Origin of the sequence: Antarctobacter aquimaris (assembly GCF_900184945.1) — a bacterium.
GTDB lineage: Bacteria > Pseudomonadota > Alphaproteobacteria > Rhodobacterales > Rhodobacteraceae > Maliponia > Maliponia aquimaris.
On record NZ_FXYF01000024.1, the window covers coordinates 1 to 41,485 of the forward strand.

Here is a 41,485-nt window from a genome sequence, read left to right on the forward strand (position 1 = left end):
GGCTCCAGACGCGCCATCTGCGCATCCCCTCTCGTGACATTGCTGCGCAATGCACTGCCGGGCAGTGGGTCAGCCAGAAGAGATCACTCATGTCACCGCTCGCTTTTTGCAGCAGTGAATCACGCCCTCGCTTGCCGATCAATGGGTCCTGACCCTAACCAGTCGAACCACGTTTCAGGCACCCTTTGTCCCTTGTCTCAACCCAGACGCGAGGATTTCGTATCGAGGCCAGCGCGTCAAGCGTGCACGTTGCAGGGGCGCGCGCGATGCGCTAAGCGCGAGCGCACATCCGGAGGCGGACCGGGAAGGAGATCCCAATGAGCGACGGCAAGAACGGGCTGACCTATGCGCAGGCAGGGGTCGACATCGACGCGGGCAACGCACTGGTCGAGCGGATCAAGCCCGCCGCCAAGCGCACCAACCGCCCCGGCGTGATGAGCGGGCTGGGCGGCTTTGGCGCGCTCTTCGACCTGCGCGCGGCGGGCTACACCGACCCGGTGCTGGTGGCGGCGACCGACGGCGTGGGCACCAAGCTGCGCATCGCCATCGACACCGGCCACGTCGACGGCGTGGGCATCGACCTCGTTGCCATGTGCGTCAACGACCTGGTCTGCCAGGGGGCCGAACCGCTGTTCTTTCTCGACTATTTCGCCACCGGCAAGCTGGACACCGACACCGCCGCGCGGGTGATCGAGGGCATCGCCGAGGGCTGCGCGCGTTCCGGCTGCGCGCTGATCGGCGGCGAGACGGCCGAGATGCCGGGCATGTACCCGGCGGGCGATTTCGACCTCGCGGGCTTTGCCGTGGGCGCGATGGAGCGCGGCGGCGAGCTGCCCGCCGGCGTGGCCGAGGGCGACGTGCTGCTGGGTCTTTCCTCGGACGGGGTGCATTCGAACGGCTATTCGCTGGTGCGCCGGCTGGTCGAGGTCTCGGGGCTGGGCTGGGACGCGGCCTGCCCCTGGGGCGGTGCGACGCTGGGCGAGGCGCTGCTGACGCCGACGCGACTGTACGTGAAACCCGTGCTGGCGGCACTCAAGGCGGGCGATGTGCGCGCCCTGGCGCATATCACCGGCGGCGGGTTGACCGAGAACCTGCCGCGCGTCCTGCCCGAAGGGCTGGGCGCCACGATCGACCTCGATGCCTGGGACCTGCCCGATCTCTTCAAGTGGATGCGGGGCGTCGGCGACATCGCCGAGGCCGAGATGCTCAAGACCTTCAACTGCGGCATCGGCATGATCATGGTCGTCCACCCCGAGAGCGAACACGCGGTCTCCACGCTGCTCGCGGAGTTGGGCGAGACGGTCCACCGGCTGGGCCGGGTCGTGCCGGGCAGGGGGGTCAGCTACTCCGGATCGCTGGGGTGAAGCGGGTCGCCATCCTTCTGTCCGGCGGCGGCTCCAACATGGTCAAGCTGGTCGAGGATATGCACCGCGACGACCATCCCGCGCAGCCGGTGCTGGTGCTGTCCAACAGCGCCGCGGCAGGCGGACTGGCCCGGGCGGCGGCGCTTGGCGTGGCCACGGCGGTCGTCGATCACCGTCCCTTCGGCCAGGACCGCGCGGCCTTCGAGGACGCCTTGCAGGCGGCGTTGGCGCCTTTCGCGCCGGACATCCTGTGCCTCGCGGGCTTCATGCGCGTGCTGACGGCGGGCTTTGTCACGCCCTGGCAGGGGCGGATGCTGAACATCCACCCTTCTCTACTGCCCAAGTACCGCGGCCTGCACACCCATGCCCGCGCGCTGGAGGCGGGCGATACCGAGGCCGGCTGCACCGTGCACGAGGTCACGCCGGAACTGGACGATGGCCCGATCCTGGGCCAGGCGCGTGTCCCGATCCTTGCCGATGACACACCCGACACGCTGGCGGCGCGGGTTTTGGCGCAGGAACACCGGCTCTATCCGGCCGTGCTGCGGCGTTTCGCGGCCGGAGACCGGACCCCCGTCTACCTGGGCTGACACGCCGCCGCGTTCTTTGCCTCGCAATTGCTGCTGGCTGCGGTATGGTGCCCGGAAAACAACAAGCAGAGACGATCGACGGCGAATGCAGACAATCACCACGACCGAGGCCCTGAGCGCCTTTTGCGAGCGCGCCGCAGGACACCCCTACGTCACCGTAGACACCGAGTTCCTGCGCGAACGCACCTATTATTCGAAACTCTGCCTGATCCAGTTGGCGGTGCCTGGCCGCGGACCGGAAGACGCGGTGCTGGTGGACCCGCTGGTCGAAGGGCTCTCGCTCGACCCGCTGATGACGCTCTTCCGCAACACATCGGTGGTCAAGGTCTTTCACGCCGCGCGGCAGGACCTGGAGATCTTCCACGTCGACCACGGCGTGATCCCGGCGCCGCTGTTCGACACGCAGGTGGCGGCGATGGTCTGCGGTTTTGGCGAACAGGTCGGCTACGAGACTCTGGTCAAGCGGATCGCCCGGCAATCGCTCGACAAGAGTTCGCGCTTTACCGACTGGTCGCGCCGCCCGCTGACCGATGCCCAGCTGACCTATGCGCTGGCCGATGTGACCCACCTGCGGCAGATCTACGAACACCTCGCGCGCAAGCTTGAGGAAACCGGCCGCGCCCGCTGGGTGGCCGAGGAACTGGCGGTGCTGACCGCGCCCGAGACCTACGTCACCCACCCCGAGGACGCCTGGCTGCGGGTCAAGACGCGGTCAAACTCGCCGCGTTTCCTGGCCATCGTACGTGAACTGGCCGCCTTCCGCGAATCCTACGCCAAGGATCGCAACATCCCGCGCACCCGCGTGTTCAAGGATGACGCGCTGGTCGAACTCGCCTCGACCAAGCCCCTGGACATGAATGATCTTGGCCGTTCGCGCCTGCTCTTGCGCGACGCGCGCAAGGGCGCGATCGCCGAGGGCATCCTGGCCGCGGTGCAGGCCGGGCTGAACTGCCCCAAGGAAGACCTGCCGCAGATCGACAGCGAGCGCGACAAGTTGCAGGTCAACCCCGCGCTGGCGGACCTGCTGCGCGTGCTGCTGAAGGCCAAGACCGAAAGCTCGGGTGTGGCGTCCAAGCTGATCGCCCCGGCGGCGGACCTGGACGCCATCGCGGCGGGACAGCGCGACGTGCCCGCCCTGCATGGCTGGCGGCGCGAGGTCTTTGGCGAGGATGCGCTCAAGCTCTGCGAAGGCCGCATCGCATTGACCGCCAAGGGCAAGGATGTCGAGGTGATCGAACTCTGACGGTCCGGCCCGGCATCCCGCGGGACGCCGTGCCAGAGCGGGTCACGATCTAGCGGCGCACGGCGCGGATGTTGCGCGCGCCCTTGACCTGGATCGTGCCGATCCCGGCCAGCTTGTTGTCGGTGATCCACAGCGCCACGGTGTGGGTCCGCGTCTGGACCGGCCCCTGCACGCCGCGCGGCTGGAGACCGCGAAAGGCGTAGGTCAGCGTCGTCGGGCTGCTTTCGGCATCCAGCTTGACCAGCTTGAGGTCGAATGCGCCCTGGTAGTCGGCCACCGCCGTGGCGCGGATGATCGCGCCGCCCGGGCGCCGTTCGACCACCAGTTCGGTGATCTCGCCCAGGTCCCAGCCGCGATAGCTGGTGTCCTTCTCCTGGCGAAAGATCGATTCCCGGCGCTTGGGGATCAGCGGGTTGACCTCGCCTTCGGTTGCGACCGGCGTCGACACGCTGCGGCCGAACCAGTTGAACGGGTTCAGACGGCTGTCGCGCACGGTGCCGCAACTGGTCAGCACCAGTGCCGAAAGAACGAGAACCGAGATCGGTTTGAACATGTCGCGCCTCTTGCCAGACTTCCCAGAGGGGTAGCGCAGATCGGCGCGGTTGAAAAGGTTCCTCGGGCAGGTCGCGGGGGCTGGACCTTTGGCGCGGGCCTGCCTAGGTCTTCGCCCAAACGGAGGACTCCATGGCTCAGGAAGCGTTCGAAGAGGTGGTCGCGGATTTCGAGTTCCTCGAGGACTGGGAAGACCGCTACCGCATGGTCATCGAGATGGGCAAGGACATGGCCCCCATGGCCGAGGCGCTGAAGGTGCCCGCCACCAAGGTCGAAGGCTGCGCCAGCCAGGTCTGGTTGCACATGGCGCCCGAGGACGGGCGGTTCCATTTTCAGGGCGACAGCGACGCGCTGATCGTCAAGGGGCTGATCGCGCTGCTGCACCGGCTGTATGACGGCCTGCCGCTGGCCGAGGTGGCGGCGGTCGACGCCCGCGCCGAACTGGGACGGCTGGGCCTGAACGAACACCTGTCGGCGCAGCGCTCGAACGGGCTGCGCGCGATGATCGAACGGATCCGGTCGGCCAGCGCCTGAGCGGCGCTAGTCGATCAGCGCATCGGTGCGCAGGCCCGCGCGTTCCAGGTGGATCGGCAGGACGCGGCCGTACAATTGGCGCGTGCGTTCCGGCGCGCCCACCATGTCCGGTTGCTCGACTTAGGAAAAGATCGCGACGTAGCGCGGGGTGGGCCCGGTCAAAGGTGCCACGCGGTGCAGGCTGTAGCGCCCCTTGAACAGTTGCAGGTCGCCGGGTTCCAGCGTTAGGCTGACCACCTTGTCGGAGGTGCCGGCCAGCACCTCGGCCACGTCGTCGAACCGCTCGTCCTCGGCCGTACGGATCATCGGCGCGTATTCAAAGGCGCCGCCGCCCTCGGCGTTCTGGATCGCCAGCGTGACGGTGAAGTTGTTGGTGTCAAAATGCCAGGGAAAGCCGTTGCCCGCCACAGCCATGTTCACGATCACATCGGCCAGCGGATCGGCGTAGCGGTAAAAGCGCGGCTCTTGCAGGCAATCGCGGATGAAGGGGTCGAAGGCGGGAAAGTCGTGGATCGTGCGCAGCGCGCCGGTCGGGGCAAAGTTGTCCGCCGGGATGAAGGCATTGGATCGTTCGTAGAACTGCCGCCGCGGATCGCTGTCGGGCAGGGCCGGGTTGTCCGCTGTGAAATAGGCATTGGTGCGGGAAAAGCTGCGGTGGCCCCGGTCTGATACGCCATCCGCCTCGGCGGCGACCGCCCGCACGCCCGCCGGTGTCAGGAACCCCTTGAGCACGGCGCAGCCGTCCCGCGCCAGGTCCGCGCGCATCCGGGCCAGGATGTCATCTCGGCCGGGCCCGTCGATCGGGTAGCGGTCAAGGTCGATCAGGTCTGTTGCGGAATACATCGCGCCCTCCGGTGTTGCCACCCGAGGAGAACAGGGCAAGGCGCAGGGTTCTGGCCTGTCCTCGACGCATTCACGGTCGCTTTTGGACCGCCAGACCCGTGTCCGTCGCCCTGCGCGACCCGTTCGGGACGCCAGAGGTGAGGTCAGGTGTTGCCGTTGCCCGTGAACCGTGCCGCGTCCGCCGCCGCACGCCGGATGGCGTTCGACTTGTGCACCGTCTCCTGGTACTCGGCCTCGGGGTCACTGTCGTAGACCACGCCGCCGCCGGCCTGGATGTAGAGCTTTTGATCCTTGACGATGGCGGTGCGCAGGGCGATGCACATGTCCATGTCGCCACCGGCGCTGAAATAGCCCACGCCGCCGCCGTAGACGCCGCGTTTTTCCGGCTCCAGCTCGTCGATGATCTCCATCGCACGCACCTTGGGCGCGCCGGACACCGTGCCCGCCGGAAGCCCCGCCAGCAGCGCCGACAGCGCGTCCTGGTCCTCGCGCAGCTCACCCACCACGTTCGACACGATGTGCATGACGTGGCTGTACCGCTCGATGATGAACTGTTCGGTGGGTCGCACGGTGCCGATCTTGGACACCCGGCCGGTGTCGTTGCGGCCGAGATCCAGCAGCATCAGGTGTTCGGCCAGTTCCTTCTGGTCGGCCAGCAGGTCGGCCTCCAGCGCCCTGTCCTGCTCGGGGGTGGCGCCGCGCGGGCGGGTGCCGGCGATCGGGCGAATGGTGACTTCGTTGCCGAAGACCCTGACCAGGATCTCGGGGGAGGCGCCGATCACCTGGAAGCCGCCGAAGTTGAAGTAGAACATGAAGGGCGACGGGTTCGTCCGCCGCAGCGAGCGATACAGCGCAAAGGGCGGCAGGGGAAACTCCTGCGTCCAGCGCTGCGAGGGCACCACCTGGAAGATGTCGCCGGCGCGGATGTAGTCCTTGGCCTTTTCCACCGCCGCGAGGTAGTCGGCATGGGCGAAATTCGACACCGGCTCGCCGAGGTCGGCGGCATCGCCGAGATCGCGCGAGGCCTGCGGCAAGGCGCGTTCGAGGTCGCGCACCGCGTCCATCACCCGTTCGGCGGCCTGCGCATAGGCGGCGCGCGCCGACAGCCCGTCCTGCACCCAGGCGGGGGAGACGACCGTCACCTCGCCCTTGACCCCGTCCAGCACCGCCACGACCGAAGGCCGCATCAGCAGCGCGTCGGGCAGGCCCAGCGGGTCCGGGTTGACGTTGGGCAGGCGTTCCACCAGCCGGATCATGTCGTAGCCAAGGTAGCCGAACAGCCCGGCGGCGGCCTGCGGCAGCCCCTCCGGCAGCTCGATCCGGCTTTCGGCCAGCAGCGCGCGCAGCTCGGTCAGCGGGTCGCCCGCCTGCGGCTCGAAGGCGTCGGGATCGAAGCGCGCCATGCGGTTCAGCCGGCTGGTGGTGCCGTGGCATTTCCAGATCAGGTCCGGCTTCATGCCGATGATCGAGTAGCGCCCGCGCACCTCGCCGCCGGTCACCGACTCCAGCATGAAGGCATCCTTGGCCGCGCCCGTCAGCTTCAGCATCAGGGACACCGGCGTGTCGAGGTCGGCGGCAAGGCGGGTATAGACCACCTGGTTGCGGCCCGCCTGGTAGGCCTCGGCAAAGCCGTCGAAGGAAGGTGTCAGCTGTCCCATCGGCCTACTGGAAGTTCGCGTGTACGGCGTTGACCGCCGCCTGGTCGATGTTCACCCCGGCGCGGGCCTGGATGTCGGTCGACAGCGCGCGGAACAGGTCCTGCGCCACGTCCTGCGCCGCCTGGTTGCGCACAAAGGTGGCCAGCTGCTGGGATTGCTCGTTGGTCAGGTCCACCGGCAGGATCTCGTCCAGACGCACGATCACCGCGCGGTCGCCGCTCTGGACCGCGCGCACGCCGCCCGGCTCCATGCCAAAGACCGCGTTCAGCACGCCCTCGGGCAGGTCGACGGTCACGGCGGAGCGGGTCAGCCCGGCTTCGGTCTGCGGATCAAGGCCGAGCCCCTCGAAGGTCACGCCCTCGCCCAGCTGCCCGGCCAGCGCCTCGGCCTGCTCTAGCAGGGCGGCGGATTGCCGGGCGGTCGTCCAGTCGGCCTGAACGCGCACCCGCACCTCGTCGAACGGGTAGGGAGCCGGGGGCTCCACCGCGTCAAGACGCAGAGCAAAGATGCCGCCATCGCCCAGCTGCTGGATCGACGGGTAGTCCGAAGTCTCGGCCGCCTCTGCCGCCTCGCGGAACGCGGGGTAGCCGGCAATGCCGTCCTCGTTGTCGCCGGTCCAGCCGATCTCGCCGGCCTCCAGGTCGGTCGAGGCGGCCAATTCCTCCAGCGTCAGGCCGGCGGCCAGTTCATCGTCAAAGCCCTGCGACTGGCCGTCGATCACCCGGCGCGCCCGGTCCAGCGCCAGTTCGCCGCGCATCATCGGGATGGCCTCCTCGAAGGAGGTCAGCTGCGCGGGCAGACGGGCGTTGACACGGAACAGCGCGGGGCCCAGCGGTGTCGGGGCCGGCCCGACGATCGCGCCGACCTCGCCCGCAAAGACGATGTCGGCCGCCTCGCCCAGGTCGCTGCGGCTCACGTCGCCCAGGTCGGTGTCGGACAGGCTGAGATCGCGTTCGGCCACCAGGTCCTCAAAGGCGATCTCACCGGCGGTCAGCCGGTCCAGCGCCGCCTGCGCGGCCGCCGTGTCGTTGAACACCAGCCGCTCCACCAGGCGCCGCTCGGGCAGGTTGAACTCGGCGCTGCGCTCCTCATAGGCGGCGCGCAGGCTGTCCTCGGGCACCTCGACGCTGTCCACCAGCATGTCGGGCGTCAACCAGACATAGGTGATGCGGCGGGTCTCGGGGCGGGTGAACCTGTCGATGTTGGCGTCGTAATGCGCCCTCAGCTCCTCTTCGGTGGGGGCGGGCAGGCCCATCTCCAGCGCGGTCTCACTCACCTCGGCCCAGGTAAAGGCACGCCGCTCGCCGGAATAGCCGAGCAGCGTGTTCACGTAGGCGTCGGGCAGCCGCACACCGGCGATCACGGCGCCTTGCAACAGCGTGCTGGCACCCTCGTCGCGCATCTTCTCCTCGAACTCGCGCTCGCTCATCCCGGCGTTTTCCAGCGCCATGCGATAGGCTTCGCGGTTGAAGCTGCCGTCGGGTCCCTGAAAGGCACGGATTTCCAGCAGGTCCCGCGCCAGCCGGTCGTCGCCGACCGAAATGCCCAGCGTCGCGGCCTCGTTCTCCAGCGCGGCGGTCACCACCATCTGGCTCAGCACCTGCTGCGTGATCCCGAGGCTCTGCGCCTGCTGAAAGGTCAGCGTCTGGCCGGTCTGTTGCTGGATGTTGCGGATCTCGTTCTGCAACGCGCGGAAATAGTCCCCGGTCGAGATCGGCGCCTCGCCCACGGTGCCGATCGACCGCACGGTGCCCGAGAAGTTCGTCGCGCCAAAGCCGCCCAGGCCCAGCAGCAGCAGACCCAGCAGGCCCCACACGAACCACTGGCCGATCCCGCCCTTTTTCTTGCTCGCCATGGCGCCCTCCCACTGTCGGTTTGCCCCTGTCTATGCCGCGCCCCCGGGGGCTGCAAGGGGCCCGTCGACCTGCGCCAGCCGCTGCGCAAAGGCACGGATGCCCGCGCGGTCGGTGTTGGCAAAGGCCACGCGGAACTGCCGGTCGCCGCTGGGATCACCCTTGGGGGTGAACATGGTGGCGGGCAGGATCAGCACGCCGGCCTCGCGCACCAGCCGCGGCGCCAATTGGGCCGAGCCCTCGGCAAAGGGATGCTCGATATAGGCGAAATAGGCGCCGCAGCCCAGCAGCTTCCAGCCTTTCGCCGCCAGCAGGCCGAAATGCTCCTCGATGGCGGCGCGGCGGTCGAGGATCTCGTCACGTTGCTCGGCCTTCCATTGCGACAGGTGCTCCAGCCCCCACAGGGCGGCCTTCTGGCCGAAACTGGGCGCGCAGATCGCCACGGTGTCCTGGAACTTCTCGATCTGGTGCAGCAGGTCCGGCGCGCCGATCACCGCGCCGACGCGGTGCCCGGTCAGCCGGTAGGCCTTGGAAAAACTGTAGAGCTGCACCAGCACCTCGTCCCACCCGTCGCGGGTCAGCAGGCCATGCGGTGCGCCCGGTCGGGAATCGAAATCGCGGTAGGTCTCGTCGACGATCAGCCGGATCCCGGCCGCGGCGCAGAGCGCGTGGAACCCGGCCAGCACCTCGCCCGGGTACTCCACCCCGCAGGGGTTGTTCGGCGTCACCAGTGCGATGGCCCGCGTGCGCGGCGTGATCAGCGCGCGCGCCGCCTCCGGGTCCGGGATCAGGTCCGACCCGCAGGGCAGGGGGACGGCGCTCACCCCCGCCATGTCCAGCCACATCTTGTGGTTGAAGTACCACGGCACCGGGAGGATCACCTCGTCGCCCTCGCCGCACAGTGCTGCGATGGTGGCGGCAAAGGCCTGGTTGCAGCCCGCGGTGATGCCCACCTGCTCGGCTGTCACGCGGCCGCCGTAATGCCGGCTCCACTCTTCGGCCAGGGCCGCGCGCAGGGCGGGCATCCCCAGCACCGGCGCATAGAGATGGCTCGACGGCTCTTCCAGCGCGGCCGCCATGGCCGCGCGCATCGCCGGTGGCGGCGGATCGGCGGGCGCCGCCTGGCTGAGGTTGATTAGCGGGCGGTCCGCCGGGAACGCGACGCCGCGAAGCCAGCGCTGCGCCTCCGGGATCGGCGGAAAGAAGGTGGCTTCGGTGCGCGAGGTCACGGGCAGACTCTCCTGCTGCTTCTTTGGTTTGACAAATACCTCGGGAGGGGTCCGGGGAGGGCAGAGCCCTCCCCGTCGCGGCCACGGCCCCCGCTCAATCGGTGCCGCGGTAGGGCTTGACGTATTGCAGCGCCATGTCCCAGGGGAAAAAGATCCAGGTGTCCTGGCTCACCTCGGTGACGAAGGTGTCCACCTGCGCCCGGCCCTGCGGCTTGGCGTAGACGGTGGCGACATGGGCCTGCGGCATGTGCCGCCGCACCACTTCCAGCGTGCGGCCGGTGTCGACAAGGTCGTCCACCACCAGAACGCCGGTGCCGTCGCCGACATACTGCATGTTGGGCGACTTGATGACCTTGGGCTCTGACTGCGCCTGGTGGTTGTAGCTCTTGACGCTGATGGTATCGACGATGCGGATGTCCAACTCGCGCGCGACGATCATCGCCGGGGCCATGCCACCGCGGGTGATCGCCACGACGGCGCGCCAGGCGCCCTCGTCCGGGCCCTGGCCTTGCAGCCGCCAGGCCAGCGCCCGCGCATCGCGGTGCAACTGGTCCCAGCTGACGTGAAATCCCTTTTCGTGCGGCAGACGATCGTTCATCTCAGACCCTTCCCTCAGGCAGCTTGACGCGCGTCTTAGGCCAGCCGGGGCCGCGCTGGCAAGCCTTACCGCCCCAGCAGCAGCCGCAGGCCCAGTACCCCCAGAACCGCCGCCGCGACCCGGTCGATCACCGGCTTCATCCGCAGGTAGCCGGCGCGCGCCGGGGGCGTCGACAGCAGCGCGGCAAAGCCCGCGTAGACCGCCAGCTCCACCACGAAATGATTGAGCACGATCAGCCCCTTTTCGACCATGGTCACATCGGCGGGGAAGATCACCACCAGCACCGAGGCTGCAAACAGCACCGACTTGGGGTTCGACAGGTTCACCAGCGCCCCGCCGAGAAAGGCCTTGGCCCCCGGGCGCGCGCTGTCGGCCACTGGGTTCCTCGCATCGCGCCAGAGCTGGAAAGCGATCCACAGCAGGTAGAGCGCGCCGGCGATCTTCAGCACCAGGAAGGCGGCGGGGAACAGCCGGAACAGGATGTCGAGGCCCAGCAGCGCCGCGCCGGTCCAGAGCGCTGCCACCAGGCCCAGCCCCGCGCCGGTGGCGACCCCGGTGCGAAAGCCGCCGGCGATGGACTGGCGCAAGGCGAACAGCAGCGCCGGGCCGGGGGCCGCCATGGCCGCCAACAGGGTGAGGTTGAAGGCGAGCAGGTGAGTCCAGTCCACGATGCCCCCGAAGCGCGTTTCGCGCAGCAGGCCAGAGCTTTCGCGTCCTGTCAAACGAAGAGGCCCCGGCGCGGGGGTCGGGGAACAATGTCTTTCGTCAGAGATGCGCGAAAGTCAGGCGGTTCAGCCCTTGGTGATGTCGGGCGCGTCGACCGCCTTCATGCCGACGATGTGGTAACCGGCGTCGACGTGGTGCGTTTCACCCGTCACGCCGCTGCCGAGATCCGACAGCAGGTAGAGCGCCGATTTGCCCACGTCCTCGATCGTCACGTTGCGCCGCAGCGGCGAGTTGTACTCGTTCCACTTCATGATGTAGCGGAAATCGCCGATGCCGCTGGCGGCCAAGGTCTTGATCGGCCCGGCGCTGATCGCGTTGACGCGAATGCCGTCCTTGCCCAGGTCCTCGGCCAGATAGCGCACCGAGGCCTCCAGCGCCGCCTTGGCCACGCCCATCACGTTGTAATGCGGCATGATCCGCTCGGCGCCGTAATAGGTCAGGGTGACTGCGCTGCCGCCCTTCTTCATCATCTTTTCGGCCCGCTGCATCACGCTGGTGAAGCTGTAGACCGAGATGTCCATGGTCATGGTGAAATTGGCCTTGGAGGTGTTCACGTAGCGGCCGCGCAGTTCATTCTTGTCGGAAAAGCCGATCGCGTGGACCACGAAATCCAGGCTGTCCCAGCGGTCTTTCAGCCCGGCAAACAGCGCGTCGATCGACGCCTCGTCACCGACATCGCAGGGCAGCACGAAATCCGATTCCAACTGCCCGGCCAGCGGATCGACCCGCTTTTTCAGCGCCTCGCCCTGGTAGGAAAAGGCCAGTTCGGCCCCCGCGTCCGCGCAGGCCTTGGCGATCCCCCAGGCGATCGACTTGTCGTTGGCAAGCCCCATGATCAGGCCGCGTTTTCCCGCCATCAACTGGTTTGACATGATCGCCTCTTTTCCCGGAACCTCGTTGCTGCGAGCATTAGGCGATCGGCCACCGGCCATCAAGTGCGCCGTTCGCGCAAGACCGCCCTTGCATCCCGGGCGACACGCGCCACATTGCGCCATCGGACCCGATCCTGGAAAATGACGAAGGAGCCACACCATGAGCGATCGCAGCGGACATTTCGCCGGGGACGATCCCTTTGCCATCGCACGCAGCTGGCTGGCCGAGGCCGAGGGTGCGGAGCCGAACGACCCCAATGCCATTGCGCTGGCCACGGTCGATGCCGACGGTCTGCCCAACGTGCGCATGGTGCTGCTGAAGGAGGTCGAGGCCGACGCCTTTGTCTTTTACACCAACTACGAAAGCCGCAAGGCGCAGGAGATCGCCCAGTCCGGCAAGGCCGCCTTCGTGATGCACTGGAAGTCCCTGCGCCGCCAGGTGCGGGTGCGCGGCCTGGTCGAGAAGGAGGACGGCCCGCTGGCCGATGCCTATTACGAGAGCCGCTCGCTCAAGAGCCGCCTGGGTGCCTGGGCCAGCCACCAGAGCCAGCCGCTGTCGTCGCGCGCGGCGCTGATGGCCGAGGTCGCCCGCGTCACCGCGCGGCACGGCACAAATCCGCCGCGGCCGCCGTTCTGGGGCGGTTTCCGCATCCGCCCGCTGGAGATCGAGTTCTGGGCCGACGGGGCATTCCGGCTGCACGACCGGTTCCGTTGGTATAGGTCGGATCTGGCGCAGGACTGGATTATCGACCGGCTCAATCCATAGAAGGCTTTGTTTCAAAAAGAAAAATTCACGTTACGTGAAATGCGGCAAGGTTTCGCTCCTGGAATAGTTGACACAAATTAACCTCTTTGCATGGTATTGCCATGCCCTGACCCTGTGATCCAAGGCTTGTCATTGGGGATGAGTTGGGTGCGAAACGATGATATTGGGTCAGATGGACAAGGAGAAGCAGACGGTCTCCGGACGCGTGAAATGGTTCGATCCGTCCAAGGGATTCGGGTTTGTGGTGTCGGACGAGGGCGGGCCTGACATCCTGCTGCACGCGAACGTCCTGCGCAACTTCGGACAGAGTTCGGTCGCCGATGGCGCCCGGATCGAGATCGAGGTGCAGCGCACCGATCGCGGCGTGCAGGCGACCCAGGTGCTGAAGGTCGAACCGCCCGAGGTTCCCGACAGCGCGCCGCTGGCGGATTTCGAGCATATCGACCCCGAGGTGCTGGCGCAGGCCGTGCTGGAACCGGCCCGGGTGAAATGGTTCGACAAGGCCAAGGGTTTCGGGTTTGCAAATGTGTTCGGAAAGCCCGAAGATGTGTTCATTCATATCGAGGTCCTGCGCCGCTCGGGCCTCGCGGATTTGCAGCCGGGCGAGGCCCTTGCAATCCGCGTGGTCGATGGCAAGCGCGGACGCATGGCGATGGAAGTGAACGCATGGGAAAGCGCCTTGTCGCGTTAAGCATTGTTGCCGCGCTGATCGCGTGGCCTGGATTTGCACAGGAAGACGGTCCCGCCGAGGCCGGCGCGCAGGAAACGCCCCCGGTGGCCGCGGTCGCGACCAGGGAAGAGCCGGTCGCCGCGACCTCGCCGCCAAAGCCGGTGGTCCCGGTCCCGGCCGAAGTGGCCCCCGAAGATGGTGTTCCGTCCGGCGATGCGCCGGTTTCGGCCGACGCGGCGGACCCTGCCGCAACGCCGGACGCGGGCGAAGACCCGGACCCCGTGGTGACCGCCGAACCGGTGGACGAACCCCCGCCGATCGATCCGATCCTGCCGATCGGTGACGAGCCGCTAAGCGAAGTGGAGCCCGATACGGTGGCGGCGTCCGACCCGGACAATGCCATCGGCGCCTGCCGCGCCGACACGGTCTATATCCGGGGCGATTTCGGCAAGGCGCGCTTTACCGTCGACGTGGCCCGCACCGCGGCCGAACGCTCGCAGGGGTTGATGAACGTCGAGTCGATGCCCGCCAGCAAGGGCATGCTGTTCGTCTACCCGGCGCCGCAAGCGGTGGCCTTCTGGATGAAGAACACGCTGATTCCGCTGGACATGATCTTTGCCGACAGCCGTGGCGTCGTGGTCAAGGTGCATGACAGCGCCATCCCGGGTGACCTGACATCGATTCCCGGCGGGGACGACGTGCAGTTCGTGCTGGAGATCAACGGCGGGCTGGCCCGGATGATGGGCATCACCGAGGGGGCTGAACTGCGTCACCCGGCGGTGCGGCGCGCGGCCTGGCGCTGCTGACCTGCGATTGGGTCTTTTCAAGTCGAACCGGGGCGGCTAGACCGCTTCGGTGTCGGGGCGTGGCGCAGCCTGGTAGCGCGTCTGTTTTGGGTACAGAAGGTCGTGAGTTCGAATCTCGCCGCCCCGACCATTTTTCCTCCTTTGCGACGTGACCCTTGCCGCCGCGCGGCCCCATGCCTGCGCGTGCCGTCGTGCTGTTGAGTCGGTGCATCGGCGTCGCGAGCGACATGCACCGCGACAGCCCGCCGTTCGGGCAGTTCCGAGCGCCCAGGCCAATGCCACAGTCCATCCGCCGCTGTCAGGACGTGCAACGTGCCCCGAAACGCCTGAACAGGTGCGGGGGAGGAGGTGGGGGACCTTGTCCCGCGCTTCAGGGAATCGGGACCGGTCATCGGTGTTGCACGTGTTCCACGCGCAACACCCGCGATCACCCGGATGCTTAACGAAAATTAACCGTCCGGACGCCCGGACCTGATGCGGCTCTCAAGGTTTTGTGGATAAACTGCCCGGAGCCTTTGCATTTCCAAGACTTGCCGCATTGCAGAAATTCTTAACGCAACAGCCCTGAATCGGTGAACCCCTACCGCCCCTAGTGGTTCGCCCTCGGGTCAACACCAAATATATGTAGATAACGTGAAAAAAGCCGTTGACGACTCTGCGTCGCAAAAGCCATCTTGTGCAGGCCGGTCGGGACACCCACTAGATGTTGTGGGGGCTGGCAAGAGACAGACAAGCAAAGCAGACAACGACACGAGGGCTTGTCCCTCGGCCCGCGCGGCAACCGCGGGACCTGCCTGGCTGTCCCTTTCCGACCCCGACTGGCACGACATACACGGGACAGCACTACGGGGCAGGGATGAAAATCGAAAGACGGTTCACCAAATCGGGGCAGGACGCATACGCGGAGATCGCCTTCGTCACCACCAAGTCAGAAATCCGCAATCCGGACGGCAAGGCCGTGTTTTGCCTCGACAAGCTCGAGGTGCCGGCAGGCTGGAGCCAGGTGGCAAGCGACGTGATCGCGCAGAAATACTTCCGCAAGGCCGGCGTTCCGGTCGAGCTGAAGCGCGTCCCCGAAGAGGGTGTTCCGGAATTCCTGTGGCGGTCGGTTCCTGCCGGCAAGGACACCGAGCGCACCGGCGAGATCAGCGCGCGCCAGGTGTTCGACCGGCTGGCCGGCGCCTGGACCTACTGGGGCTGGAAGGGTGGCTATTTCTCGACCGAGGAAGACGCCCGCACCTATTTCGACGAGATGCGCTTCATGCTGGCCACGCAGATGGCCGCGCCGAACAGCCCGCAGTGGTTCAACACCGGCCTGCATTGGGCCTACGGCATCGACGGCCCGAGCCAGGGCCATTTCTACGTCGATTACAAAACCGGCAAACTGGTCAAGTCGAAGTCGGCCTACGAGCATCCGCAGCCGCACGCCTGCTTCATCCAGTCGGTTTCCGATGACCTGGTGAACGAAGGTGGCATCATGGACCTGTGGGTCCGCGAGGCGCGGCTCTTCAAGTATGGTTCTGGCACCGGCACGAACTTCTCCTCCCTGCGTGCCGAGGGCGAGGCTCTGTCAGGCGGAGGCAAGTCCTCCGGCCTGATGGGGTTTCTCAAGATCGGCGACCGGGCAGCCGGCGCGATCAAGTCCGGCGGTACGACCCGTCGAGCAGCGAAGATGGTGATTTGCGACGCCGATCACCCCGACATCGAAGCCTTCATCAACTGGAAAGTGCGCGAAGAGCAGAAGGTGGCGTCCATCGTCGCCGGCTCGAAGATGCACGAAAAAATGTTGAACGGGATCTTCGCGGCCATTCGGGCCTGGGACGGGGCAGAGGAAGACGCGTATGAGCCCAACAAGAACGAGACCCTGAAGGCGGCCATCCGTGCCGCCAAGGGCGCCATGATCCCCGAGACCTATATCAAGCGCGTGCTCGACTACGCACGCCAGGGCTATGCCTCGATCGAGTTCCCGACCTACGACACGGACTGGGACTCCGAAGCCTATGCCTCGGTCTCGGGGCAGAATTCCAACAACTCCATCCGCGTCACCGATGCCTTCCTGAAGGCAGTGCGCGAGGATGGAGACTGGGAACTGATCCGCCGCACCGACGGCAAGGTCGCCCGCACCATCAAGGCGCGTGACCTGTGGGAGCAGGTGGGCCACGCGGCCTGGGCCTGCGCCGACCCGGGCATCCAGTTCCACGACACCGTCAACGCCTGGCACACCTGCCCCGAAGACGGCGCGATCCGCGGTTCGAACCCCTGCTCGGAGTACATGTTCCTCGACGACACGGCCTGCAACCTGGCCTCGATGAACCTGCTGACCTTCCTGCATGACGGCAAGTTCGACGCCGAAGGCTACATGCACGCCACGCGGCTGTGGACCCTGACGCTGGAAATCTCGGTGACCATGGCGCAGTTCCCGTCCAAGGAAATCGCGCAGTTGTCCTATGACTTCCGCACGCTGGGCCTGGGCTATGCCAACATCGGCGGGCTGCTGATGAACATGGGCTTTGGCTACGACTCGGACGAGGGCCGGGCGCTGTGCGGCGCGCTGACCGCGATCATGACCGGCACCGCCTATGCCACCTCGGCCGAGATGGCGGGCGAACTGGGCGCCTTCGACGGCTTTGCCCGCAACCGCGAACACATGTTGCGTGTCATCCGCAACCACCGCAACGCCGCCCTGGGCGCGACCGAAGGCTACGAGCAACTGGCGGTTAAGCCGGTCGCGCTGGACCACGTCAACTGCCCGGACGAAACCCTGGTGCAACTGGCGGTCTCGGCCTGGGACGAGGCGCTGCGGCTGGGCGAAAAGCATGGCTACCGCAACGCGCAGGTTTCGGTGATCGCGCCGACAGGCACCATCGGCCTGGTCATGGACTGCGACACCACCGGGATCGAGCCGGACTTTGCCCTGGTGAAGTTCAAGAAGCTCGCCGGCGGCGGTTACTTCAAGATCATCAACCGCTCGGTTCCTGCGGCGCTGGAGAACCTCGGCTATTCCTCCAGCCAGATCGAGGAGATCATCTCCTACGCGGTGGGCCACCAGACGCTGGGCAACGCGCCGGGCATCAACCACACCGCGCTGATCGGCCACGGCTTTGGCCCGGCGCAGATCGAAAAGATCGAGGCCGCGCTGGCCTCGGCCTTCGATATCCGCTTTGTCTTCAACCAGTGGACCCTGGGCGAGGCCTTCTGCCGCGACGTGCTGGGCATCCCGACAGACAAGCTGAACGACCCGTCCTTCGACATGCTGCGCCACCTCGGCTTCAGCAAGAAGGACATCGAGGCGGCCAACGACCACGTCTGCGGGACGATGACGCTGGAAGGCGCGCCCTTCCTCAAGGACGAGCACCTGACCGTGTTCGACTGCGCCAACCCTTGCGGCAAGAAGGGCAAGCGCTTCCTGTCGGTCGACAGCCACATCTACATGATGGCCGCGGCGCAGTCGTTCATCTCGGGCGCGATCTCGAAGACGATCAACATGTCGAACACCGCCACCATCGAGGACTGCCAGAAGGCCTACGAATTGTCCTGGTCGCTGGGGGTGAAGGCCAACGCGCTCTACCGTGATGGCTCCAAGCTGTCGCAGCCGCTCGCCGCCTCGCTGGTCGAGGACGACGACGAGGCCGCCGAGGTCCTGGAGACCGGCACGCCGCACGAAAGGGCGCAGGTGCTGGCCGAGAAGATCGTCGAGAAGATCGTCATCAAGGAAGTGATGAAGTCGCACCGGACCAAGATGCCGGAGCGCCGCAAGGGTTACACCCAGAAGGCGATCGTCGGCGGGCACAAGGTCTACCTGCGCACCGGCGAATACCAGGACGGCACGCTGGGCGAGATCTTCATCGACATGCACAAGGAAGGCGCCGGCTTCCGCGCGATGATGAACAACTTTGCCATCGCGGTCTCCGTGGGTCTTCAGTACGGGGTGCCGCTGGAGGAGTTCGTCGACGCCTTCACCTTTACCAAGTTCGAACCGGCGGGGATGGTGCAGGGCAACGACTCGATCAAGAACGCGACCTCGATCCTCGATTACATCTTCCGCGAACTGGCCGTGTCCTACCTGGACCGCACCGACCTGGCCCATGTCAAACCCGAAGGCGCCACCTTCGACGACATCGGCCGCGGCGAGGAAGAGGGCGTGTCGAACGTCAAGGAGTTGAGCGAAAGCGCGGCCTCGCGGTCTCTCGAAGTGCTCAAGCAGATCAGCTCGACCGGCTACCTGCGCAAGCGGTTGCCGCAGGAACTGATCGTGTTGCAGGGCGGCCAGGCGGCCGTGGCGCTGGAGGCCGGCACCGACGCCGAGCAGGTGCTGCGCACGCTGGTGCCCGCCACGGCAGCCGGTCCCCGGGCCAGTGTCTCGGCGACCTCGACCATTGCCGTCACGGCGGCGGTCAGCCGGGCCCGGATGCAGGGCTACGAGGGCGAGGCCTGCGGCGAGTGCGGCAACTACACGCTGGTGCGCAACGGCACCTGCATGAAGTGCAACACCTGCGGCGGCACGAGCGGCTGCAGCTGAGGACCATGGCGATGGACACTTTCCGCCTCGACTGCGTGCTCGAATGGGATGGCCATGTGAGCGATCCCATGACCCTCACGGTCAGCGTGACGGGCGAGGGGCTGGCGGGCGAGGGGACAGGCTCCTTTGCCATGCCGCGCCGCTTCATCGGCACGGCGATGCGCAGCGAAAGCCTGCCGCGCGCCGTCGCCCATGACGGCAGTGGCTTTGATCTGGAGGTGACCCGTTTCGACATGATGACGGGCATTGCCTACTACCGCACCGTCGGAGCCCTGCCTTTCGGGGCACGGCGGAGCGCATAGCGAGACACCCTTGGGGGGGTGATGCGGGGCCGGTTGCCATGGTCCCGCGTGGTTAGGGTGGCCAGGGAGTCCCGTCCCACCATCCGTTCCGGGGCCGGTGCGCTGGCCCTTGATGCAGACAAGGACGCAGGCAGAAAAACACGAGCGGTGAAACAGATGAGCCTTGTCGGCAAAACTGAGGGCGTTCCTCCCCCGGGAACGCCCTTTTTCCTGTCCTGTCACCAAGCCGCATGGCGAACGCGGGGATTCAGGCCTCGAACGTATCGACAATTTCAGAAAAGATAGCTTAATCCGGCAGTTGTGGCGAAAATCTGACGCCTTGCGTGAGCTTGGCTCCGTAATGCCCTGATATTGATCCCAAAACTGGCTCCGGCAGGAAATCAGCCGAAACCGTGTCTCAGGGCATCATGCGCATCTCGATCCGACAGTTCACCAGCTCTCCCAGGAAGTTGCGCTGGCAGACCCGCACGCGCTGCAACTGCGGTTGCGGTGCCTGGCTCGTCGGGGGGGCATCGAACTGCGGCGAGCGGATGCGCGGCACCGGTGCCGGGCTTTCGCGGTCGGCCGCGATCTGCGCCTGTTCCGCGAGCCAGTCGCGGTACTGCGATTCGGTCTCGCGGCGCAGCGCCTCGCGCTGGGGGCCGTCGAGAAAGCCGGTCGGCTCGAACCCGCGCGTTTCCTGCCAGTCGGCGATGGCCTTGCGCGAGGCCGGGCCAAAGATGCCGTCGACCCCCAGCGTGTCGAAGTCCAAGAGCGACAGCCGGGCCTGGATCTCGGTCCGGTCGGCCGATTTCATCTTCAGCAGCGCCTCGGTGCCTTCGGTGGTCGCGGGCAGCGGGCCCACGGCGTCGACGACGATCGAACTGGCCACGTCCGAGGACGAGGTCAGGGCGCGCGCCTCCTGCAGGCTGGTCTGGTCGGGCAGCAGCTGCCACAGGTCGCCGAACGGGACCTCCTGCCAGGTGGCGGGCAGCAGCGAGATCAGCACCTCGCGCAGGTCGGGCGGTGGACCGGCGGTCCAGTCCGCGCTGGTGCGCACCCGCAGGCCGGGGGCTTCGCCGCCGGTCAGTTCTACCTCGCAGCCCATCCACGACGGGTAGCCGTCGACCACCGCCTCGACGATGTAAGTCGCCTTGCGGTGCGCCGTGGCGCCGTCCTCGCGCAGGATCCGCTGGTCGTAGACCGGCTGTTCCGGGCGCGAATTCGCCGGGTCCAGGTCGGCGTTCCGGCCGATGCAGGCGCGGCGGGCGACCTCGTCTCCCAAGCTGCCGGGGGCGTCGTAACCGGCCAGGCCGATGCCCAGCGCCCGCGCCTGGCCCACCCGTTCGAGGCGCACCGTCTCGTCACCTTCCAGCGCCAGCACCTGGGTCGCCAGGTTGCCCGGCAGGCCGAACCGTTCGGTTGCGGCGCGCAACGCCTCGGGCAGGCCGGGGGTCGCGCCAAAGGTCAGGGTCGCGTCCAGCGCCAGCACCTTGCCCGCGCCGCTGCGGGCCTCGCCGCCGAGGAACGCCAGCGCGCAGGCGTCGCGGCATTCGGCGCCCGAATCCACCGCCGTCGGGATGCCGCGGCTGCGCAGGAAATCGGCGATGCGCAGCGCCTCGTCCAGCGCGCCGCCCGGGCTGTCCAGGCAGAGCGGCCGGGTGCCGCCGGCAAAGCGCGTGGTGTCCACCACGCGGATCCGCTCGAGGTCGCCGCTTTCGATCGGCCCGGTGAGCACGGCGGCACAGTCGAACTGCTGGCCGGGATCGGTGCGCACCTCTCCCGCGGCGGCACCCTGCGCGGCTAGCGTGGTGGCGCAGAGCAGCGCGGATAGGGAAGCGCGGCGGAACGGTTCGCGTGTCATCTGTGGTCTCCCTGCCTGAGGCCTGACTGGCCTGTCGGTTATATCCGCCTGTGCGCGAGGGTCAAAGCATCGCGCGCGACGGCGGCACAAGCGGCGCGCGCCATGTTACCCTTTTGCCGGTCCCGGCCCCCTTGGGCGCCCCGGCGCCGGGATCATGAAAATTCGCACGTTAATCGCCAAGTAAGAGCCCGGGGCTTAGGGCTTGTCCCGGGAACGTCCGGCGCGCGCCGGTCGGCGGCCGGCCCTGTCCGGCGCCGGTCGCATTCGGGGCTGCGCCGCTGTTCTCACAGCACCATCGTGCCGCGGCACCGGGGACATGGCTGCCCTTGGTCCGGCGGCAACACAGACGGCGGAGATTTCGTTGATGCAAGCCCTGTTTTCGTTGCCTGAACGCCTCGACAGTCGCGCCTTTGCGGCTGCGGTCTGCTTTCTGTTCGTGCCACTGGGCGGCGTCGTGGCGATCAGCAGCGGGGGGTATGCGCCATTGTCCCTGGCCGGGTTGCTGGCGGGGGCGGTGCTGGGGCTGATCTGTGTGCGATGGCCGGGGCCCTGGGCGAACCACGTGCTTGCCGCGCTGCTGATCGTGCAGGCCGCGCAGATCACTGCGCAGATGCAGGGGCATCCCTGGCAGGTGGACACGCATATCCTCTACTTCGCGATGCTGGCGATCGTCGCCACCCTGCGGAGCGTGCGGGCGCTGCTGCTGGCCTGCGGGGTGACGCTGGTGCACCTGTTGCTGGTCGGGCAGGTCTGGCCCGGGCTTGTCTGGCCGCCGTCCGAGCCGTCGGGCGCGCTGCGGGGCTTGCTGCATGCGGTCGTCGTCATGCTGGAAGGTGGGGTGCTGGTGATGGCGATCCTGCGCCGGCGCGCCGCCGAGACCCGCGTCGCGCAGACCGCCGAACGGCTGGACACGGAACGCCGCATTGCCGAAGATGCCCGCCGCGAGGCCGAAGACAACATTCGGACCACGCGGCTGGTGATCGACGCGGTGCGGGTCGCGCTGTCTCGGCTGGCCGGGCGCGACATGACCTGTTCTATATCGGCGCCTTTTCCCGCCGCCTACGAGGTCATGCGGCAGGACTTCAACACCACGGTCGAGACGCTGCGCGAGGCCTTCCTCAACGCCAACGACCTGGGCAAGAGCTTTACCAGGGATGCGCAGAGCCTGGCGGAAGAGATCATCGGGCATTCCGGAAAGACGGCCAAGCAGGTGCAGCGGCTGGAGGGGATGAGCGCCGACGCCGCGAAATTGCGCGAACTGCTGACCGCGACCGTCGAACAGGCGCACAAGGCCGCCGAGGCCGCCGGCCAGGCGCGCGGCAGTGCCGAGCATGGCGGCGAGGTCACCGCGCAGGCGATCCGGGCGATGCGCGGGATCGAGGACAGCTCACGCGAGATTTCGCAGATCGTCGACCTGATCGACGACGTGTCGTTCCAGACCAACCTGCTGGCGCTGAACGCCGGGGTCGAGGCGGCGCGAGCCGGTCAATCGGGCAAGGGGTTCGCGGTAGTCGCGGCCGAGGTGCGGCACCTTGCCCAAAGCACCTCGGAGGCGGCGGCCGGGATCAAGAAGCTGATCCGGCGCAGCTCGGACCAGGTCAAGACGGGTGCGGGTCTGGTGGATGCCGTCGGCCAGCGCCTGGCCGAGATCCAGACCCAGATCGCGCGCGCCAGCGCCCTGACCGATGCGATTTCCGAGGGCAACGGCGCCCAGGCCGAGGGGCTGAACCGCCTGCACGCGCAGGTCGGCGATGCCGACGCCGCAGCCCACGAGGCGCAGAAGACCGCCGAACGGCTGGCCGCGCGTGCGCGCAAGATGACCATCGCTTCGAAGAAACTGTCCTGCGACATCGAGGCCTTTACCTTTACCGAGGACGACCTGCTGCGCGGCATGTCCGAGGCCTGAGGCGCGCGCGTGCCGCTGATGCGGCAGCGCGCGCTCAGGGCCGCGCTTCGGCGCGCGGCATGGCGCGCATCAGCAGGAGGCCGAGCGCGGCATAGACCATGACGCCCAGCGCCAGCGGCCGAACCGTGCCGTCGAACATCAGCCCCACCGGGACCGCCAGCGCAACCGCCGCGACGGTGGACAGCGCGCTGATGACAGAGGCGGCGGTGCCGGCGATATGTCCCACCGGTTCCATCGCCAGCGCGTTGAGATTGCCGATGGTCAGCCCGGCCTGGAAAAAGGCCATGACCTGCCAGGCAAAGAAGGCAGCAAAGAACCCCACGCCGGACCAGCCGCCCAGGTCGAGGCAGAGCAGCGCGCCGCTGACCCCCACCTGTACCGCCAGCATCACGGACACCAGCCGCCGCATGCCCAGCCGCACCACCAGCAGGGCATTCACCACGCTGCCGCTGGCCGACAGGATCGCGCTGGCGCCGAACCACAGGGGAAAGCTGTCGGCCCGCCCCAGCACGGTTTCGTAGATCGGCTGGATGCTGGAGATCGTGGCAAAGAGCATGCCGAAGACCAGGCTTTGCGCGGCGATCGACAGGCGGACCACCGGCAGGCGCAGCATCTCGACGATGGCGGCGTGCAGCGCGCGCAGGCGGAAGGGCCGGCGCGCCGCCACGGGCAGGGTTTCGGGCAGGCGCAGCGCCAGCCAGAGGCTGGAGACCAGCGCAAACAGCACAAAGGCCCAGAAGATCGCGGTCCAGTCCCAGAGCGCGACAAGGCCCGCGCCGATGGTCGGCGCCAAGGCGGGCACCAGTGTGAAGACCATCATGACAAAGGACATGATCTGCGCCATGTGCCGCCCGGCAAAGCGGTCACGGATGATCGCCATGGCGACGACCCTGGGCCCGGCGGCACCCAGCCCCTGCACCAGCCGCGCCGCCAGCAATCCCTCCAGGCTGTGTGCCCGCACCGCCAGCAAGGCTCCGGCAATGTAGAGCACGGCACCGGCCAGCGCGATCGACTTGCGCCCGAAACTGTCCGACAGCGGGCCGGTGAACAGCGTGCCCAGGCCCAGTCCGAAGACAAAGACGGTGACCACCAGTTGCGCGCGGTTGGGCGCCTCGGGCGTCAACGCCTCTGCCATGGCGGGCAGGGCAGGCAGCATCGCATCGATGGAAAAGGCGACCGATGCCGCCAGAGCCGCCATCAGGGCGACGAATTCTACCCGACCGGGACGTTCCTCCGACGCGGGGGCGGCTATGGGCCGGGTCTGGCTCGGGGGCTGGGACATGGCGGACACTTCACTGGAACGAAGGCGCCTTAGCACGATGCCCGGGGCGGGAACAGGTCAGTCGTCGCGTTCCGGCGGGTCATCCTCGTTGGCGGGCGGTTTGCCGTGCTCCCGGCGCAGATGCGCCACCAGCCATTCGGTGTGTTCCTCGCGCTTGCGCATGGCGAACATGCCGAACTGCTGGATGGTGACGGCAAAGATGCCGAGACCGGCGAAGATGAAGACCGTGGTGCCGATCTTGCCCAGCGGGGTCACGGGAACGATCTCGCCGTAACCCACCGTGGACAGGGTCACGACGGTGAAGAAATAGGCGTCGAGCCAGGTCCAGCCTTCGACGTAGCGAAAGAACACGGTGCCCGCGACAACGACACCGAGAAGGGTCAGCAGCAGGGTCAACACGCGCAGCGGGATCATGCGGCAGGATCGGCCCCCGCGCGCAGTTCCTCGATCACCTTCGACCACAGTTCGGGCGGCTGCGCGCCGGGCACCGCGTGTTTGCCCGCGACGATGAAGGTCGGCACGGCGGAAATGCCCATGCCGCGCGCCGCCGCGTCACGCTCGACGATCTCGCGACGGTCCTCGTCGCTGGCCAGCAGGCGCAGCACGACGCTGGCGTCCATGCCGTGGCTGTCGGCGACATCGGCCAGCACCTCGGCGTTGCCAATGTCGCGCCCCTCGACGAAATACGCCTTGAAGAGGCCCGCCACCACCGGGGTCTGCCGCCCCTCGATCCCGGCCCAGTGGATCAGCCGGTGCGCGTCCACCGTGTTGGGGGTGCGGGCGATGCGGTCGAGGTTCAGCTTCAGCCCGGCCTTTTCGGCGTGCTGTTCGACCGGCAGGTAGGCCTGCACCGCGCCCTCCTTGCCGCCAAACTTGGTTTCCAGGTAGGTGCGCCGGTCGATGCCCTCGGCGGGCATGTCGGGGTTCAGCATGAAGGGCAGCCAGCGGATCGCAAAGGGATGGTCCGCATGCGCCTCGAGCGCGCGGTCCAGGTTGGCCTTGCCGATGTAGCACCAGGGGCAGATCGGGTCGGAAAAGATGTCGAGCTGGATCATGAGTCCCTCCGGTTTTGCCCTGTCTACACCAAATGGCGGCGGGAAACAGGCCGTTCCGGTCCGTGTGATCGCTCAGCCCAGGGCATGATCCTGCAGCTTCTTGCGCAACAGCTTGCCGTTGGGGTTGCGCGGCAGGGCATCCACCCGGACAAAGCTGCGCGGGCACTTGTAACGCGCCAGCCGGGTCGCGGCCTCGGCCTTGAGCGCCTCTTCGTCCAGCGGTTCGGCCGAGGTGTAGAAGGCGGCGATGATGCGCACGTCGTCCTTGATGGCGATGTCAGTCACGGCCAGTTCGGTCACGCCGGGCAGGTGGGCCAGCGCCGCCTCGACCTCCAGCGGCGAGACGCGGTAGCCGCCGGCGTTCATCATGTCATCGTCGCGGCCCAGGTAGCGGATGTGGCCCGCCGCATCCATGCTGCCGCGGTCGCCGGTCAGATACCAGTCGCCACGGAATTTCGCCGCCGTCGCCTCGGGGGCGCCGATGTAGCCACGCATCAGGCCCGGGTCGGCGCGGTCCACCGCGATCACCCCTTCGGCGCCGCGCGGCACCGGCGCGCCGTCCTCGCCCAGAATCGCGATGCGCCGTCCGACCTGGGGCCGACCCAGGGTGCCCGGCGCGGCGGGGCGGCCGGGTGCTGCCGAGATGAAGGTCGAGCATTCCGACATGCCGTAGGCCTCGCAGATCTCGGTCCCGGTCGCCTCGCGCCAGCGGTCGCGCAGCGCCTCGGACAGTTTCTCGCCGGCGGCGAGGCAATGGCGCAGGTCCGGCATCGGCGGCACGGGGAACTTCAGCACCTGGCGAAAGACGCCGGGGGCGGCGGCAAAGATCGTCGCCTCATAGCGTTTCATCCGCAGGGCCAGCTGCGCCGGATCGGTTCCGGCGGCGGGGATCAGGGCGGTCGCGCCCATGGTCCAGGGGTCCATCAGCCCGGTGCCCAGCGTGTAGGTCCAGTTGAAGGCGCCGGCGTGCAGCAGCCGGTCTTGGGACCTCAGCCCGTACCAGCCCTCCATCATCATCTGCCGCGCCCAGATCGCCCGGTGCGCGTGGCCCACGGCGCGCGGCGTGCCCGAGGTGCCGGAGGTGTAGATGATGTAAGCCAGGCGGTCTGGGTCGCCCATCGCGTAATCGGCGGGGGGCAGGTCATGCCAGGACTCGTAGGTTTCGCGCTCGACGACCGGGATGTCGGTCGCGGGGCAGGGCACGCCCTCGGCCCGCAGGATCGCCCGGGGCGACAGGTGGTCGAGGATCCTGGCCACCTCCGGTTCGGTCAGTTGCGACGAGGTCGGCACCGGCACGATCCCGGCGGCAATGGCGCCGAGATAGGCGATGGGAAAATCGACAGTGTTCCCCAACCGCATCAGCAGCACGTTGCCGGGCTCCAGCCCGGCGGACAGCAGGCCCGTTGCCGTGCCGCGCACCGCCGCGATCAGCCGCCCGTAGGACCAGCGTTGCGCGCCGGTGGGCCGGACCACGGACAGCGCGATCTTGTCCGGCGTCTGTGCGCCGGCGGCAAGCACATGCGCGGCCAGGTTGAAGGGCGCGGGGCAGGGGGCAAAGCGCCCCTCGTCAAAGAGCGAGAGATCCTGGGACATGACCTCCGCCTAGCCCGAGCCTGCGCTCTGCGCAAGTCTTGGGCACCGGGTGGAGATCGTGAAAATCGCAACGATCGGATGCGGAGACGTAAACCCTTCGGAAAGGTGCCGCGCGCGATACCTGCGGCATGACACGGTCCCTGCATGACACACTGGCGCGCCTGCTGCTGGCGGTTGCGCTGATCGTTGCGCCCGCGGCGGCGCTGGTTGCCAGCTTTGCCGGGGTGCCCGGGCAGGCCGGCCAGCCGGTGCTGGTGGTTGCGCCGCCCTGGGCGGGCGGGGCGGCGGGGGTCGTGGCACGGGCGGGGGGCCGGATCGTCGGTCCGCAGGTTGCCCCGCTGGCGGTCTTTGCGGTGTTCGAGCCACCGCTGCCGCTGTCGGACTTGCGCCGGGCCGGCAGCTGGGCCGTGGCGGATGCGCGACGACTGGCCGCGCTCTGTGGAGGGAGTGCCGATGACTGACCTGACCAGCCGCCTGCGCCGTTTGCGCGGCGACACCCTGACGTTGTCGGTGACGCTGTTGCTGGTGCCGGTGCTGCCCGGCGCGGCGCTGGCCATCGGCGCGCCGGTGCTGCCGGCGGCGGTGGGCGCTGCGCTGCTGGGCGCCATCGCGCTGCTGGCCCGGCGGCTGACCTCGGGGGTGACGGATTTCATCCTGGCCACCGCGATCATGGGGCAGGCGATGCTGCTGGCGGCGGTGTTCGGCGGTCATGCCTTCCAGATCGACATGCACATGATGTTCTTTGCCGCGCTGGCCATCGTGTCGACCATCGGCCGCGTGTCGGTGCTGGTCTGGGCCTGCGCCGTCACGGCGCTGCACCACCTGGCGCTGACCCTGGTGTTGCCCGTGCTGGTCTACCCCTCGGTCGACCTGTGGGTGAACATCCTGCGCACCGGGGTCCACGGCGCCATCGTGGTGATCGAGGGCGCGGTGCTGGCCATCGCCATGGTGCAGCGCAACGAAGTCATGACCGAGGTCGAGCGCACGGCCGCACGGCTGGAGACGGAAACGCGCATGGCGGCCGATGCGCAGGCCGAGTCCGCCGCGGCGCAGGCGCGCGCCGACGAGGTGATCGCCCGCATGCGGGCGGCACTGGGTGCGTTGGCGCAGCGCGACATGACCTGCCGGATCGACGATCCCTTTCCGGCGCAGTACGAGGTGCTGCGCCGCGATTTCAACTTGACCATGGACAACCTGCGCACCGCGTTCCGCGGCGTGCGCGACCTGACCGGCGCCTTCCTGACCGAATCCGCCGAGCTTTCGCGCGCCGTCGGGGGGCTGTCGGACCGCACCGAGGCGCAGGCCCAGTCGCTGTCCGAGATGACGCGGACCACCGCCGACCTCGTCGAAGCGCTGGGACAGACCGCGACACAGGCCCGCGATGCCGCGTCCAGCGCCGATGACGCGCGGTCCAGCGCGGTGCGCGGCGGCCAGGTGACGGAACGCGCCATCGCCGCCATGCGCAAGATCGAGGACAGCTCGCGCCAGATCGCGCAGATCGTCGATCTGATCGATGACGTGTCGTTCCAGACCAACCTGCTGGCGCTGAATGCCGGGGTCGAGGCGGCGCGCGCCGGCGAGGCGGGCAAGGGGTTCGCCGTGGTCGCCGCCGAGGTGCGCCAGCTGGCGCACAGCACCTCCGAAGCGGCCGCCGGGATCAAGAAGCTGATCCGCGACAGTTCGGACCAGGTCGATACCGGGGCGGACCTGGTCGACGCGGTGGGCCGGCACCTGGAGGAGATCAAGGCGCTGATCTCGCGCGCCAGCGAGCTTGGCGGCGCGATCTCCACCCGCAGCATCGCCCAGTCCTCGGCGGCGACGCAGCTGGACGGCATGGTGCGCGACGTGGACCGCGACACGCAGACCACCGCGCAGATGGGCGAGGACCTGGCCGCGCGCACGCAGCGCATGGAGAGCGCGTCGCAGAAACTGTCGCGCGACATGGCCGGATTTGTCTTTGATCCGGCGGCGGGGCCGCCCAGGCGCCGGGCCGCGGCATCGTGATCACGCGCCCGGCGGGCCCGCTTGCAACGGCTATGGCCGGGCCCTATAGCACGTGTCCATGTCGCGAGATCCCAAATCCCTGATCCGTATCGCGCGCGAAAGCGGCGATGCCCTGCACCCCGAGCCGCTGGACCTGGGCCAGCGGGTGCGGGAGCTGCGCAAGGAGCGCAACTGGACGCTGGAACAGGCGGCCCGGCAGGCGGGACTCGCACGCTCGACCCTGTCCAAGATCGAGAACGGGCAGATGTCGCCGACCTACGACGCGCTCAAGAAACTGGCCGTGGGCCTGCAGATATCGGTGCCGCAGCTGTTCACCCCGCCGCAGCAGGAAAAGGTCAACGGCCGGCTTGCCGTGACCCGCGGCGGCGAGGGACAGAGCCATGCCACCGCCACTTATGAACACGAGCTGCTGGCCGAGGCGCTGACCCGCAAGAAGATGCTGCCCTACCGCGCCCGGGTGCGCGCACGCAAGATGGACGAATTCGACGGCTGGGTCCGCCATGACGGCGAGGAATTCCTTTACGTGCTGACCGGCGTCATCACGCTCTACACCGAGTTCTACGAACCGATCGAGATGAAGCGCGGCGACAGCGCCTATTACGACGCCACCATGGGGCACAACGTGGTGTCCGTGTCGCCCGAAGACGCCACCATCCTCTGGGTCACCGCGCTGACCTGAGCGGTCAGTCGCTGGCCAGGTCAACGGCCCGCCGGGCAAGCTCCTTGTGAACGGACAGCCGCAGCCTGTCGGCCAGGTGGCGGGCAAAGGCCGAACGGTCCCCGGGAAGACGCGAGAACCGGGCCTGGTCGATGGCGGGAAAGCGCGCCCCAAGGCGCGTCCCCATCGTATCCCAGTTGGCCGAAAGCTTGTGCCAACCCCTGTCACGCTCCTGCTCCGCTACCGGCCTCCCGTTCTGTCGGGAAAATGTATCGGACCTGTCGAAATCAGGGAGGTGTCAGAGCGCCGAAGGTTGGAAACGGGAAAGGCCCGCGCCGGCCGGGCGCGGGCCTTGATCTCGTCCCCGGCGGGAACCGGTCTCAGCGTTCCGGCAGCAGTCCGCGCGGCGAGAAGCGCAGCACCAGCAGCAGGATCACCCCCATGGTCAGCAGGCGCATGTGCTGCACGCTGTCCATCAGGTGCCCGCGCAGCCAGCTCTCCGCCGGCAGCCAGCCGGTGACCCAGGTCATGATGCCGGGGCCGACCACCTCGACCTGCACCCAGAGGAACCAGATCAGGAAACCGCCCAGCACCGCGCCCAGGTTGTTGCCGGACCCGCCGACGATCACCATCACCCAGATCAGGAAGGTGTAGCGCAGCGGTTGGTAGGAGGTGGGGATCAGCTGGCCGTCCAGCGTGGTCATCATGGCGCCGGCGATGCCGCAGATCGCCGAGCCGAGGATGAAGACCTGCAAGTGGCGGTAGGTGACGTTCTTGCCCATGGCGCGGGCCGAGGTTTCGTTGTCGCGGATCGCGCGCATCATCCGGCCCCAGGGCGATTTCAGCGCCAGCTGCGCCAGCACCAGCAGGATCACCAGCACCACGGCGAACATCACGCCGTAGCTCAGCTTGATGTAGAGCGTCGAGGCGGCGGTGGGCTCCAGCCCAAAGCTCGCGGCGCGCTCGACAAAGGCCGGGTCGTTCTGCAGCACGATGGGATCGGGCACCGGGCGGGGCAGGCCGGTGACGTTCTTGACGCCCCTTGTCAGCCATTCCTCGTTCTTCATCACGGCGATGATGATCTCGGAAATGCCCAGCGTCGCGATGGCCAGGTAGTCCGAGCGCAGGCCCAGCGCGGTCTTGCCGATGATCCAGGCCGCCCCCGCGGCCAACAAGCCGCCGACCATCCAGCCGATCCAGACCGGCAGGCCCAGGCCACCCAGGTAGCCGGTCCCGGCGGGGTTGACCGCCTCGATCGCGTCGACCCCCGGGTCGCGCACCATGCGGTAGACGATCATGCCGACCACCATCACCAGCAGCACCAGCCAGCGGTTGCGCGTGCTCTTCCACAGCACCACGGCGCCGACGATGGTGGCCGCGCCGATCACCAGCGCCAGCAGCGCGCGCGCGCCGCCCGCGGCCCAGGCCTCGGTCACCGGGGGGACGGAGGTCAGCATCACCGCCATGCCGCCCAGCGCGACAAACCCCATGATGCCGACGTTGAACAGCCCGGCGATGCCCCATTGCAGGTTCACCCCCAGCGACATGATCGCGCTGATCAGGCCCATGTTGAGGATGACAAGCGCCAGGTCCCACCCCTGGGCAAAGCCGGTGAAGATGATGAGAGTCGCCACGATGGCGAACATCCCGAGGGTCCGGATCGAATGCGTCATACCGATTTCCCCTTGAACAGACCGGTGGGCTTGAACAGCAGCACCACCACCAGGATCATGAAGCTGACCGCGAACTTGTACTCCGTGGCCATCAGCTGGATGAGGCCGGAAGGCGCCAGCGAGTCGGGCATCAGGTAGGTCAGCACCTTCTTCCAGGCGTAGGTGATCGCCACCTCGGAAAAGGCGATGGTGAACCCGCCCGCGATGGCGCCCAGGGGCGACCCCAGGCCGCCGACGATGGCCGCGGCGAAGATCGGCAGCAGCAGCTGGAAGTAGGTGAAGGGCTTGTACGACTTGTCGAGGCCGTAGAGCGTGCCCGCGATGGTGATCAGCCCGGCGACGATCAGCCAGGTCACCATGACCACCCGCTCGGGGTTGATCCCCGACAGCAGCGCCAGGTCCTCGTTGTCGGAATAGGCGCGCATCGACTTGCCGGTGCGGGTCTTGCCCAGGAACCAGAACAGCGCCGTCACCACCAGGATCGCCGTGACCACGGTCAGCGCCTGCGTGGACTTGATGCCCAGGCCCTCTTCGAGGCCGGTCATCTCCTTGAAGTCACGCACGTTGATCAGAAAGCGCGCCCCGTCGTCAAAGCGGACATCGTCCGCGCCCAGGACAAAGCGGGTGAGGCCATTGTAGATGAACATGACCCCGATGGAGACGATCACGAAGACCACCGGTTTCGCCTTCTGGCTTCGGTAGAAGCGGTAGACGCTGCGGTCCGTGAGCAGCACCAGCGCGGCGGTGCCGGCGATCCCGAAGGGAATGGCCAGCAGCGCCGTCGGCAGCGGGCCCAGCGAGATGCCCCAGGACTGGAACAGCCAGGTGACCATGATCACGATCATCGTGCCAAAGGCCATGGTGTCGCCATGGGCAAAGTTGGAGAACCGCAGGATGCCGTAGATCAGCGTGACCCCCAGCGCCCCCAGCGCCAGCTGGCTGCCGTAGGCCACCGCGGGGATGATCACGAAGTTGGATAGCGCCACGATGGCGTTGAGAAAATCCATCAGTCGTTGCCCTCGTTGGAGTGCCGCCCGGTTGATCCGGGCGCTGTTGTCGTTTCGTGTCCGCCCGGCGCGCCGCGGCGGGATCGGCGCGGGCGGAGCGCGGCTGTCACTCGGTCACCTCGCATTGGCCATGGTAGGTCACCACGGTCAGCGGGTCGGCGATATGCACGCTCAGTCGCGCCAGCCCGTCGAGTGTCGTGGAGACCATGTAGCTGGCCAGCCCGTCGGCGGCGGTGATCACCAGCAGGCCGTTGTGTTCGGCGGCGCGGCCCTCGGCCGGACCGGTGCCCAGTTGCAGCACCGCGTCGCCCGGCAGCGTGCGCGGCAGGTCCATGTCGTGGCCGAACTGGGCAAAGGTGCAGGCTTCCTCGTCGAGGCATTCGACCGTATAGGTGCAGGTCATGCGCGCGATGCCCTGCTCTTCGATCACGTCCACGCCGGCCGCCCCCGCCGCATGTGCCGCCAGCAGGCTTCCCAGGATGATTGTCGTGCGCATCGTCACCTCTCCTTGCATTCGCCGCGCCAGTCGGCATCGGCGCCGTCGCTGAGCCGGACCCGCCCGGTCCGCGGCAAAGTCAGCATCAGGTCCCGCTCCGGCGACCAGAACCCTCGGGTCCCGTCTTCGGTCAGCACCGCCTCCGCCTCGAAGCGGTCGTTGCCCAGCGCCACATGGCTGACCTGGCGGCGCGGCGGATCGTTCGGATCGACCGCAGGGGCAAAGCTGACCGGGTCGATGTCGAAGGTCAGGCGCAGCGTCTCGGCGTCGCGGATCAGGTCGCAGGCGTAAGCCACAGGGGTCGCCGGCGCGGCCGTGGCCAGCGCGCAGAGCATTGCCGCCCCCAATGCCGCTCCCAGTGCCACCTGCTGCCCCCCCGGCATGGCCTCAGCCCCCGAGGAAGGACTTGCGCACTTCCGGGTCGGCCAGCAGTTCCTTGCCGGTCCCGGTAAAGGCGTTGCGCCCCTGCACCAGGACATAGCCCTTGTCGGCGATCTCCAGCGCCTGGCGCGCGTTCTGTTCCACCATCAGGATCGAGATGCCGGTGCGCGCCACCTCGATGATGCGGTCGAACAGCTCGTCCATGACGATCGGCGACACGCCCGCCGTGGGTTCGTCCAGCATCAGCACCTTGGGTTTTGTCATCAGCGCGCGGCCCACGGCAACCTGCTGGCGCTGGCCGCCGGACAGCTCGCCCGCCGGCTGGCGGCGCTTTTCGCGCAGGATCGGGAACAGCTCGTAGACCTGCGCCATGGTGGAGGAATAATCGTCCTCGCGGATGAAGGCCCCCATCTCCAGGTTCTCCTCGACCGTGAGCGAGGTGAAGATGTTCGAGGTCTGCGGCACAAAGCCCATGCCCTGCGCCACCCGGTCCTGCGGCGTCAGCGCGGTGATGTCGCGCCCGTCCAGCCGAACCGCGCCCGAGCGCACGTCCAGCATGCCAAAGACCGCCTTCATCGCGGTCGATTTGCCGGCGCCGTTCGGGCCGACGATCACCGCGATCTCGCCCTTGTCCACGGCGATGGTGCAGTCGTGCAGGATGTCCGGCCCCTTGCCGTAGCCGCCGGTCATCGTGTCGCCGATCAGGAAGGGCCCGCCGGGCGCGTCCTTGACCGGGCCGGAGCGGCGCGTCGGGTCGACGGTGCCTTCGCCGCCGCGCTTGGTGATCGAGGCATCCTTGTTGCCCCGGTCGTTCTGGTAGGGATTACCGCTCATGTCCGCGCCCCCCGTGCGTCGGGGCGCCGCGCCCCAGGTTTCTTCTGGCCGGAAATATCCCGGGGGAGACGCGCCGCAGGCGCGGCGGGGGCAGCGCCCCCCATCGTCGAAGCCGATGCGCAAGGACCGCTCATACCGTTGCCACCTGGTCCTTGTTCTTCAGTCCGGTGCCCAGGTAGGCCTCGATCACCGCCTCGTTGGCCTTGATCTCGTCCAGCGTGCCCTCGGCCAGCTTCTTGCCCTCCGCCATGACGATCACCGGGTCGCAGATGCGGCCGATGAAGTCCATGTCGTGCTCGATCACGCAGAAGGTGTAATTGCGCTCCTTGTTGAGGCGCACGATGGTGTCGGCGATGGTGTTCAGCAGCGTCCGGTTCACACCCGCGCCGACCTCGTCCAGAAAGACGATCTTGGCGTTCACCATCATCGTCCGGCCCAGTTCCAGCAGCTTTTTCTGACCGCCGGAGATGGCCCCCGCCGGATGGTCCGCCAGGTGCGAGATGGTGAGAAAGTCGAGCACCTCGTCGGCCTTGGCGCGCAGGGCGCGCTCCTCCTCGGCGATGCGCTTGCGGCCGAACCAGGTGTTCCACAGCGTTTCGCCGGATTGCCCGCCGGGCACCATCATCAGGTTCTCGCGGCAGGTCATCGAATGGAACTCGTGCGCGATCTGGAAGGTGCGCAGCAGGCCCTTGTGAAACAACTCGTGCGGCGGCAGGCCGGTGATGTCCTCGCCGGCCATCGTCACCTTGCCGCTGGTCGGTTCCAGCGCGCCGGCGATCACGTTGAACAGCGTCGTCTTGCCCGCGCCGTTCGGCCCGACGAGGCCAGTGATCGACCCGGCCGCGATTTCCAGGGATGCGCCGTCGACGGCCCGGAAGGCACCGAAATGCCGGTGCAGGTTGTCCACCTTGATCAAGGATATACCCCCACGGATGCCGCCCTTGCGGGCTTCACTCCAAATGGCGAAAGAGCAGCCCGGACGGGCCGGGCTGCTCTCTTGCGTCGTGTCGGATTACTTGAACTCGACGGTTTCGGCCTTGCCGCCGGTGATGGTGTAGTGGCGGTAGCTGCCGGCGGCCTCGCCCGGTCCGATCAGCTCCACGCCCGACGCGCCGACATAGTCGACGTCACCGCCGGAGGCGAGGATTTCCAGCGCCTTGCCCAGTTCGCCCGGCAGGATCGGCTCGCCCGGGGCGTTGGCCACGTCCAGCAGGTTGGCGGCCACGGCCTCGGAGGTGGCGGCGCCACCCTTCATCATGGCCATCGCGATCAGCGCCGCAGCGTCATAGCTTTCGCGCGTGAACGAGCTTTCGCCGTTGATGCCGGCCGCCGCGGTGATCGTCGCGAAGGCATCCGCGCCGGCGCCCTGCGCCCACGGAACCGACCCGAACGAGCCTTCCAGCGCGTCGGCCAGTTCGGAGAACAGGTTGTCGCCGTACATGCCGTCGGCCAGGATGTAGGTGTCGAAGGCGCCGGTGTCATAGGAGGCCTGGATGATGCCCTTGCCGCCCTGGTCGGTGTAGCCGAACACGGCCAGTGCCTGGCCGCCGGCCGAGGCGAGCGCGCCGATTTCGGCCGAGTAGTCGGCCTTGCCGTCGTCATGCGGCGACGACAGGGTGATGGTGCCCTCGAACGACGAGGCGAAAGCGTCTGCAAGACCCTTGCCGTAGTCGTTGTTGGTGTAGGTCACGGCGACCTCGGTGATGCCCTTTTCCTTCAGGATCTCGGCCAGGACGGCGCCCTGGCGCGCGTCGGAAGGCGCGGTGCGGAAGAACAGGCCGTTGTCCTCGGCGGTCGACAGCGCCGGCGAGGTGGCCGAGGGCGACACCATCGCGATGCCCTTGGGCACGGCCACGTTGGCCAGCACGGCGCCGGTCACGCCCGAGCAATCCGCGCCGACGATGGCGGCGGCGCCTTCGGACAGCAGCCGTTCGGCCGCGGCGGTGGCGGCGGCGGCGTCGACGCAGGTCGAGTCGGCGCGCGCGCTCGACAGCATCACGCCGTCAAGGAATTTGCCCGAGTCGTTGATTTCCTTGAGCGCCAGCTCGGCGGCATCGGCCATCATCGGGGTGATGGATTCGATCGGGCCGGTGTACCCCAGAAGAACCCCGATCTTGGTTTCGCTGGCGTGGCTGCCGGCAAGGGCGACAGAAGCGGTCAGCGCGCAGGCCGTGGAGGCCAGAAGCAGTTTTTTCATCATTTAACTCCCTAGTTGGATCTTGCGTCCTGCGCGGAGCCTATTCAGCCTTTCGAGAAAAGAAAAGGCCCGATGCGACATGTGCGCGCGTGCAAACCCAGCGTCATCCTCTTGTCCCGCGCGCGTCCGAGTCCATATGCCCAAGGACACAGGAGGTGCCCCCATGACGCGTTACGCCGCAACGTTCGCTGTTGGCCTGACACTGGCCGCGCCGCTGCACGCAGAGACGATCCAGACCGCCGCCGGGCCAATGACGGCCGAGCCGGTGGTCGAGGGGCTGGAGATCCCCTGGGCCTTCGGGTTTCTGCCCGGAGGCGCGATCGTGGTGACGGAACGCGACGGCCGCCTGCTGCACGTTCTTGACGGCGTCACGACCGAGGTGCGCGGCACCCCGCGTGTCGTGACGGACGGGCAGGGCGGATTGCTGGACGTGCTGGTGCCCTCCGACTTTGCCGAGCGGCGCGAGCTGTTCTTTACCTATGCCAAGCGGCAGGGGTTTCGCGGGTCGGGCACGGCGGTCTACCGGGCGCGGCTGTCCGAGGATGGCACGCGGCTGGAGGACGGCGAGACGATCTTCGAGATCGCGCGCGGGTCGGGCGGCGGCTTTCACTTCGGCTCGCGGCTGGTCGAGGCGCCCGAGGGGCATCTGTACGTCACCATCGGCGACCGGGGCGCCGACGCGATGGCGCAGGACCTGGCGATGCACAACGGATCCGTCCTGCGCATCACGCGGGACGGCGACCCCGCGCCTGGCAACCCGCTGCTGGACCGCGACGGCGCACTGCCCGAAATCTGGTCCTGGGGCCACCGCAACCCGCAGGGCGCGGCGCTGGACGCCTCCGGTCAGCTCTGGGTGGCCGAACATGGCGCGCGCGGCGGTGACGAGGTCAACCGGATCGACCCCGGCGTGAACTACGGCTGGCCGGTGATTTCCTACGGGGTGAACTACGACGGCTCGAAGATCGGACAGGGAACGGCGCTGGAGGGCATGGCGCAGCCGGTGTCCTACTGGGATCCGTCGATCGCGCCCTCGGGGATGACCTTCTATGATGGTGATATCGCTGGCGCAGTGGCGGACTGGGCGGGCAACGCCTTTGTCGGCTCGCTGAAGTTCGATTATGTCTCGCGGCTCGCCGGCGATCCGCTGGCCGAGGTCGAGCGTATCTCCGGTGAGTCGACGATCCGCGTGCGCGACGTGGCGCAGGGACCGGACGGCGCGCTGTGGTTTCTCAGCGAAGGCAACGGCGCGCTTTACCGGCTGGTCCCGGCCGAAAGCGGCTGAGGCGCTGCGCAAGGTTTTGCATTCTTAGTCAGGGTGTTGCTGGGCGATCTTCGCAAGTCGCCTGAGGGGTGCCCGTGACGGTGACATCGACGCATGTGATGCCGCGCGGGCAAGAAAACCATGGCGCCCCGGGGCCGAGGTTGTCAAAGTGCGCGGCATTGCAACTGTCGGAGAATGACCCCATGCGGATGACCGCCCTTTCCCTGCCGCTGATCCTGTCCTGCCTTACCGCGCCCGCCGCTATGGCGCAGGTGCGCGACAGCGTCTTTGCCAGCTACGACGACTACGCCCGCTTCGTCGACGAAAAGATCATGTCGCGCGATTTCGTCCCCCTCGTTCAGGAGCTGGGCGGCCGCGACGAATACACCGCCGAACAACTGGCCGGCGTGAACGCCCAGCTGCTGAACGCGATGCCCGTCGATTTCACCGGCGTCACGGTGTTCCGCGAGACGGACCTGGGCGGCGGTGTCCGGCAGGAAGCCCGCATGTACTGGACCGGCGAGCTCTACGCCTTTTACTACGCGATCCTGCACGACCGGGGAGACGAACTGGTGGTGGTCAACTTCACGCTGAACACCTCCGTCGCCGATATCATGTCGCGGTTCTGACCTGCCGCGCCGTCAGGCCGGCGGCAGGTCCGCCGGCCGGGACAGGGCAAAATAGGCGGTGTCGCACCATTCGTGGCCGTCGTAGAGAAAGTTGCCCTGTTCGGTCCTGAGGTGGGCAAAGCCCAGCTTTTCCAGCACCCGGCAGGAGGCGGCGTTGCGCGGGTCGACCTCGGCGGTCATGATCTTCAGGTCAGGCAGGCGGCGCCAGAGATGCGGCACCAGCGCCGACAGCGCCTCATGGGCCAGGCCCCGGCCCCAGTGGTCAGGGTGCAGGATGTAGCCCAGCTCGCCCGCCTGCCACAGACCTGCCTTGCCGATGCAGCGGCCGTCACGCGCGATCACATATTCGAGGTCCGTCGCCATCAGGCCGCGCAGGAAACGCCGCGTCACGGCGATGTCGTCATGCGCGGCGCGTGACCAGTAGCGCATGGCACGCGGATGTGACAGCACGGCGTGCAGCGGTTCCAGGTCGGTGGCGCGGGCGGGCCGCAGGCACAGGCGCGGCGTGACGATCCCGCCCACTGCCGCCCCGGTCACACCGAAAGACGCGTCGCCTGCGCGCCGCGCTCGCGGTAGGGGGTCGTCTTGTAATGCGCGCGGTAGCATTTCGAGAAATGCGAGGGCGAGGCAAAGCCGCAGGCCAGCGCCACGTTGATCACGCTCATCTCGGTCTGCATCAACAGGTTGCGCGCCTTTTGCAGACGCAGTTCCATGTAGTACCGCTTGGGCGAGCGGTTCAGGTAGCGGCGGAACAGCCGTTCCAGCTGGCGGGTCGACATGCCCACGTCCTTGGCCAGGATCGCCGGCGAGATCGGCTCTTCGATGTTGGATTCCATCATCTGGATGACCTGGCTCAGCTTGGGGTGGCGCACGCCGATGCGGGTGGGCACGGACAGGCGCTGGGTGTCCTGGTCGGTCCGGATCGAGGAATAGATCTGCTGGTCGGCCACGGCGGTGGCCAGTTCCTCGCCGTGGTCGTTGGCGATGATCTGAAGAAACAGGTCGATCGACGAGGTTCCGCCGGCCGTCGTGACCCGGTTGCCGTCGATGGTAAAGACCGATTTGGTCAGGATCACGTCCTCGAATTCCTCCGAGAAGCTGTCCTGGTTTTCCCAGTGGATCGTCGCCTTCTTGCCGTCCATCAGCCCCGCCTTGGCCAGCGCATAGGTGGCGGTGCAAAGCCCGCCCAGGGTCATGCCCTTGCGCGCCTCGCGGCGCAGCCAGGACAGCAGGCGTTTTGTGGTGGCCTTCTGCACGTCCATGCCGCCGCAGAGCACCACGGTGTCCTCGCGGTGCAGCTCGTCCAGGTCGCCGTCCAGCTGGAACACGGTCCCGGTCGAACAGCTGGCGGTCAACCCGCCTTCGCCGACCAGTTTCCATTCGTACAGCCTTTTCTGCGACATGCGGTTGGCCAGTCGCAGGCAGTCCAGCGCGGCGGCGAACGACAGCAGCGTGAAGTTGTCGAGCAGGACGAAAACAAAGCGGCGCGGCTTGGCAGGCACCTTGTCCAGTTCGACGACCTGGCGCTGCGACGGGGGGAACATGGGGCAACCCTTCTGAGGCAGGGTGCGGTGCGCGGACCGCGTTTGGTTCGGCTCAGATGGTCAGAACTCCCCGTCAGCGTCAAGGGATGTCGCAAAAAACACGGCTGGTCAGGCCCGCGGGGGGCGGGTATACACCGGCTCCGTTAGCGCTCGAAACGATCAACCGGAGAGAACAGATGACCGAGTGGCAGAAAGCGAACTGGCGCGACAAGCCGCGGGTGCAGATGCCCGACTATACGGACGCTGCCGCCCTGAATGCCGTCGAGGCGCAGCTGGGCAAGTATCCGCCCCTGGTCTTTGCCGGTGAAGCGCGCCGGTTGAAGCAGCACCTGGCCGCGGCCGGGCGGGGCGATGCGTTCCTGTTGCAGGGCGGCGATTGCGCCGAGAGCTTTGAGCAATTCAGCGCCAACTCGATCCGTGACACCTTCAAGGTGATGCTGCAGATGGCGATGGTGCTGACCTTCGGCGCCAAGGTCCCGGTGGTCAAGGTGGGCCGCATGGCCGGCCAGTTCGCCAAGCCGCGCAGCGCCCCGACCGAGGTGGTGAACGGCGTCGAGTTGCCCAGCTACCGCGGCGACATCATCAACGAACTGGCCTTCACCCCCGACGCGCGCATTCCCGATCCGCGCAAGATGCTGCAGGCCTACACCCAGGCGGCGGCCACGCTGAACCTGCTGCGCGCCTTTTCGACCGGCGGCTATGCCGACGTGCACCAGGTGCACCAGTGGACGCTGGGCTTTACCGAAGGCGAAAAGGCCGCGCGCTACCGCGACATGGCCTCGCGCATCACCGACGCGCTGGATTTCATCCGCGCGGCCGGCGTCTCGAACGAGCAGGCGCACACCTTGCATACTGTCGAGTTCTACACCTCGCACGAGGCGCTGCTGCTGGAATACGAAGAGGCGATGACGCGCAACGACTCGACCTCGGGCAAGTGGCTGGCGGGCTCCGGGCACATGGTCTGGATCGGTGACCGCACGCGGCAGCCGGACGGCGCGCACGTCGAATTCTGCCGCGGCATCCTGAACCCGGTGGGCCTGAAGTGCGGCCCGACCACCACGGCCGAAGACCTCAAGGTGCTGATGTCCAAGCTGAACCCGGCCAACGAGGCGGGCAAGCTGACGCTGATCGCGCGGTTCGGCGCCGGCAAGGTGGCCGAGAACCTGCCGCGCCTGATCCAGGCGGTGCAGGAAGAGGGCGCCACCGTGACCTGGGTCTGCGATCCGATGCACGGCAACACCATCAAGTCCGCGACCGGCTACAAGACGCGGCCCTTCGACTCGGTCCTGCGCGAGGTGCGCGAGTTCTTTGCCGTGCACGAGGCCGAGGGCACGATCCCCGGCGGCGTGCACTTCGAGATGACCGGCCTGGACGTGACCGAATGCACCGGCGGCGTGCGCGAAGTCACCGAAGAGGACCTGTCGGACCGCTACCACACCGCCTGCGACCCGCGTCTGAACGCCTCGCAGTCGCTGGAGCTGGCCTTCCTCGTAGCCGAGGAACTGGTGGCGCGCCGGGCCAAGGCAGCCGAGGCGGCGAACGGCTGAAGATCGCCGCTCAGGTGTCTGGAAACGAATGGAAAAGGGGTCCTTTCGGGCCCCTTTTTCACGCAGGCGGGCGGACAGGGCGCGGATCAGCGGAGCGCGGGCGCAGGTCCATGGGGCCGCAAATGACGACTGGCCGCTGCGCGTCATCGCGGCCGAGCGCCTTGGCCCCCTCGCGGACTGCGGCGCTTTCGGGTCTGGCCGATGGCCAGGCAGATCACCGCCACTTTCGCGAAAGAGGCCAGGATCACCCCGGACGCGAACATCAGTTTCGCGCGGTAAACCTTTGCCTAAAGCGTCACGCCTTTAACCTGAGACATATCCAGCAGCCTTGAAGTAGTTCCAACATTCTTGCTCCGAGTAGAGGTCGCAGACATGACCGATTGCTTTGAACATTTCGGTGAATGTCCTCGCGCCGATCCGTCTGAGTTGGGCCTTGAGCTTAGAGAAGGC

The 41,485-nt window shown here is 67.6% G+C and carries 39 protein-coding genes, 1 tRNA gene and 1 pseudogene; 17 read left to right on the plus strand and 24 right to left on the minus strand.

Annotated elements, in window-relative coordinates; translation table 11 throughout:
- Positions 1-317: 317 nt before the first annotated feature.
- From purM to rnd, 3 genes are all read left to right on the plus strand, one after another.
- A complete protein-coding gene (purM, locus tag MAA8898_RS24035; RefSeq protein ID WP_094023570.1) occupies positions 318-1,364 on the plus strand; it encodes a phosphoribosylformylglycinamidine cyclo-ligase in 1,047 nt (348 codons plus the stop codon).
- A complete protein-coding gene (gene purN, locus MAA8898_RS24040; protein WP_094023571.1) occupies positions 1,361-1,954 on the plus strand; it encodes a phosphoribosylglycinamide formyltransferase in 594 nt (197 codons plus the stop codon). The genes purM and purN overlap by 4 nt, the downstream gene beginning before the upstream one ends.
- Before the next feature lie 85 nt (positions 1,955-2,039).
- Positions 2,040-3,197 (plus strand): ribonuclease D, encoded by a 1,158-nt coding sequence (gene rnd, locus MAA8898_RS24045; RefSeq protein WP_094023572.1) that lies wholly within the window; start codon positions 2,040-2,042, stop codon positions 3,195-3,197.
- Positions 3,198-3,246: 49 nt separating this feature from the next.
- On the opposite strand, the gene MAA8898_RS24050 is transcribed toward rnd, so the two are convergent.
- On the minus strand, positions 3,247-3,750 hold the full coding sequence (locus tag MAA8898_RS24050; protein ID WP_094023573.1) for a hypothetical protein: 504 nt from the start codon (positions 3,748-3,750) through the stop codon (positions 3,247-3,249).
- A 131-nt stretch (positions 3,751-3,881) separates the two neighbouring features.
- Here MAA8898_RS24050 and MAA8898_RS24055 point away from each other — a divergent pair, with 131 nt between their 5' ends.
- Complete coding sequence (locus tag MAA8898_RS24055; protein ID WP_094023574.1) at positions 3,882-4,283, plus strand: SufE family protein; 402 nt, start codon at positions 3,882-3,884, stop codon at positions 4,281-4,283.
- 120 nt (positions 4,284-4,403) lie between these two features.
- Here the strand turns inward: MAA8898_RS24055 and MAA8898_RS24060 are convergent, their stop codons facing one another.
- From MAA8898_RS24060 to fabI, 7 genes are all read right to left on the minus strand, one after another.
- Positions 4,404-5,126: a HalD/BesD family halogenase gene (locus MAA8898_RS24060; RefSeq protein WP_245853613.1), complete on the minus strand. Its 723-nt coding sequence runs from the start codon at positions 5,124-5,126 to the stop codon at positions 4,404-4,406.
- A 143-nt stretch (positions 5,127-5,269) separates the two neighbouring features.
- A complete protein-coding gene (trpE, locus tag MAA8898_RS24065) occupies positions 5,270-6,784 on the minus strand; it encodes an anthranilate synthase component I (RefSeq protein WP_094023575.1) in 1,515 nt (504 codons plus the stop codon).
- Between the two features lie 4 nt (positions 6,785-6,788).
- Entirely contained in the window at positions 6,789-8,639 is a 1,851-nt protein-coding gene (locus MAA8898_RS24070; protein WP_094023576.1) for a peptidyl-prolyl cis-trans isomerase, read from the minus strand.
- Between the two features lie 30 nt (positions 8,640-8,669).
- Positions 8,670-9,866: an aminotransferase gene (locus MAA8898_RS24075; protein ID WP_370738641.1), complete on the minus strand. Its 1,197-nt coding sequence runs from the start codon at positions 9,864-9,866 to the stop codon at positions 8,670-8,672.
- 94 nt (positions 9,867-9,960) lie between these two features.
- A complete protein-coding gene (gene gpt, locus MAA8898_RS24080; protein WP_094023578.1) occupies positions 9,961-10,464 on the minus strand; it encodes a xanthine phosphoribosyltransferase in 504 nt (167 codons plus the stop codon).
- Between the two features lie 65 nt (positions 10,465-10,529).
- Positions 10,530-11,132, minus strand: coding sequence for a LysE family translocator (locus tag MAA8898_RS24085; protein ID WP_245853615.1), 603 nt, complete (start codon positions 11,130-11,132; stop codon positions 10,530-10,532).
- A 123-nt stretch (positions 11,133-11,255) separates the two neighbouring features.
- Positions 11,256-12,062, minus strand: coding sequence for an enoyl-ACP reductase FabI (gene fabI / locus MAA8898_RS24090; RefSeq protein WP_094023579.1), 807 nt, complete (start codon positions 12,060-12,062; stop codon positions 11,256-11,258).
- A gap of 160 nt (positions 12,063-12,222) precedes the next feature.
- On the opposite strand from fabI, the gene pdxH reads away from it, so the two are divergent.
- The 6 genes from pdxH (at position 12,223) to MAA8898_RS24120 (ending at position 19,125) form a co-directional block, all read left to right on the plus strand.
- Complete coding sequence (gene pdxH, locus MAA8898_RS24095) at positions 12,223-12,828, plus strand: pyridoxamine 5'-phosphate oxidase (RefSeq protein WP_094023580.1); 606 nt, start codon at positions 12,223-12,225, stop codon at positions 12,826-12,828.
- 172 nt (positions 12,829-13,000) lie between these two features.
- Positions 13,001-13,519: a cold-shock protein gene (locus MAA8898_RS24100; protein WP_094023581.1), complete on the plus strand. Its 519-nt coding sequence runs from the start codon at positions 13,001-13,003 to the stop codon at positions 13,517-13,519.
- The gene (locus MAA8898_RS27230) at positions 13,495-14,304 is read left to right on the plus strand and encodes a DUF192 domain-containing protein (RefSeq protein ID WP_217900535.1); all 810 of its coding nucleotides are present in this window, start codon (positions 13,495-13,497) and stop codon (positions 14,302-14,304) included. The genes MAA8898_RS24100 and MAA8898_RS27230 overlap by 25 nt, the downstream gene beginning before the upstream one ends.
- Positions 14,305-14,357: 53 nt before the next feature.
- Positions 14,358-14,434, plus strand: a tRNA-Pro gene (locus MAA8898_RS24110).
- Positions 14,435-15,160: 726 nt separating this feature from the next.
- Positions 15,161-18,823 (plus strand): vitamin B12-dependent ribonucleotide reductase, encoded by a 3,663-nt coding sequence (locus tag MAA8898_RS24115; protein WP_094023582.1) that lies wholly within the window; start codon positions 15,161-15,163, stop codon positions 18,821-18,823.
- An 11-nt stretch (positions 18,824-18,834) separates the two neighbouring features.
- Complete coding sequence (locus tag MAA8898_RS24120; RefSeq protein WP_094023583.1) at positions 18,835-19,125, plus strand: hypothetical protein; 291 nt, start codon at positions 18,835-18,837, stop codon at positions 19,123-19,125.
- 397 nt (positions 19,126-19,522) lie between these two features.
- Here MAA8898_RS24120 and MAA8898_RS24125 read toward each other — a convergent pair whose 3' ends face one another.
- Positions 19,523-20,968 carry a peptidoglycan-binding protein gene (locus tag MAA8898_RS24125; protein WP_094023584.1) on the minus strand — a complete coding sequence of 482 codons (1,446 nt, stop codon included), beginning with the start codon at positions 20,966-20,968 and terminating at the stop codon, positions 19,523-19,525.
- Between the two features lie 364 nt (positions 20,969-21,332).
- Between MAA8898_RS24125 and MAA8898_RS24130 the strand changes: the two genes are divergently transcribed.
- A complete protein-coding gene (locus tag MAA8898_RS24130) occupies positions 21,333-22,874 on the plus strand; it encodes a methyl-accepting chemotaxis protein (protein WP_141194939.1) in 1,542 nt (513 codons plus the stop codon).
- A 34-nt stretch (positions 22,875-22,908) separates the two neighbouring features.
- On the opposite strand, the gene MAA8898_RS24135 is transcribed toward MAA8898_RS24130, so the two are convergent.
- The 4 genes from MAA8898_RS24135 to MAA8898_RS24150 form a co-directional block, all read right to left on the minus strand.
- The gene (locus MAA8898_RS24135) at positions 22,909-24,156 is read right to left on the minus strand and encodes a multidrug effflux MFS transporter (RefSeq protein ID WP_094023586.1); all 1,248 of its coding nucleotides are present in this window, start codon (positions 24,154-24,156) and stop codon (positions 22,909-22,911) included.
- A gap of 57 nt (positions 24,157-24,213) precedes the next feature.
- Positions 24,214-24,570 carry a potassium channel family protein gene (locus MAA8898_RS24140; RefSeq protein WP_094023587.1) on the minus strand — a complete coding sequence of 119 codons (357 nt, stop codon included), beginning with the start codon at positions 24,568-24,570 and terminating at the stop codon, positions 24,214-24,216.
- Complete coding sequence (locus MAA8898_RS24145; RefSeq protein WP_094023588.1) at positions 24,567-25,211, minus strand: DsbA family oxidoreductase; 645 nt, start codon at positions 25,209-25,211, stop codon at positions 24,567-24,569. The genes MAA8898_RS24140 and MAA8898_RS24145 overlap by 4 nt, the downstream gene beginning before the upstream one ends.
- 72 nt (positions 25,212-25,283) lie before the next feature.
- Positions 25,284-26,804, minus strand: a complete 1,521-nt coding sequence (locus tag MAA8898_RS24150) for a class I adenylate-forming enzyme family protein (protein WP_094023589.1) — start codon at positions 26,802-26,804, stop codon at positions 25,284-25,286.
- Positions 26,805-26,932: 128 nt separating this feature from the next.
- Between MAA8898_RS24150 and MAA8898_RS24155 the strand changes: the two genes are divergently transcribed.
- The 3 genes from MAA8898_RS24155 to MAA8898_RS24165 are packed head-to-tail and all read left to right on the plus strand — an operon-like array spanning position 26,933 to position 29,487.
- Complete coding sequence (locus MAA8898_RS24155) at positions 26,933-27,265, plus strand: hypothetical protein (protein WP_094023590.1); 333 nt, start codon at positions 26,933-26,935, stop codon at positions 27,263-27,265.
- Positions 27,258-28,808: a methyl-accepting chemotaxis protein gene (locus MAA8898_RS24160; protein WP_094023591.1), complete on the plus strand. Its 1,551-nt coding sequence runs from the start codon at positions 27,258-27,260 to the stop codon at positions 28,806-28,808. The genes MAA8898_RS24155 and MAA8898_RS24160 overlap by 8 nt, the downstream gene beginning before the upstream one ends.
- Positions 28,809-28,866: 58 nt before the next feature.
- Complete coding sequence (locus tag MAA8898_RS24165) at positions 28,867-29,487, plus strand: helix-turn-helix domain-containing protein (RefSeq protein WP_094023592.1); 621 nt, start codon at positions 28,867-28,869, stop codon at positions 29,485-29,487.
- A 4-nt stretch (positions 29,488-29,491) separates the two neighbouring features.
- Here MAA8898_RS24165 and MAA8898_RS26465 read toward each other — a convergent pair whose 3' ends face one another.
- The 8 genes from MAA8898_RS26465 to MAA8898_RS24200 form a co-directional block, all read right to left on the minus strand.
- On the minus strand, positions 29,492-29,653 hold the full coding sequence (locus tag MAA8898_RS26465; RefSeq protein ID WP_176445304.1) for a hypothetical protein: 162 nt from the start codon (positions 29,651-29,653) through the stop codon (positions 29,492-29,494).
- A 193-nt stretch (positions 29,654-29,846) separates the two neighbouring features.
- Positions 29,847-31,139, minus strand: a complete 1,293-nt coding sequence (locus tag MAA8898_RS24170; protein ID WP_176445305.1) for a branched-chain amino acid ABC transporter permease — start codon at positions 31,137-31,139, stop codon at positions 29,847-29,849.
- The gene (locus tag MAA8898_RS24175; protein ID WP_094023593.1) at positions 31,136-32,146 is read right to left on the minus strand and encodes a branched-chain amino acid ABC transporter permease; all 1,011 of its coding nucleotides are present in this window, start codon (positions 32,144-32,146) and stop codon (positions 31,136-31,138) included. The genes MAA8898_RS24170 and MAA8898_RS24175 overlap by 4 nt, the downstream gene beginning before the upstream one ends.
- 106 nt (positions 32,147-32,252) lie before the next feature.
- Entirely contained in the window at positions 32,253-32,642 is a 390-nt protein-coding gene (locus tag MAA8898_RS24180) for a hypothetical protein (RefSeq protein WP_094023594.1), read from the minus strand.
- Between the two features lie 2 nt (positions 32,643-32,644).
- Positions 32,645-33,025, minus strand: coding sequence for a hypothetical protein (locus tag MAA8898_RS24185; protein WP_176445306.1), 381 nt, complete (start codon positions 33,023-33,025; stop codon positions 32,645-32,647).
- Positions 33,026-33,029: 4 nt separating this feature from the next.
- A complete protein-coding gene (locus tag MAA8898_RS24190; protein WP_094023596.1) occupies positions 33,030-33,857 on the minus strand; it encodes an ABC transporter ATP-binding protein in 828 nt (275 codons plus the stop codon).
- Positions 33,858-33,987: 130 nt separating this feature from the next.
- The gene (locus tag MAA8898_RS24195) at positions 33,988-34,773 is read right to left on the minus strand and encodes an ABC transporter ATP-binding protein (protein ID WP_094023597.1); all 786 of its coding nucleotides are present in this window, start codon (positions 34,771-34,773) and stop codon (positions 33,988-33,990) included.
- Positions 34,774-34,869: 96 nt separating this feature from the next.
- Positions 34,870-36,054: an ABC transporter substrate-binding protein gene (locus MAA8898_RS24200; protein WP_094023606.1), complete on the minus strand. Its 1,185-nt coding sequence runs from the start codon at positions 36,052-36,054 to the stop codon at positions 34,870-34,872.
- Positions 36,055-36,217: 163 nt separating this feature from the next.
- Between MAA8898_RS24200 and MAA8898_RS24205 the strand changes: the two genes are divergently transcribed.
- Positions 36,218-37,336: a PQQ-dependent sugar dehydrogenase gene (locus tag MAA8898_RS24205; protein WP_094023598.1), complete on the plus strand. Its 1,119-nt coding sequence runs from the start codon at positions 36,218-36,220 to the stop codon at positions 37,334-37,336.
- Between the two features lie 188 nt (positions 37,337-37,524).
- A complete protein-coding gene (locus MAA8898_RS24210) occupies positions 37,525-37,944 on the plus strand; it encodes a hypothetical protein (RefSeq protein ID WP_141194941.1) in 420 nt (139 codons plus the stop codon).
- A gap of 12 nt (positions 37,945-37,956) precedes the next feature.
- Here MAA8898_RS24210 and MAA8898_RS24215 read toward each other — a convergent pair whose 3' ends face one another.
- Together MAA8898_RS24215 and MAA8898_RS24220 are read right to left on the minus strand one after the other, a co-directional pair.
- The gene (locus MAA8898_RS24215) at positions 37,957-38,481 is read right to left on the minus strand and encodes a GNAT family N-acetyltransferase (RefSeq protein ID WP_217900536.1); all 525 of its coding nucleotides are present in this window, start codon (positions 38,479-38,481) and stop codon (positions 37,957-37,959) included.
- Positions 38,478-39,488, minus strand: coding sequence for a GlxA family transcriptional regulator (locus MAA8898_RS24220; RefSeq protein ID WP_094023601.1), 1,011 nt, complete (start codon positions 39,486-39,488; stop codon positions 38,478-38,480). Before MAA8898_RS24220 ends, MAA8898_RS24215 begins: the two co-directional genes overlap by 4 nt.
- A 176-nt stretch (positions 39,489-39,664) precedes the next feature.
- Between MAA8898_RS24220 and MAA8898_RS24225 the strand changes: the two genes are divergently transcribed.
- Positions 39,665-41,035 (plus strand): class II 3-deoxy-7-phosphoheptulonate synthase, encoded by a 1,371-nt coding sequence (locus MAA8898_RS24225; protein WP_094023602.1) that lies wholly within the window; start codon positions 39,665-39,667, stop codon positions 41,033-41,035.
- A 303-nt stretch (positions 41,036-41,338) separates the two neighbouring features.
- On the opposite strand, the pseudogene MAA8898_RS26935 reads toward MAA8898_RS24225, so the two are convergent.
- A pseudogene (locus MAA8898_RS26935) lies at positions 41,339-41,485 on the minus strand (IS630-like element ISSpo6 family transposase); the annotation flags it as partial.

Excerpts from the sequence above, each read along its gene's own strand:
- purM (WP_094023570.1), top strand. The coding sequence starts at position 318 with ATGAGCGACGGCAAGAACGGGCTGACCTATGCGCAGGCAGGGGTCGAC.
- rnd (WP_094023572.1), top strand. The coding sequence starts at position 2,040 with ATGCAGACAATCACCACGACCGAGGCCCTGAGCGCCTTTTGCGAGCGC.
- MAA8898_RS24050 (WP_094023573.1), bottom strand. The coding sequence starts at position 3,750 with ATGTTCAAACCGATCTCGGTTCTCGTTCTTTCGGCACTGGTGCTGACC.
- MAA8898_RS24055 (WP_094023574.1), top strand. The coding sequence starts at position 3,882 with ATGGCTCAGGAAGCGTTCGAAGAGGTGGTCGCGGATTTCGAGTTCCTC.
- MAA8898_RS24060 (WP_245853613.1), bottom strand. The coding sequence starts at position 5,126 with ATGTATTCCGCAACAGACCTGATCGACCTTGACCGCTACCCGATCGAC.
- trpE (WP_094023575.1), bottom strand. The coding sequence starts at position 6,784 with ATGGGACAGCTGACACCTTCCTTCGACGGCTTTGCCGAGGCCTACCAG.
- MAA8898_RS24070 (WP_094023576.1), bottom strand. The coding sequence starts at position 8,639 with ATGGCGAGCAAGAAAAAGGGCGGGATCGGCCAGTGGTTCGTGTGGGGC.
- gpt (WP_094023578.1), bottom strand. The coding sequence starts at position 10,464 with ATGAACGATCGTCTGCCGCACGAAAAGGGATTTCACGTCAGCTGGGAC.
- fabI (WP_094023579.1), bottom strand. The coding sequence starts at position 12,062 with ATGTCAAACCAGTTGATGGCGGGAAAACGCGGCCTGATCATGGGGCTT.
- pdxH (WP_094023580.1), top strand. The coding sequence starts at position 12,223 with ATGAGCGATCGCAGCGGACATTTCGCCGGGGACGATCCCTTTGCCATC.
- MAA8898_RS24100 (WP_094023581.1), top strand. The coding sequence starts at position 13,001 with ATGGACAAGGAGAAGCAGACGGTCTCCGGACGCGTGAAATGGTTCGAT.
- MAA8898_RS27230 (WP_217900535.1), top strand. The coding sequence starts at position 13,495 with ATGGGAAAGCGCCTTGTCGCGTTAAGCATTGTTGCCGCGCTGATCGCG.
- MAA8898_RS24115 (WP_094023582.1), top strand. The coding sequence starts at position 15,161 with ATGAAAATCGAAAGACGGTTCACCAAATCGGGGCAGGACGCATACGCG.
- MAA8898_RS24120 (WP_094023583.1), top strand. The coding sequence starts at position 18,835 with ATGGACACTTTCCGCCTCGACTGCGTGCTCGAATGGGATGGCCATGTG.
- MAA8898_RS24125 (WP_094023584.1), bottom strand. The coding sequence starts at position 20,968 with ATGACACGCGAACCGTTCCGCCGCGCTTCCCTATCCGCGCTGCTCTGC.
- MAA8898_RS24130 (WP_141194939.1), top strand. The coding sequence starts at position 21,333 with ATGCAAGCCCTGTTTTCGTTGCCTGAACGCCTCGACAGTCGCGCCTTT.
- MAA8898_RS24135 (WP_094023586.1), bottom strand. The coding sequence starts at position 24,156 with ATGTCCCAGCCCCCGAGCCAGACCCGGCCCATAGCCGCCCCCGCGTCG.
- MAA8898_RS24140 (WP_094023587.1), bottom strand. The coding sequence starts at position 24,570 with ATGATCCCGCTGCGCGTGTTGACCCTGCTGCTGACCCTTCTCGGTGTC.
- MAA8898_RS24145 (WP_094023588.1), bottom strand. The coding sequence starts at position 25,211 with ATGATCCAGCTCGACATCTTTTCCGACCCGATCTGCCCCTGGTGCTAC.
- MAA8898_RS24150 (WP_094023589.1), bottom strand. The coding sequence starts at position 26,804 with ATGTCCCAGGATCTCTCGCTCTTTGACGAGGGGCGCTTTGCCCCCTGC.
- MAA8898_RS24155 (WP_094023590.1), top strand. The coding sequence starts at position 26,933 with ATGACACGGTCCCTGCATGACACACTGGCGCGCCTGCTGCTGGCGGTT.
- MAA8898_RS24160 (WP_094023591.1), top strand. The coding sequence starts at position 27,258 with ATGACTGACCTGACCAGCCGCCTGCGCCGTTTGCGCGGCGACACCCTG.
- MAA8898_RS24165 (WP_094023592.1), top strand. The coding sequence starts at position 28,867 with ATGTCGCGAGATCCCAAATCCCTGATCCGTATCGCGCGCGAAAGCGGC.
- MAA8898_RS26465 (WP_176445304.1), bottom strand. The coding sequence starts at position 29,653 with ATGGGGACGCGCCTTGGGGCGCGCTTTCCCGCCATCGACCAGGCCCGG.
- MAA8898_RS24170 (WP_176445305.1), bottom strand. The coding sequence starts at position 31,139 with ATGACGCATTCGATCCGGACCCTCGGGATGTTCGCCATCGTGGCGACT.
- MAA8898_RS24175 (WP_094023593.1), bottom strand. The coding sequence starts at position 32,146 with ATGGATTTTCTCAACGCCATCGTGGCGCTATCCAACTTCGTGATCATC.
- MAA8898_RS24180 (WP_094023594.1), bottom strand. The coding sequence starts at position 32,642 with ATGCGCACGACAATCATCCTGGGAAGCCTGCTGGCGGCACATGCGGCG.
- MAA8898_RS24185 (WP_176445306.1), bottom strand. The coding sequence starts at position 33,025 with ATGCCGGGGGGGCAGCAGGTGGCACTGGGAGCGGCATTGGGGGCGGCA.
- MAA8898_RS24190 (WP_094023596.1), bottom strand. The coding sequence starts at position 33,857 with ATGAGCGGTAATCCCTACCAGAACGACCGGGGCAACAAGGATGCCTCG.
- MAA8898_RS24200 (WP_094023606.1), bottom strand. The coding sequence starts at position 36,054 with ATGAAAAAACTGCTTCTGGCCTCCACGGCCTGCGCGCTGACCGCTTCT.
- MAA8898_RS24205 (WP_094023598.1), top strand. The coding sequence starts at position 36,218 with ATGACGCGTTACGCCGCAACGTTCGCTGTTGGCCTGACACTGGCCGCG.
- MAA8898_RS24210 (WP_141194941.1), top strand. The coding sequence starts at position 37,525 with ATGACCGCCCTTTCCCTGCCGCTGATCCTGTCCTGCCTTACCGCGCCC.
- MAA8898_RS24220 (WP_094023601.1), bottom strand. The coding sequence starts at position 39,488 with ATGTTCCCCCCGTCGCAGCGCCAGGTCGTCGAACTGGACAAGGTGCCT.
- MAA8898_RS24225 (WP_094023602.1), top strand. The coding sequence starts at position 39,665 with ATGACCGAGTGGCAGAAAGCGAACTGGCGCGACAAGCCGCGGGTGCAG.